A 57,671-nucleotide genomic window follows, 5' to 3' on the forward strand; every position below is an offset into this window, starting at 1 on the left:
AGTCATAAAGGGGCGAATACATTAAAGTGACCAGGGGTAGCTCCCCAAATAGAGTCCGTATATAAGCCAGCATCTAATCTTTATTTAATAAGTACTCCGTTGACAAAAAACGGGGAGTCCATATAAGGACATAGAGAGCACAGAGGAATACAAGGAGTTCTCTAGAGCGCAGCGCCTCTTATCCTCTTTGTGAATATTAAATCTAAAGCTCCTCCACCTTCTCTACCTCAACTGGCTCCGCCAACGCATTTTCATAAAACGCGAACACCGCTTTGGTATAAGGCTGAGCATAATGCTCATCAAGGGCAGCTTGCGATTCAAACTGCTCAACTAAAAACAAACAACGCTGCTCTTTGCTCGCAAACAATTCAAAACGATTACAACCAGGCTCTGCACGAGTGGCTGCTAAAATGCCCTGTAAACGCCCTTTACAGTCATCAAATAATGCCGCCTTTGGGGTAATTTTTGCCACGATATTAATCATACTGACTCCTTATTATATAACTTTAAAACCAATGCCCGAATTGGCGGGGCAACCGTAAATGCCACCACGAAAGCAGCAGGCCATGCATTAGCAAACGCCTTCATCCAACTTAGAAAAAATGTATCGCTCAGCCCTAAGTTGACATAAGTGACCCATGCCGAAAGTAAAAACGACATTAAAAACGAAAATGCCGCAGTAAAAGTAAAATGAATTTTCATATGTCCTCCTTGGCGTTACTATATTTGCACAGGCCAAGTGGCAACAGTCACGAAAATGCAAACTAAGATTGAGGGAGTCGTATGCTGGATGATCTGCATTTATTTATTGAAATAGCGCGCCGTAAAAGCATGAGCCAAACAGCAAAAGATTTAGGACTGAATCTATCAACCCTATCAAGGCGCATTCAGGCATTAGAAGAAAAACTCGCCGAGCCATTACTGCAACGCACAGCCCGAGGCATTGTGTTAACCGCCAAAGGCGAATCTCTGTATAACGAATTAGGCGAGCAAGTGCTTGCTCTTAACAGCCAGCTTGAGCAACTAAATAACTCATCCGCCGCAAAAGAGTTTTACCTGTTGTGCCCACAAAACATCATTGCGGGCCCACTGATGGGTGCAGTTAATCAGTTTGCGACGGCAAACCCTACGCTAAACCTCCACATTTACCCAAGTAATGCCAACAGCCAACTAAGCCAAAAACGTTTTGACTTAGCCATTCGCATTGGCGAACAACAAGACTCAAGTTATTTTCAAAAGCGCCTAGGCATGATCGCAATAAAGCTGATTAAAAAGAAAGATGCCCCAACATCAAGGCTGATACTGCCCTATTCAGAGTCACAACTCCCCAGCTGTTTTCTAAACAAATTAAAAACCGAGTATGAACACATAAGCTTTTGTTTTGATATTACAATCGCCAGAAAAATGGTTGAAGCAGGCTATGGCATTGGCTTACTACCAATGAGCGAAATTTGCTGTATAGACGATACCAGCCACTTTAGCTATATCGAATCACCCCAAAGTATTCCCGCAAGGCCAATTTACGCCCTCTGGCCACATTCACGCACGCCATCAGCAAATGCCCAGTTGTTGATAGAACAACTCCAAACCAGTATTGCAGACTCACCGAGTTTACAAGGAGAGGTGTTGGTGCTTTAGTTGCTATTCATTGTAGGTCGGGCTTCAGCCCGTCTAGTAACTCAATCTTTAAAGCAACGATATAGACCAAACACAAACAACATGGCCGCAATGCCAGCCAAGGCTAATTGCCAAATTTTAAGGCCATTGAACTTTGTAGATTGTGGACTAACACTCTCATTTAAAGGAGCCGAAGCTTGCTGAATTGTTGGCTCGGTTATCTGGCTCTTTATTGCAATTTGGCTTGTGGCTTTGTTTGAATTTATTTCTGTAATGGTTGGCTTTACTGAAATAACTACATCTTTGTATTCTGATTTTTGTTTATCGCTCCAAGCCGATTCAAATAGCGCCTTTTGCTCAGCTTTATTTTCGCTACACCATACAAAATCAGCTTGCTGAATATTTTTCGCTCTACAGCGATCCGGTAATTGATAAAATTGCCCCCAAGCATGGCGCTTTTTATCGTCATTATATGAATTTGAATACACCGTAGAGTTATGTACTTTGGTGTTTAAAAGTGCGGTAGGGTTCGAGCGATACGTATAATTACCGCCATTACCAGAACTTCTTTTTGGGTGTTTGCAGTGTCTCGCCAGCAGCGTAAAAAGCTCATCTAAACGTTGATTCCAACGTTCACCTTGCCTAGCCGTATAGCTACGATTCATTCTTTTACGAATGCCCTCGCGCTCAGCCTCAATACTATCGCAGCGACTTTTTGAATATTGCTCTTCAGCAACCGTGTTGAAACTCGCAAGCAAAATAGCGAGAGATAAAATCCATTTATTCATAACATTACATCTATGTAATTTGGTAGGCCACATTGTACCAAATATAGGGTGTGGAAAAAGTGGCCTATTAACTATTTATTTAGTTATGTCGCGTTGGTAACGGTAACCAAAGAGAAATAAACACCAAGCTATGAAATGCATTTAATTTCATTACCTAAAATTCATTATTAAGTTTAATATTTTAATTTTGCATTTCGATGGTACCTTATACAGATACATGACAGAACGGACTCCTTATGATTTTAAAAGATAAAACACCGTCAACTTCACCATCAATCAAGATTAAAGCTGGGGACAAGCAAGAGCTAGATGTAGCATTTTATTTGCGCCGAGCATTCAAAGATCATCCACAAGTGTTCGTATTTAATGATGTTAAATTTAAGCACAATAACGAATCAGCTCAGATTGACCACTTAATTGTTTATACATATGGGTTTATTTTAATCGAATCAAAAAGCATAACAGGCGAAGTTGCCATAAATGAGCATCAGGAATGGAGCCGTAGTTATCGAGGAAAATGGCAAGGAATGCCATCACCAATAAAGCAAGTTGAACTCCAACAAGCCTTATTAAAGAATTTAATGACGAGTAACGCGGAGCAGTTACTTCCCAAAATGTTTGGCAAATTACAGCAGAACTTCGGGGGACGAGAATGGCATAGTATCTGCGCAATTTCGAGTAATGCCATAATCAATCGAGATAGCATGCCAAAGTCACTTGAAGATCGATTAATTAAATCTGAATTTTTAGCTGATAAGCTTTTAGAGATAATGAAGTTACCAGCATCAGCCCCTAACGCATTGCACTTTTTTTCAACTAACGTACGCCCATGGTTTAGTGAGGAAAGCCTATCTAAGATTTGTCAGTTTCTTTTAGCTCAAAATATTAAATCAACCGAGCAACCAGTAAACGACGAGTCACCCGTAACCCTTAATGAACCCGAATCAATTTACAAAAGTGAAGTTAAAGAAGAGGTTTTATTAAGTGCTGAGGAACCTAAAGTCATACACTTAAAGTGTAAAAATTGTAGTAATGAACACACTCTTGAAGCCCGTTCAGGACGATATGGATACTATGTCAATTGCTCAAACTGTAATACGAATACTCCGATGAAAGCACCGTGTATTAAATGTAATGATCAAAATACGAAAGTTAGTAAGCGTAAAGATACTTACTCATTGATTTGTGATGGTTGTGGTAATAAAGCGCTAATAAAATTTGATAATAATGTCGCGTTGGCGACGGCAACCAAATAGAAGTAAACGCCGACTTCTCTTTGGAATCTCTCGGCGCCCCGAGGTTCTCACTGTTCCCTCAATTTGAATTAATTAAATGAACGTAAACAGCGTAGATAGGCCATCCGTGGCCAAGCTACGCTTTTTACAGCATCCATGCTGTAAATTACTCATAATTAAATTTCGGGTGTGAACACGGGGAAAACCTCAGCAATCGCCTGCAACTGAACAATGAGTTATTGCTTGTTTTCATCTAAAAAGTTATATGAAATTTAAACCTAAGCTCATTAAGAATTATATAAGTGATTTGTCTGCGCGACTAAATCTAACGCGTGGACATTTTTACTTCCCGCCAACTCAAATCTATCTTTTGCAAGCCAGAGTTTTGCACCATTGCTGCTGGCAACTTGGTATGCCCAGTTGCTTACAGCGAGGGATTTATCTACATCACAATGAAAATAGCGAGTTAGTTCATCAGTGAGTAGCTGGCTGTGGCGATCGAGATTTTGATCTTGCCAACGTTCGCGGTGCAACTGGGCTGCTAAAAAGTCACGCTTACTGTTATTACAACTTCGATGGGCGGCAACAAAATTATGGCCTAAATCGTTAGCGTAGCGGGCAAAGGGAATAAAGTGATCAACTTCTATCGCGCTTGTGAGTGGCTTTTGACAATAAAAACACTGGCCTTTTTGTATTTCGACTAAAATTGGTTTTGCTTTGTTTAGTGCTGTGCGGTCAAAACCAAATAAAAAGTCATGCAGTTGGCTTTGCGGGCCAATAAGTGCTTGATTGTGCTTAATGCTTTGAATCTTTTGTAGCCATGCATTTTTAGCTAAATAGACAACTAAATCGTAAAAGCGTCTAAAGCAAGCGGCTATGCCTGCGTTTAGAGTGATATAGCTTTTGCCTTTTATGTGTGGGTATAAAAAGCACTCTTCTTGTTTGGCTAGAATTTGTAAGCGCCACAAAGGGCCTGTTTTTAATGTGTCTAAAGCAGCTTTGTAAGTGGTGTGCCAGTAAGGGCTTAATTTGAGCTGGCGTAAGCTACGAATATTGTTTTGCTGGCACTCGTATAGTACCGCAATCACTTTTGATTGCGCACCCGAGTTTTGTTTAAGTAAAGCACTTTCACCACTATGAGCAGAAGAAAATGGCACTGCATGGTGCCAATAAAGCTCTATTAACTTTTCAGCTAGCTTAGCAAGATCAATGTTTAACTCGCTAGCTTCATACATCATTGGTTGCTCAACACAAACATCAGCCAACGCATGTAATAGTGCAAACTTATATGTCGCACTAAAATCACCTTCCACCAGCATACGCTGAATGTAAGCAATGAAATCGAGTTGCTGCTGCATGGCCATCATCAATCAAGCCTTAAGTGTACTTTTGAAAGGTGCTTTAAAGTTCATGAACCGTTCCCTGTTTACATAATCATATTTGCCACTTATGCTCATAACGCATTGTTGTAGCTTGAATATTGGCGATTTAGTTTAGGAACAATCTAGCATGAAAAGCTATTGCAAATATAGGATTTTAGGTAGAGCTATACTCTAAAACCCATACAATATTGGGAGAGTTGCGGTATAGCCTGCTATACCGCATGTAAACTACTATATCGTTCTTCTATGCAAAATGGCGTTTAACCATGTTTCTGTGGCGCGCTCTGGGCGTTGGTCAGCGCTTTGCCATGACTTGAGGATAAATAGGTCTGTGCCTTTAATTATGTTCTCAAGGGCTTGTTCGTTTAGGTCGGTAAATTCGCGACCGTTGTGTTCGCGCTCGCCGTCGCCGTATTTAAACGATACATACACGATGCCTTGTGGCTTTAATACGCGGGCAAGGTTGTTGAATGCTTCGGTTAAATCGTTTTTTGCTACGTGAATAAGGCTTGCGCAGCACCAAATGCCGTCGTATTTGGCAACGTGGTTTAGCTCTAGAAAGCTGCTTACAGCTACGTCTTGATTTAAGTATTCTGACGCCAGCTTTGCCATAACTGGGCTGATATCGAATGCATCTACGCTATAACCACGCTCTTTAAAGATGAAAGCGTCGCGGCCAGAGCCACAACCGGCATCGAGTAAAGCGCCTTTTTTTGGGATCAGCGGTAAGAATTCGTCGTAAAGTTCATTGAGGTCTACATCGAGTGTGGCATCTACAAATGCTTGCGCATTTTGGTTGTAGTATTCGACGGTTTTGGATGCCATTTTACTTCCTTTATAGGGGCAAGATTGCTTGGCGCTAAAATACCATTAAAGCTAGGTACTAAAAAGATATCAAATTGATTTTAAGTATTTTTGGCGGGAAATATTTTTATACTCCAGCGTAATAGATGAGGCACAATATTGAAGAAATAATACTCACAAAGAGGATAAGAGACGCTGCGCTTTAGAGGAAAAACTAATAGGATTAACTAGTATCTCATTGTCTTCTCATTCAGTTCTCTTTGTGAATTAAGGTATTGAACCACAGAGTACACCGAGGCACTTCGCGCTACACAGAGAAACTTAATGCACAAAGAGCTTATGAGGCGCTGTGCTATAGAGGTAAAAACTAATTGGCTTAACTAGTATCTCATTGTCTTCTCATTCTCTTCTCTTTGTGCAAAAAATATTGGAACCACAGAGTACATCGAGGCGCTGCGCGCTACACAGAGTAAAACCAATACTCACAAAGAGACTAAGAGACGCTTCGCTTTAGAGAAGTAAGTCTTTATACCTCATTGTTTTCTCATTCACTTCTCTTTGTGCAAAAAGATATTTGAACCACAGAGTTCATCGAGGCGCTGCGCGCTACACAGAGTAAAACCAATACTCACAAAGAGTGATAAGAGACGCTGCGCTTTAGAGGAAAATAGCTAATTTGCTTAACTATTATCTCATTGTGCATAAAGAACCTACAGTAAATAAATGCCTGTTTGACACTATGTAAAACGGCAGCTACATATTTTCCCTATAGTTTTATACTTTTAACTCAACAACATTGCACAATTGGCAATTTACTAGCACTATTATATATTAAAAAGACTTTAGTCTGAGGTAAGCATGCACGACAAGCAAACTCATTGCCAGCCAACAGGTTGCAATAACTGTAAAGACAAACTAGAACTTGGCTTTGATTTCACCATGGCTTTTCAGCCTATCATTGACTGCGCAGCAAAGCAGATCTTTGGTTATGAAGCATTAGTTCGCGGGCCTAATAATGAGTCGGCTTATTCTGTTATCTCACAAGTGAACGATGAGAACCGCTATACCTTCGACCAACTTTGTCGTATCAAAGCTATTTCGCTTGCAGCAAAGCTAAAGCTTGATTCTATTTTGAGTATCAACTTTTTACCTAACGCGATTTACAAACCTGAGCGCTGTATTAGAACAACCCTTGAAGCGGCTAAACAATATGACTTTCCGGTAGAACAGATTATGTTTGAATTTACCGAGGTTGAGCAAGTTGAAGACACGAATCACATTAAACGTGTTGTTGAATATTATCAGTCGTTGGGGTTTATTACGGCTACGGATGATTTTGGTTCTGGTTATTCGGGTTTAAATTTACTGGCTGACTTTCAAAGCAATATTATTAAGCTTGATATGGCACTAATTAGAGATATTCATTTAAATAAAACTCGCCAAGCAATTGTGAGCCATTGTATTGCGATGTTTGATGAATTAAATATCACTACGCTGGCTGAGGGTATTGAAACGATTGAGGAATATCAATGGTTACGCCAAGCTGGGGTGAGTTTAATGCAAGGTTATTTATTTGCACGTCCGGGTTTTGAGAGTTTGCCTGAGGTAGATTTTAGTCTGTTGCGTGAGGCTTAAAACTCGCGTCAGCCCGCATCAGATTTATATCAAAAACCTAATTTACAAAGAGAACATTAGACGCTGCGCTTTAGAGGGAAATCAGTAAGATCTTTTAATATATAGGCTCATTCACTTCTCTTTGTGAAATAAAGATTTGAACCACAGAGGTCACCGAGGCGCTGCGCGCTACACAGAGACACCAAAATTCACAAAGAGGATAAGAGACGCTTCGCTTTAGAGGATTCATATTAAGTAGCTGTCTATTTCAAATGCTCATTGTCTTCTCATTCACTTCTCTTTGTGAAAAAAAGACTTGAACCACAGAGGTCACCGAGGCGCTGCGCGCTACACTGAGACACCAAAATTCACAAAGAGGATAAGAGACGCTTCACTTTAGAGAAGTACACTTTAATACCTCCGTTTCTTCCTCTGTGCTCTCTGTGTCCTCTGTGGTTAGAAAGAGATTACAATTAACTGATGTACCCTTATTCACTTCTCTGTACGCATAAAAAATCCTACGGGCTGATTTAAGATTAAGAGCACTAACAGATGCTTTTAGGGCGCTTTCCAACTTTAATTTGTACCTTTTTCAATTTAAAAATAACAACTTACTGATTGCCGTAATTACAATTTATCTGTAACTTGTGTCGCCCATTTCGCTACGCACTACTATAATATTAAGCGAAATCAACATTTTCATACTAAATACTAGGGATACACAATGAAAAAACTTCCTATTGCATTGGCTCTATGTGCTGCTTTTGTGTCTGCAAACACAATGGCAGAGGTTCGCATAAATGGCTTTGCTTCTATTGTTGGCGGTAAAGCCCTTGACGACGACGCAACGCTTTATGGTTACGATGACGATATTTCGTTTAAAAACGAAAGTATGTTCGCATTACAGCTTTCTGCAGATTTACAAGAAAAGCTAAGCGCTACGGCACAAATTGTAGCGCGTGGTAGCGATGATTTTGATGCTGAGTTTGAGTGGGCTTATTTAACCTATGAGTTCAGCGATGAGCTACAAGTGAGTGCAGGTAAAATGCGTGTGCCTTTTTACCGTTATTCAGACTTCTTAGACGTTGGTTATACTTACCGTTGGGTTCGTCCGCCGCAATCTGTTTATAACCTCCCGTTTTCAACGTATGAAGGCCTAAGCCTGTTACATAACACGCAATTAGGTGATTGGGATTCAACCGTTCAAGTTATTTACGGTAGCTTCGATGGCAACATTGCTGTGGTATCAGTTAATGGCGATACAGAGCTTAATGATATTGCTGGTATCAACTGGACGATGAGCTACGACTGGTTCAGTGCTCGTGCTGCATACTTTGTAGCAGACACAACAATTGCAATCGAAAACGACACCGATGCAGGTGTTGCGCTTAATGGCCTTGAGCAAACGCTAAGAGCTGCGGGCTTTGTTGATCAAGCTGATAATATTGCTGTTAACGAAGATGATGGCTCTTTCTTCGCTGTGGGCTTTTCGATTGATTACAACGATATTCTATTTGATGCTGAATACACTGAGTTTGAAGTAGAAAACAGCGCCCTTGCTAAACAAACTCAATACTATACCTCTGTTGGTTACCGTATGGATGAGTGGATTGTGCACTTAACTTACGAAAATAACGACGACAAACACGATAGCAACCGCTACAACGCACTACCTGCAGTACCAGCTTTAAACGCAGGTATTAATCAGGTGCTTGAGGGCGTAAAAGCGAAGAGCAATGTGTATACCATTGGTACTCGTTATGACTTCCACCCATCAGCTGCTTTAAAAGTAGATTTCAGCCGCTTTAAAGATGATATTACAGATACAGAAACCGACGTTGTTGCTGTTGCTGTTGATTTAGTTTTTTAATTGGAGTTTATGATGAAAAAATTATTAATCGCTACAGCACTCACCGTTTGTTCGCACGCTGCATTTGCTGATGTTGCTGTTATTGTAAACCCTGCAAATGGCAATGCTATTGATGAAGGAACAATCAAAAAGATTTACCTTGGCAAAGCAAAGTCGTTTGATGATGGCACCAAAGTAAACCCGGTAAACCAAGACGGCAACAGCGTAAGCGACGAGTTTAACGATAAGGTGGTTGGTAAGTCGAGCAGCCAGCTTAACGCTTATTGGTCAAAACTGGTATTTACAGGTAAAGGTACGCCACCTGAAAAACTAGCAAACGATCAAGCTGTTATTGATTTTGTTGCAGCCAATAGCGACGCCATTGGTTATATCGATGCAGCAAAAGTAACTGATAAAGTTAAAGTAGTAGGTACTTTTTAAGTGCTAGCTTAAATACTCACTACGTTAATAAAAAACCAGGCGATGCCTGGTTTTTTATGCGCTTAAATTACTCAACTTTAAATTTTGCAGTGGCGTCGAGTAACGAATCAGAAAGGTAGTGAAGGTTCTTCGCTACATCACGTACCGCCGAGAGTGAATCCATTGTTTCTTCAAACGACATATGCATATTCGACACGTTCTCAACCACCATACTTGCCACAGATGTTTGTTCTTCGGTGGCTGCGGCAATCTGAGAGTTCATACCGTTAATTGATAATATCTGCTCAGAAATTTTATCAATAGATTGCCCTGTATTTTCAACAGCTTCAGCATTGTTTGTAGCCATATCTCGGGCTGAGTTCATAGCAGTTACCGCATCGCTTGCTGCGGTGGTTAGCGTTGTAAGTAGCTCTCTGATTTCGTTAGTTGAGTGTGATGTTCTTGAAGCAAGCTCACGCACTTCGTCAGCAACAACCGCAAAACCACGGCCTTGTTCACCTGCACGTGCTGCTTCAATAGCCGCATTTAAAGCAAGTAAATTAGTTTGCTCAGCAATAGAGGTAATTACGTTTAAAATTTGCGTTACATTTTTGGTGTCATTCGCCAGCTGGTTAATTGTCGAAGCAGCTTGGTTAATTTCATCACTTAATGTACGTGATTCACTTACAGAGCGTCTTATTTGCGTTCGGCTTTGCTCTACTTCCCGTTCAGCGGTTTGCGCAGCTTGCGATGCGTTTGCCGCTGAGTGAGAAATATCAGCAACACTTTGACGCATTTCTTCCATCGATTGCTTCACAATTTCAGCATCTGATGTTTGTTTAGTTGTTGCACGCTCGGCGCGTTCCATACCTTGCACAAGCCGGGTTGAGTTTTCCATTAATGGCTCACACACTGCTATTACTTCAAGTACAGCAGCCTTTAACAACTGTATAAAGGCATTGAAGTTAATCGAAACTTGGCCAATTTCGTCTTTAGCGTGTACTTCAAGTTGGGTGCTCAGCGAGCCTTTACCGTCGGCTAACAAACGTAAGTTACTTGCCGCAGCACTGGCTGATGAGCCAATTCCACGGGCAATCCAAATCGATGTAGCAATTAGTAACAGTAATGAAACTACCGAGACAATCAGCATTAAATTAAGCGCATTGTCTGAACGAGCTTTGGTTGCTTGTACAAGCTCAAAAAAGCGATCATCAGCGCGAGATTGAGCACGCTTAAAACCTTCAAGCACTGCTTCGTACTGTTTGGTTTTTTGCTGGGCTTGCTGCTGAATTTTGCTGAAGTCGGCAGTTCCTTCAATCATCGAGCTTGCAATACTCGAAGACGTTTGTGCATAAAGCTCTAACTGTTTTTTTGTATCGCTATTCACGTAGCCATCGTTAATGCTGATGATGTCTTGTAGGTTTTCGTTAATCTTTTTATAGGTTTGTGCTGCGCTATCGACTAAATCTGATTCACCAAATGTCACCGCCTGTGTATATAGTTCGTCTAGTTTTTCGAGTAAGGCTACATTGGCGGTAGTAAGTTTTACGACTTGATAGGATGACTTTTCTAATTCATCGAGTGAAATTTTGTTATCGTTCATAGCGATAAAGTTGGTTACCACTATAATCACGAATGCCGTTATGGCAATGCATGTTATGGCATGTATCTTTTTTGAAATGCTTAAGTTGTTGAAAGAGAAACCTGCAGACATTTAATCCACCTTTGCTGTCATAGTCTTAATATTATCGCCCGATTTCCCTAAAGTATTAACTATATTTATATATTTTCAGGTTTTTTTCGTATTTTGTGCGGTTTTTTAGGATCTGGATGAAGAGCGAGAAGATAATATTCAAAAAGACAAGAGCTTTTCGCCTTCAGCTCTGAGATGCGCGAAACAAGTTTCACGCCTACGCGCAACAGCGGGTTTTTCCCGCGTCATCAGGTGTTAGATTTTGGGCACTAGGCGCTAGGACGCGATGTAAAATCGCTACGACCTCGAATCTCGCATCTCGTAACTTTCCCCTTTCACCTTGAAACTTTCTCTTTTTTAATGGCGTTCTTTGGGGCTGATCTGTATAATCCGCGGCCTATTATTTACCCTATTGCTTGTTTATTTTCGCAGTTTCTGCGCCCATAACCCTGTCAGTATTTTTCTAGGAATAATTCGTTGATTTCAACCGCAAATATCACCATGCAGTTTGGTGCAGAGCCTTTGTTTGAGAACATTTCAGCTAAGTTTGGTAATGGCAACCGCTATGGTTTAATTGGCGCGAATGGCTGCGGCAAATCAACCTTTATGAAAATTCTAAGTGGTGCGCTTGTGCCAACCTCTGGCAATGTGTCGATTGCACCGGGTTTAAAGCTAGGTACGCTTAGCCAAGACCAGTTTGCGTTTGAGCAATACACTGTAGTTGATGCGGTTATCATGGGTGATGCCGAGCTTTGGAAAGTAAAACAAGAACGCGACCGTATTTATTCACTGCCAGAAATGAGTGAAGAAGATGGCATGAAAGTCGCTGAGCTTGAAAGCGTTTTTGCCGAAATGGATGGCTACACAGCAGAAAGCCGTGCAGAAGAAATTTTGATCCAAGCGGGTATTGAGCAAGAGTTTCATTACGGCTTAATGGCGAACGTTGCGCCGGGCTGGAAACTACGTGTGCTTTTAGCGCAGGCACTGTTTGCAAACCCTGATATTTTGCTACTTGATGAGCCAACCAATAACCTTGATATTCACACAATTACTTGGCTAGCTAACGAGCTTAACCAGCGAAAGTGTACGATGATTATTATCTCGCACGACCGTCACTTCTTAAACTCGGTGTGTACACACATGGCCGATATCGACTACGGTGAGCTAAGAATTTACCCAGGTAACTACGAAAAGTGGATCGAAGCTTCAAGCTTACAACGCGAACAACTGCTTGCTGAAAACGCTAAGAAGAGCGCTGAAATTGACGAGCTACAAGAGTTCGTAAACCGCTTTGGTGCTAACGCATCAAAAGCAAAACTAGCCAGCTCTCGTGCTAAGCGCATGGACAAAATTAAGCTTGATGAAGTAAAAGCTTCAAGCCGTATTAGCCCATCACTTCGTTTTGACGAAGGTAAAAAGATGTATCGCCAAGCATTAGAGCTTACTAAGCTAGGTCATGGCTTTGAGGGTGAAACCCTGTTTAGCGGCGGTGACTTATTGCTAGAAGCCGGTGCTAAGCTTGCGGTTATTGGTGAAAACGGTGTTGGTAAAACCACCCTATTACGCTGCCTAGTGAATGAATTACAAAGTAACGAAGGTGTGGTTAAGTGGTCTGAAAATGCCAGCATTGGTTATTGCCCACAAGACAGCAGTAAAGAGTTTGATAACGACTTAACTCTATTTGATTGGATGTCGCAGTGGCGCACCGCTAAGCACAACGATTTAATGGTGCGTGCTATGTTAGGCCGTTTATTATTCACCGCAGATGACGCTAACAAAAAAGCGCGTAACTGTTCAGGTGGTGAAAAGAACCGTCTATTGTTTGGTAAGCTGATGATGCAAGACACCAATGTGCTAATTATGGATGAGCCAACTAACCACATGGATATGGAAGCCATTGAAGCGCTCAATAATGCTTTAAAAGATTACCAAGGCACGCTTATTTTTGTGAGCCACGATCGTGAGTTTGTATCGTCATTAGCGACTCGTATCATCGATATTAAAGATAAAAAGCTTATCGACTTTCAGGGCACGTTCGATGAATATATGGACCATGTTGCGCAACAAGCGCAGTAAGTTTAAACAGGTTTTATAGCTACTCCCTTTATTTGGTGGCTCTAGTGGTTCTGTTTAGATTTAAACATTGAACCACTAAGGCGCTAAGTGCTTCACAAAGAAACTAAACTCACAAAGAGAATAAGAGACGCTGCGCTTTAGAGGATTCTAATTAAGTAGCTGTCTATTTCGCATACTTATTGTCTTCTCTTTCTCTTCTCTTTGTGAAAAAGATATTGGAACCACAGAGGTCACCGAGGCGCTGCGCGCTACACAGAGAAACTAAACTCACAAAGAGGATAAGAGACGCTGCGCTTTAGAGGATTCTAATTAAGTAGCTGTCTATTTCGCAAACTCATTGTCTTCTCGTTCTCTTCTCTTTGTGAAAAAGATATTGGAACCACAGAGGTCACCGAGGCGCTGCGCGCTTCACAGAGAAACTAAACTCACAAAGAGGATAAGAGACGCTGCGCTTTAGAGGATTTAAATTAAGTAGCTGTCTATTTCGCATACTCATTGTCTTCTCTTTCTCTTCTCTTTGTGAAAAAGATATTGAAACCACAGAGGCACCGAGCAGCTTCGTGCTTCGCAAAGAAACTAAATTCACAAAGAGGATAAGAGACGCTGCGCTTTAGAGGATTTAAATTGAGTAGCTGTCTATTTCGCATACTCATTGTCTTCTCGTTCTCTTCTTTTTGTGAAAAAGATATTGGAACCACTGAGATCACCGAGGCGCTGCGCGCTTCACAGAGAAACTAAAATTCAAGCCAGTCCTACGAATGAAAGCATTAGGTTCTGGGTTTTAGGCGCTAGAACGCGATATGAAATCGCTGCTACCTTGTCACTTTACTCTTTTAAATCGCTAACTTCCCTAAACTAAAAAAGGCTACACATTGTGTAGCCTTTGTACTTAAAGGAATTTTAAATTAAATATCAAAGCGATCGGCATTCATTACTTTTACCCATGCGTCGACAAAATCTTTCACAAAACGCTCTTTGTTGTCGTCTTGTGCGTAAAACTCTGCGTAAGAGCGTAGGATTGAGTTTGAGCCAAACACTAAATCAACGCGTGTTGCTGTCCATTTAGTTACACCCGTGCTGCGCTCGATAATATCGTAAAGACCATTACCTGTTGGCTTCCATGTGTAAGCCATGTCAGTTAGGTTTACAAAAAAGTCTGTGCTAAGTGTGCCTACATTATCTGTAAACACGCCATGCTTAGAGCCGCCATGATTAGTGCCTAGTACACGCATACCACCAACAAGGGCGGTCATTTCTGGTGCTGTTAAGCCCATTAATTGCGTACGCTCTAACATTAGCTCTTCTGCTGAAACCGCATAGTCTTTCTTCAACCAGTTACGGAATCCATCGTGAATTGGCTCAAGTACGTCGAACGAGTCTGCATCTGTCATCTCGTCTGTGGCATCACCACGACCAGGCGCAAATGGTACAGTTACATCAACACCCGCGGCTTTTGCTGCTTGTTCAACCGCTGCTGTACCACCTAAAACAATTAAGTCAGCGAGACTTACTGGTTTACTTAAACCCGCTTGTACAGATTCAAGTGCGCTTAATACTTTAGCTAAACGCTCAGGCTCGTTACCTTGCCAATCTTTTTGCGGTGCTAGGCGAATACGTGCACCATTTGCACCACCGCGATGGTCTGAACCACGGTAAGTGCGGGCGCTATCCCATGCTGTTGCGATTAAGTCTGCTTGGCTTACACCACAGTTAAGTAGCTTGGTTTTAAGTTCGCTAATTTCGCTGTCTGATAAGGTGTAATCAACCGCTGGGATCGGATCTTGCCAGATCAGATCTTCGCTTGGAACATCGGCACCTAAATAACGTGATTTAGGACCTAAGTCACGGTGCGTTAGTTTGAACCATGCACGAGCAAACACATCACTAAAGTATTCAAAATCATCGTTAAAACGCTCGATAATCTTACGATAGGTTGGGTCCATCTTCATCGCCATATCGGCGTCGGTCATAATAGGATTTAAACGAATTGATGGATCTTCTACATCAACTGGTTTGTCTTCTTCTTTAATATCGATTGGTTCCCACTGCCACGCACCTGCCGGGCTCTTCTTAAGTTCCCACTCGTAGTTAAGCAGTAAGTAGCAATAGCCGTTATCCCACTTAGTTGGGTGAGTTGTCCATGCGCCTTCGATGCCCGACGTCATGGTATCACGACCAATACCACGTGAATTGTGGTTGTTCCAGCCAAGGCCTTGCTCAAATACATCAGCTGCTTCTGGCTCAGGGCCAACGTTTTCTTCGCTACCATTACCATGAGTTTTACCCACGGTATGACCACCCACTGTAAGTGCGGCAGTTTCTTCGTCATCCATTGCCATACGGGCAAATGTTTCGCGAACTTGTTCAGCCGTTTTAAGCGGATCAGGATTACCATTCACCCCTTCTGGGTTTACATAAATTAAGCCCATTTGTACTGCTGCCAATGGGTTTTCCATGGTGTCTGGTTTGGCTACATTTGTATAGCGCTCATCACTGGGTGCTAACCACTCTTTTTCAGCGCCCCAATAAACGTCTTTCTCTGGATGCCAAATATCTTCGCGGCCACCGGCAAAGCCAAAAGTTTTTAAACCCATTGATTCGTAAGCCATATTACCGGCTAAGATCATTAAATCAGCCCAAGAAAGTTTGTTACCGTATTTCTTTTTAATTGGCCAAAGTAAACGGCGTGCTTTATCTAAGTTAGCGTTATCTGGCCATGAGTTTAATGGCGCAAAGCGTTGGTTACCCGTACCACCGCCGCCGCGACCATCTTCTAAACGGTATGAACCCGCTGAGTGCCATGCCATACGGATCATTAAACCACCATAATGGCCCCAGTCAGCTGGCCACCATTCTTGGCTTTCAGTCATTAAGTTTTTTAAATCGGTTTTAACAGCTTCAAGGTCAAGAGATTTGAATGCTTCTGCGTAATTAAAGTCTTTGCCGTAAGGATTCGTTTTGCTGTCGTGTTGATGAAGAATGTCGAAATTGAGTGCGTTTGGCCACCAGTCGGTATTTGATTGAGCGGTGACAGTGTTACTACCATGCATTACCGGGCACTGGCCCGTTTTTCCGTTACTCATTATGTGCTCCTCATAAGCTAAAAATATGACGAAACGCTAAAAGTTCACTTTTATCCCTTTCGTCATAAAGAGAGATTTTCTAATAGTTATGAATAACTAATAGCAAATAAGTTCCTGTTGTTTAAAACTATAGGAGTTGTACTTTGATAAAGCTAGATTAAGAACATGGTTTTAAATCGATTGCACCGATAGAAAAATCTGATTTGATTCATTTTGCAAAACCGTTCATTTTATAAGGGTATTATTAAACAGCGAGTAGCCCTTATGAAAACCATTAATCCTGACGTTGCTAGACAACTAAGCATTAACTTTTTTATCGCCAATTTACCTATTTTGATGTTAACGGGCCTCGTAGTTGCTTCGCTTGTGGGATTAACTTTTCGAAGCTCGGTTATGTTTTGGCTGGCGCTACTAATAACACCTATAAGCCTAAATTATTTATATTCTAAAAAACGTATTAAGCAGTTTTGCAAAAACAACAAATGCACTGATATTTCTTGCCTTGCCAAGCAAACTGATTAATTTTTAATTTTATTACCCAGTCACCAGATTATTTAGCCTGCAACTTGTTTAAAAATTAATTAGTTATGCAAGTTTTTGCGGCAATTTGAAGGTAACAGTAACGCCGTTATTTGGCTTGCTATCGATGCTTACTTCACCTTGCAGTGCTTGCGTTGCAAGGTTATAAACTATCGACATACCCAAACCACTACCGCCATTGCCACGTTTGGTGGTGAAGAATGGCTCAAACACTTTATGCATTACATCTTCACTCATGCCATGTCCATTGTCTAAATAGCAAATAGAGTAGGTATCGCTTTGTTTATCAACGGTTACTGATATTGTTATTTTATTTTGATCTCTGCCCACAAACCCATGTACACAACTGTTGTTAACAAGATTCAGAAAAATTTGGCTTAATGCCCCAGGTACAGTTATTAGCTTAAGGTCGTCATTACATTGAATATCAACTTCGATATTATGACTTCGGGTCAATGGCATTAAACTATGTAAAATATTTTCAAGGTAGTCTTTGATGTTTGTTTCAAGTAAGTTCAAAGATGATTGGTCAACAGCTGTTTGCTTAAAATCACTAATTAGCTTTGCCGCGCGCTCAAGATTTGCAAAAGAAATCTTAAAACATTCATTTAAGTGATTCATTCCTTCAAGTAATGCCGTTTTAGTTAAGGTATTAGACTCTATTAATTTATTTAAGGTATTAAGTTTATCTTTTGCGGAGCTATTCGCGGTGACTGCAATGCCAATTGGGGTATTTACTTCATGTGCTATACCCGCCACGAGGTTACCAAGCGAGGCCATTTTTTCTGATTCGATCAACTTTTCTTGCATGGTCGTCAATTCAGATAAGGTCACTTCGAGCGTGCGAGTACGCTCTGCCACCCGTTGCTCTAATAATTGATTGGCACGTTCAAGTTTGGCATTGGTTCGTTCATTTTCTTGAGCCGACAGTGCTCTGCCATATAAATCTGCTAATGCACCGATAAATGAACACTCATCTTCACTCCAGTGCCTTGCTCCACCAATATGCTCACAACAAAATATTCCGATCATTTTACCTTTATAGCGAATCGGCGCATCGAGCATAGCGCCAATATTAAGCGGTTTCAGGTAGCTTTCACTAAACTCAAAGGTGGCTGGATCGGTATGGGCATCTTCTGCGGTGATCGTTCGCTGGGTATCGAGCGCTTTAAAATATGCTGGATATGTATCGCGTGGAAGAACCAGTGTCTGAATTTCCTGATTATTCTCTCTATCAAGTAATAATCGGCATTCAATGGCGGTGTTTTCGGCATTTAAAAGCCAGATCCCAGCTCTGCCTATTTCTAGGCCATCAAGAACAGCATTAAGGATTAAGCGTTCAGCTAATTCAACATTACCACTGTCAAGATCAGAGGAAATTGATACTCCATAGAGCAGTTGGACTAGTTGTTGGCGCATACCATCACCTTTTAGTTTTACATCAACTTAAGTCTAGACGAACATAGCCATTCTTAAAGACTGACTTTGAATTTTTAAAAAACCTTTTAGTATTAAGTGGTTGTTCAGATAGACACAGGTATATTTATACCTAACTCCTGTTGATACCCCTTACGACTTTATGTTGTTTAAGCAGTTTGGCCAGCTCTCCCCCGAGTTGGCTTTTTTTTGCCTAGTCCCCAGTGCTCACGCATGTTAAAGTAAACTTAGAATTCACTAAATATAAATAAGTTATGCGTTATATCTTAATTTTAATCACTTTTTTAATGAGCTTTCATACGCTAGCGGCAGCCCAAAATGAACCTGAAAACCGCCCAGCCCTTAGTGAAGCTGAACAACAACAAGCACTGAATAACCTTCAAGAACCAATGTATAAGCCTCTTTTAGAGCGTTATATTCTTGATGAGTTAAAAGCAGTTCGCCAAGATCAGCAAAAACTGAGAGAAGATGTCACTAAGCAAGTCACTCATACGCAGTTAGATACAGCCGATCGCGCGTTAACCTACACGACAGACACCATCAATAATGTGTTTTTCATTATTACAATTACAGCCTCAATTTTGGTTTTAGTTGGTTGGAATTCACTGCGTGATGTGAAAAACAAAGTAGAAGATATTGTAAATACGCGTGTTAGTGCCATCACTAAAGAATACGAAGAGCGCTTAAAAGTTCTTGAAGAAAAACTACGTGAGCGATCTGAAGAGATCTTATTAAATCAGCAAAAAATCTCGATCACTAACGAAGTTCATTCACTGTGGATGCGTGCTAACTTAGAAAGTGACGTTGCCAATAAAGTAGAAATTTTTGACGAAATATTAAAACGTAAGCCTGAAGATGTAGAAGCGATTGCTTATAAAGCAGATGCACTGTTAGAAATTAATGAAACGGGTGAGGCTATTGAGCTATGTAATCAAGCCCTCGAAATAGACAGTGACTATGGCTATGCATACTGGCAACGTGCGTGTGCTTATGCATTACTTCATAAACATGCTGATGCGATGGCCGATATTCGTATGGCACTTGAATACTCACCAAACCTTCGTAACGAGCTATTACACGAAAGCGCTTTTGCCAGCCTACACGACAACGACAGCTTTAATTCGTTGTTAAACGAAACGGTTTAGTCGAACCCCATGTAGCAGCGGGTTTATCCCGCGTAATAGGCGCTAGGATTTAGGTTCTAAGACGCGATGTAAAATCGCTGCTACCTCGTTACTCGCATCTTTCCCCTTGTAACTTGCTAACTTTACTCTTGCTAACTTGAAACTCACTAACTTTCAGCTCTCCAACAAAAAAGAGCAGCTGCGCTGCTCTTTTTTCTATCGGAAGAATAACACTTTGGTTATTTTGCCGTTTTCGACTTGATAACTAGTTACAAACTCGGCTCGCTTATCAACGACTTTGGGATCCTCAGAACAAGTCTCTGATAGTTCATGATCAATCACTATATTACCGTGCACTATACGTTTTATCGGTGAAGACTTAATGCACTTTAATTTTTTAAACATAATACCGTATCGTGCAATTAGCTTTTCTTTACCGGTAAACATAAGCTCATTTGGAAACGTATAAAACTCTACATTTTCATCATACATTTTGATAAATGCATCGATATTACGAGCGTTGTACGCTGCAATAACTTGCTCAATTACAGCCATAGATTCTCGTGACTGACGAGCTTTTTCTTGCTGTTTGGCTGTTAAGGCTTCTTTAGCTTGGTTTACTGCTTTTGTTGCTTCAGCAACTGCTTCTTGCTTTTCAGCTGCGGTTTTAGGTTGCGCAGCAGGTGCCGGGTTTACAGAGCCTATTACTTTACTATCATCAGCTTCGGCAACCGTCGCGGTTGCCGCTTCTTTCTTTTCAGTGTCCTTATTAACGGCTTCTGGTTTAGTTACTTCAGTTTGGCTTTTAATTACCGCAGAGTTTTCGCTCTCTGTAGCTTTGTCTTCAATAAATTCTAAATGTGCAACATCTTTCTTTTCTGTTTTTTGTTCGGTTTGTTGCTGGCTTTGTTCACTAGTTTGATCACTAGCAAAAACCTGCCATGTGAATAGTAAACTGATGGCAAAAAATAACGGTTTCATAATTTTCCTAAATGCATCATGCCTCAATAAAGGCGCTAAGGTAGCAAATTATAGCTGTTTGGCATAGTTTTTTACCAATATTGCTCTACTGTGATCTGCCCAGGTTCACGACGTCTATTGCGGCTAAAACCAAGCTCTAACAAAATAGCTGTAGTATCTTTTACCATTTCTGGATTACCGCAAATCATAAACTGTGTGGTGTCGGGAGCTACAGGACGGTCTATAACTTGAAATAAACGACGGTCTTTGATCACATCTGTGATCCGGCCATTAAATCCCACAGTGGCTGACTCTCGGCTGACTACAGGCGAATAGTAAAGATTTGGGTACTGATGCTGGAGCGCTTTGATTCGCTCTTGATAGCTTAAGTCCTCGTTAAAACGTACACCATGTACCAAATGAACATGCTCAAACTTTTGCCACACTTCGCCCTGCTCTAATATTGATATAAAAGGTCCAAGTGCCGTTCCTGTGCTCAGCATATATAGCTGTTCACTGCTTGGCACTTCATCAAGAGTAAAAAAGCCAGTCGCGCGGCGCTCAATTGTCACTGAGTCGCCCGGCTTTAATTGTGCAAGCTGTTGAGAAAGTTGTCCGTCTTTAACATTAATCAGATAAAACTCAAGATCAGGATTATTTGGTGCATTCACGTAAGAATATGCGCGTGCTACGCGTTTATCACCCACCTGCATTGCAAGCTTTGTAAACTGCCCAGCCGTGAATGGCTCTACATCGGCATTAACAATTAAGCTAAATAATGAATCGGTCCACCATTTAACGTCTTTAACTTTTGCTTCAATCCAATTAGACATACAAACCCTCGAGTATTGTTCCTCTATTAAAGGTGGCAACAATTGCTTGAATTTTCAAGTTTTAAGGGGTAGTTGCGAGATACAAACTGGATTTTACGCGAGGTAAATAAGTAGCCATAAAAAAAGCCGCATAAATGCGGCTTTGAGGTTAGTCTCACTTCACTTTGGGCGTGTTTCCAAATTTCAGTGAATACGTTACCAAGGAACTTATTTAAATTGATTCTAAAGCAATTTTAACCATTTCGTTAAAAGTGCTTTGACGCTCTTCACTTGGTGTTGCTTCACCAGTGATTACGTGGTCACTAACAGTAAATAGTGCCATCGCTTTTGCGCCGTACTCAGCGGCTACGCCGTACATGCCAGCTGTTTCCATATCAACAGCAAGTACGCCTAGCTTGTCTAATTCTTGATAGAATGTGTTATCTGCTTGATAGAATGTATCTGTTGTAAATACATTACCTACCTTCGCTTCAATGCCTAATTCTTTTGCTGCGTTTACACCATTAAGTAATAAACCAAAATCAGCAATAGCGGCAAAGTCGTAACCACGCACGCGTGCACGGTTTACATTTGAATCTGTGCTTGCACCTTGTGCAAAGATAACGTCACGGATTTTGATGTCGCTACCAATACCGCCACAGGTACCAATACGAATTAGATTTTTAACGCCGTAACTAACGATCAATTCACGGGCATAAATTGACATTGATGGAATACCCATCCCAGAGCCCATAATACTCACTGGTTTACCTTTGTAGGTACCGGTAAAACCATACATATTACGAACGCCTGTTACTTGTTTTGCGTCATCTAAAAAGTTTTCAGCAATGTATTGAGCGCGAAGCGGATCACCCGGCATTAATACCGTTTCTGCAAATTCGCCTACATTGGCACTGATATGAGGAGTACTCATTATTGGTTTCCTTTTTTGTTCGCTAATAGCTCATCTTTAAAGCTATCACCGTATTCAAGTGCAGGAAGATTAAACCACTGGGCAAGGGTTTGACCTATGTCTGCAAAACTAGCTCGTTCTCCAAGCGGGGTGTTTGTCATTCCCGGTTGGTAAGCAAGTACTGGCACGTATTCACGTGTATGGTCAGTACCTGCTGCAGTTGGATCACATCCGTGATCGGCAGTGATGATTAACACATCATCGCTATTTAGCTGATTTAAGATGGTTGGTAGGTAATCATCAAACTCTTTTAATGCTTTAGCATAGCCGACTGCATTACGGCGATGACCGTACTTTTCATCAAAATCAACTAAGTTTGTAAAAATCAAACTATGATCAGGTGCACTTGCGATGACTTCTGAGGTTTTCTCTAGTAAGTTCATCAGCCCTGGTGCTTTGTGTTTTTGGGTGATGCCTTGATGCGCATAAATATCGGCAATTTTACCAATACTTATCACTTCACCGCCGTCTTGCGATAATTTATCTAGCAAGGTTGGCGACGGTGGTAGCACCGAATAGTCACGACGATTACCTGTGCGGGCAAAATCGTCACGGCTCGAACCCAAAAATGGCCGCGCAATCACTCTTCCTATGTTCATTTCATCAAGCAGCGCCCGTGCGATTTCGCAAACCTGATAAAGTTTCTCCAGTCCAAATGATTCTTCGTGCGCGGCTATTTGAAACACGCTATCAACTGAGGTGTAGCAAATCGGCATGCCGGTTTGCATGTGCTCTTCACCTAGTTGTTCTAAAATGGTTGTTCCTGAGGCATAGCAGTTACCTAAAATGCCCGGAATACCAGCACGAGCAATTAGCTCGTCAACAAATTCTTGTGGAAAACACGGCTGTGTGTTTGGGAAGTAACCCCAATCAAATAACACAGGTACGCCAGCCATTTCCCAATGACCTGAAGGCGTGTCTTTACCACTTGATAACTCTTTAGCGTAACCCCATGCGCCAATAGGTGCTTGGCGGTCACTGACTAAACAAGGTTCTTTACCTGCGGCTTCGCAAGCATCAGCTAAACCTAAACGGGTAAGATTAGGTAGCGATAACTGCTCACCAGTTTCTTCTGCATAGGCTTTAAGTAAATGAGCAAAGGTATTTGCGCCTACATCACCAAACTTCTCTGCGTCGGGTGCTGCGCCAATTCCTAGGCTATCTGCCATTAAGATAAGTGCTCTTGCCATGGGTACCTCGTTATCAATATGTGGCTACTTTATATGCTCTTCGAATTTTTGGTACAGGACATAAGTCCTGTTTCATAAAACAGAAACATTATAAATTTGCATCTCTAAGCGAAGCAAAAGAGATTAATCGTGTCTTTTTTGCTATTGTGATCTACCTAACAATGTTCCTTCTGTGTGGGCGAGAACTTTAGTGACACGAACAATTATAGCTATTGCTGGCGCATCTGCGTCGGGCAAGTCTCTTTTTAGCAAGACGATTTATAACGAATTAGTCAATGAGCTTGAACCGGGCGCGATCGCAGTGATCGAAGAAGATGCTTATTACAAAGATCAGTCGCATTTGCCGTTTGACCATCGAACGCAAACAAATTACGACCATCCTGATGCTTTCGAGCATGAGCTTTTGCATGAGCACTTACTTCAGTTGCGCGCTGGAAAATCAGTAGACGTACCAACTTATGACTATGCAATGCACACCCGCAGCGATGAATCGCGTCGAGTGGCACCTGCAAAAGTACTTATCGTTGAAGGTATTTTGCTACTGAGTGATCCGGCACTTCGAAAAGAATTTGATATTAAGGTGTTCATTGATACACCGTTAGATATCTGCCTTATGCGCCGTATGCAACGAGATATGGAGCAGCGTGGCAGAACATTACAGTCCGTTGTTGATCAATATCAAGCGACAGTGCGACCTATGTTTTATCAGTTTATTGAGCCATCAAAGCACAAAGCTGATCTCGTAGTCACACGCGGCGGTATGAATCGCGTTGCCATTGATATAATTAAAAGTAAAATAAAATATTTACTGCAACAATAACAACGGGAAATAGTCAGTATGACGACATTTATGAGCTTAGTAGGCATTGTTGTGCTACTAGCCATTGCTTTCGCGGCTTCAACGAACCGTAAAGCAATTAATTTAAGAACAGTAGGCATCGCCTTCTTGCTACAAGTGCTAATTGGTGGCTTTGTCTTGTTCTTCGAAGTGGGTAAAAACGTACTGGCAAGTATGTCTCGAGGAGTGTCATCAGTTATTGGTTATGCCAATGACGGGATTAGCTTCTTGTTTGGCTCACTGGCATCGCAAGATACCTTAGGGTTTATTTTTGCGATACAAGTATTGCCCGTTATTGTGTTCTTCTCAGCACTGGTTGCTGTGTTGTATCACATCGGGGTGATGGATTGGATAATCAAGATTCTAGGCGGCGGCTTACAAAAGCTATTGAAAACCTCGCGCCCTGAATCGCTTTCTGCAACCGCCAATATTTTCGTTGGCCAAACAGAAGCACCATTGATTGTTAAACCATTTATCGCCAGCATGACTAAGTCAGAGCTATTTGCGGTAATGGTAGGTGGCCTTGCTACCGTAGCTGGTTCAGTTATGGCAGGTTACGTAACAATTGGTGTAGAGCTTAAATACTTAATTGCAGCCAGCTTTATGGCAGCACCGGGTGGCTTCTTAATGGCAAAAATGATTGTGCCAGAGACAGAAACACCAAAAGAAGATTTAGCAGATTTAGAGATACAAGAAGAAAAACCGGTTAACGTAATTGATGCAGCAGCATCAGGTGCCGCAAACGGTATGCAACTAGCACTAAATGTAGGTGCGATGTTACTTGCTTTCGTAGCACTTATTGCACTTCTAAATGGGCTATTAGGCGGTATTGGTGGTTGGTTTGATCACCCAACATTAACGCTACAAGAAATTTTAGGTTACGTATTCGCTCCAGTGGCATGGTTATTAGGTGTACCGTGGAACGAAGCAGTAATCGCAGGCAGTTTTATAGGTCAGAAGGTTGTAGTTAACGAATTTGTTGCTTACCTCGACTTTATTAATTATCGCGATACGTTAAGCGCGCACACACAAGCGATTGTCACATTCGCGTTATGTGGGTTTGCTAACTTATCATCGATAGCAATTTTACTAGGTGGATTGGGCGGTATGGCGCCTGGTCGGCGAAAGGATATCGCACGCTTAGGGCTCAGAGCAGTGTTAGCAGGATCTATGGCTAACCTCATGAGTGCAGCAATTGCAGGTTTTTTCCTCTCGCTAGCTTAGAAACTTAATGAGATGAGCCGTAGTTGCAAAACAATAGGATAGAACTTTAAGGGGTTAAAGGTCTATCTGACTTGAACGATACTTCACCAAGGGCCGCAAGGCCCTTTTATCGTTTTTATGTGCTAAGATTTATTTACTAAGTCTTTTTAAGTATCCGCATGAACCGTTTTCAACTTTTTATACTGATATTTTTTCTCAGTTGGCCTGCCTTCAGTACACCAACACTTACGGTTGTCACTGAGCTTTCTCCACCAAATCAAACGTTAATTAATAATCAAGTAACAGGTGACAGCACCGAGTTAGTCAAAGCTATTTTTGCTAAAGCAAATTTACAGGCAAATATTGAGCTCTATCCGTGGGCACGTGCTTACAACATGGCACTAAAGAAACCGAACACACTTATTTTTAGCATGGCTAAAACTCCCGAACGAGAAGCTCTATTTCATTGGATTGGAGAAATAGCAACTTATCAAATGGGCTTTGTTAAATTAAGCTCTCGCAGCGATATAAACATCACCTCAAACGAACAGGCTAAACAATACAAGATTGCCGTGCAACGACATGACCTAGCGGCTCAACGCTTAACTGAGCGAGGTTATGTCGTGGTATATACCTCAGACATCACTAAATCATATCAGTTATTAATGGCGGGCAAGGTCGATTTAATTATTGATGATAAAAATTATATAAGTGCAATGGCTGAGCAGCTAGCACTAGATGAGGCTCGCTTTAGCTTTGCTTACGCTATCGACTTTTTAACTATGAAAGGTTATTTAGCTGCGAGCCTAAATACGCAGCCAAGCTACATTAAGGCGCTTAAACAAGCGTTTGTTGAGGTTTCAAAAACAACCCAATACCAAAACGTGATGATGACAACAAACTAGCTTTACTCTATTGGGACAAAATAATCTGCAATATATTTTTCGAGTAAACCGCGCTGAATCAATCGATCATAACTTGCCTGTAGTTTTGATAATACCTCATCAGGGATATCTTTATTAAGAGCTAAAAAGTTACCTTGTGTTCTCTCAAGCGGTAACTCAACCAGTTTGACAACCTCTTGCCCATAATGGCCGTATTGCATTAATAAATACCGAAATGACAACTCAGAGCCAACAATTAATTCAACCTTGTTTTTTAAAAACAGATTTATACATTCATAGTAATGGCTTACTTTTAATAAGTTCTTATCTGCTTTAAACCCTAAGCTCTCTAAAAAGTTTTCGTAAATACTCTCTCTAACAGTACATACGCTGTATTCTTTTACTTGTGCTAGGTCACGCGGGTTGATGTGCTCATTAGATTTGAGGCGATAAAAGAAGTTTTTTGATGACGCAAGCGGGCCTATCCAATTAAATAGTGCTTCTCTGTCGGTAATACGCGCAGTTGACACTAAACCAGACAATGGCTTTTTTTGCGCTAAATGATAGGCTCTAGGCCAAGGCAATAGCTCAAATTGACACTCAATCTCTGCTTCCACACACATTGCCCTAACAAACTCTAGGTTAATACCCTCTAGGTGACCTTTGTTGGAAAAGTTATAGGGTGGAAATTGCTCTGTATAAATGGTGATAGTTTGTTTTGCCATCAAACTCGGAGCAAAGCTAAGACAAGCTAAAAACAAATACTTTATGATAATTCGTACATCCTCATTAGATAGCCGAATTAAATATAGAAATATTCATATCTTCAGTCAATTTTTAGGCACAAAAAAAGCAAGCCGTAGCTTGCTTCTTCTTAATATTTACTTTTCAGCAAATATTATAACGGAGTGATGTTATCCGCTTGTGGGCCTTTTTGACCTTGTGAAAGAGTGAACTCTACACGTTGGCCTTCAGCTAAAGTTTTGAAACCGTCGCTTTTGATAGCGCTGAAGTGTGCAAACACGTCTGGGCCATTTTCTTGCTCGATGAAACCAAAACCTTTAGATTCGTTAAACCACTTAACTGTACCTGATACGATGTTAGACATAGTATTATTCCTGATATAAAAAAATTAAACATGCCCTAATGGGCGGGTGTAGCAAAAAATGAGATGGTACTTAAAAACTTCAGGACGGTACTACAAGTATTACTTATACAACAACGAAATAAAGATTTATTAATTACACGCTTTCTTTCTAGCTGGTGCCTAGTATATAGAGTTACTTGAATAAGTCAAACACTATCGAAATTAAAACTCAAACTCTAAAGCCAAGCGAAAGCTATGGTCGCGGCCTGATTGCGATAATTCACTTATAAATCCTGCTTCCCATTTTAATTGACGCTTCGCACTAAAACGATGCAAACCAATAAAACCAGGGCCCACACCAAAAAAGTCCTCGCCAGCATAAACTTCTATTGATGGCTGAAATGCAGAGCGATAGCGATAACGGTACTGCAAACGGAACTCACTTTCCCATTCATTTTCTATATCAGCCCCCCACTCATACACTAAAAATGCATTCATAGTCAGGCTAGTACGACCAAACTCTTTTTCCCATAAAAAGCCAGTCGTCGCTTCGTATGCATCTATACTGTGCTGCTTTTCAAGTTCAAATAGTGCCCCCCAATCTGCCCATAAACGCCCTTGTTCTACAAGTTGCCAACGTAACTCCACCTCATATGAAGATAAGCCAAAGTCACCGTTATCATCGCGCTCGCCAACTAAATACCCTTCAAGGCTCATGGTGTCGTTAATTGCACCACCAAAACCTGCCCGCTGTGCAAGCACATTACCGTTATCGGTTTGCCTAGACACTAAACGCCACTCAACTTCACGTTCAAAAGGTAACACGTAAGGGTGATATACTTTATCAACGACCATGCCATCTGCATGGGCAACGTGTGCAAAGCAAATTGCAAACAGATAGCTAAAACTGATTATTAAGAACCGCATACAGGCTCCTTTTTATGTTTAACTTTTAGAGCGCGAGCCAAGGCAATAAATACGGCGCTCGCAATTACATATACCCAAAGCGCGGTTTTACTTGGCGTGGCTTCGTAACCGACTAAGGCTTTTAGCACCCGGCCAAGTTCTGAGTTTTCGGCTAAAAAGTTGCGCCAATCTAGATAGCTTGAAGTCACATCAATTAAATCGACCTGACTCGCTAAATCAAGAAATATTAATAACTTTGCTGTTGCATTTAAGGCAAGCAATACAATCAATGGCTGCATTTTCGCTCGTCTGGCAACACTTTCCAGCAAAAAGAACAATAAAATACCAAAGCTGACACAAATTCCTATTCCTAGAAAAGTGCCAAGCAGTAAAGGCTCAGCAGCATCTTTATTGTGCCAAAAACTCACTAGGTAAATCATGTAATGGCTCAAATATAGGGTCATTGTTGCAATAAGAGCAGCGGCGGCGGCTACAGTGTTTTGTTGACAACTGATTAATGCCGCAACAAAAATCAGGATGCATAACAACATTTGAATGAACTCTAAACCACGATGTTCAAACAACTGGCTCATCGATGCCGCACCTTGTACAAATAGCAAACTAATAATGGTGCCAATAGCAGCATATAGACCTAATTGTCGCTGATTAAGAGGTACTATCAACCTGAGTAACACCGCTAAAATCACAACCGGTAAAAGCTGATTAATGCTCATTAATAAACTAGTTATCAGCATTATCTACCTCCGTAGCCACAACCGTTCCTCGGGCCGTATTAGGCGAAAATTCGCCAAAAAAATCATAACGGCCAGGGCTTAGTGGGCCGATATAAATCACACTGGTTCGGCCAGGGTAAAGCACTTTTTCGCGGTTTAAATCAAAACTATCGAACTCTTCAGGAGTGTTATCTTGATTTTCGATGAGTAAACGTAGCTTTTTATTGGCAGGTACTTTTATTTCAGCGGGATAAAACAAATGATCTTTTAAGATCAGTTTGTATTCTTTGGCACAAGCAAGCCAAGATGACATACACAACAACATAGACAGTGCAGCAATCCATTTATTCACTGAGGTCTCCTTGCATAAAGGACACGCTCACTCGCAAGCCGCCAAGGTGGCTGTCTGCTAAAGTAATATCAGCGTTATAAATCGATACTATGTGTTCAACAATGGCCATACCAAGCCCGGCTCCTTGCTCACCCGATGGATGTTTATCACCACCCACGCGATAAAAGCGATTAAAAATGCGCTGTTTTTGAGCTTCATCAATACCGGGTCCCGAGTCATCTATTTGCCAGATAAAACGATTATTTTCGGTTTTCAGGGTAATACAAATCTCCCCCACAGCTGGGGTGTATTTTATGGCGTTACTCAGTAAATTGCCAAACAAAGTAATCAAGGTAAATTCGTCACCAGCAATAATAAAATCATCGCCATCAATGCTGATGGTATGCTCTTTTTCGTCTATACGATCATAAAGTTGTGCAACAACTTGCTGGCTAATTTCTAACACCGACACTGAACTAAATTGCGCCTGCCATTGCTCTGGATAAGTCCGCCCTAAAATTAGCATCTGCTCGACGATATTGCTCAACTTATCAACGCCTTTTTCCATCGCATCAAGCTCAACACTATCGACACCTTGGGCAACTAAATTATGCACATTTATTTTTAAACTACTCAGCGGTGTGCGCAGTTCATGGGCTGCATCAGAGGCAAAAAAGCGCTCTCGTAAATAGGCACTTTCAACCCGTTTGAATAGATCATTTAAGCGGCTAATTACGGGTTTTATTTCTTGCTCTGGGGTTTGCCAAGGGATAGCCGTAAAGTCATTTGCTTGACGATGTTTAAGTTGATTCGACAACCGAGTTAGTGGCGCAAGCCCTTGTTTTACAAACACACTAATAAGGAGAGCAAGGATAGGCACACTCCATAACAGCGGCGTCATGGCCGATAAAATTACAGCTTCTGTTAGCGCCACTCGCTTACTCAAAGGCTCTGCAATAAGCACTCGCTTATTACCTTCACTTAAACGATACACTTTGACTCGTTGCCCGGCCAAGTTCTCAACGCTAAACCCGGTTTGCCACTGACTTTGATTTATAGCGTTATTCTGCAATGACTTTGAGCTTGAGGCCAAGCTATCATCAACCCAAACTTGAAATAATAACTGCGGTAAATCACTGGTATAAGCTGGGGTTTCTTTACTGAGTGGCTGCTCGATTAACACATGTGCCAGCGTTACCAGCTCATTATCGAGCAGTGCTTCAGCCTGATTCATACTTTCACGATAACCTTTAGTAAAAGCCAAAAAACAGGTTAGGATCACCATGGATAAGATAAGTAATGTCAGCCTTTTACGAATTGACACTAGCGTTTACCCACCACATAACCAATACCACGCAAGGTTTTAATAAACTCTTTTGGGAATTTTTTACGCAAGTGATGAATGTGCACTTCGATGGTATTTGACCCCACCTCTTCGCCCCATTCGTATAGTTTACTTTCTAACTGTTGTTTTGATTGCACGCGACCTTGGTTTTCTAGCAAGGCTTTAAGGAGCATAAACTCTTTGCGCGGCAAGTTTACCGGCTCATCTTGAAATCTTACGGTAAATGCGGCGGTGTCCATTTCAACATCGCCAACTTTTAAGGTGCTGGTTTGAGCTTGGGTCAATCGCCGACTAGCGACCCGAAGACGTGCAAATAACTCAGCGGGATCGAAAGGTTTTGCAAGATAATCATCAGCACCTAAATCTAGCCCCATGACTTTATCATCAATACTACCGCGAGCGGTTAAAATCACCACCGGCAGGTTTTTACGATGCTTTTTGATGTGCTTTAGAATGTCGATGCCATCACCGTCTGGTAGTCCTAAATCAAGGACTACCAGCTCAATTTCATCATTTTGCAGCCATTGCATCGCTGACTTAACGGTTGCACTGTGTTCAACACTATAACCTTGTTGACGTAAAGAACGACACAGGCCTTCTGCCACTAAGTGGTCGTCTTCAACGAGCAATAAATGCATAGCTTATCTCTTTAATTTTTTCTCTACCTTAGCCAATAGTTTAGTAATTTCTTGTTGGCGGTAAAGGTCTGCCTTTGGTCTATCAGGGCGCGCTGGCGCTTGCTGAGCTACTAATAAAAATTCTTTAGCTGACTGATACTTATGCTCATCATATAAAAATGACGCATATAAATAATTACTATCGATTCCATAAGGATTTAGCTCAAGGGCTTTTTTAAACAGTTTTTTGGCTTCATCATCATCACCAAAGCCAATTGGCCAACCTGGCACTTTGCCGTATAAAGTTGCCAAACTTGTATAGGCCGAACCATTTAGTGCTTGTGGATCAAGCTTAAGCGCTTTTTCAAATTGTGCTTTGGCATCTTTAGCAAGACCCAGCGCACCTAATCCCCCTTTCGCACCTGCATAGCTCGATAACACGATACCGTACCAAATATGGCTTGCCGCTTGCTGATCGTTCGCTTTCGTAAACTCTGCGGTTTCATTCGCTAACTTTTCAAAGGCATCTAGCTGCGCATCGTCAACTAATTCGTAATTAACCACAGCCCATTGCTTTTGCACCGAACTTAAATCGCTATTAAAGTCGGCTTTTGCAGGCGCAGCCATGATAACAGCTATCATCATTAGAGCTTTAAAATTTAGTTTAGTCATAATCATTCACCTTAATCAATTTAGTTGGCAAAAAAACTTTTAATTTTAGGAAGTTGTTTTGCTATTGCGTTATCAACTAATGATGGAAATGCCCCGTTAATACGAGCAAATAATGTTTCTGGAAAGCCGATAAAACGGCGACGTTTTTTGGATTTAATTAAATCTATTAATGCATCAGCCACTTTTTCAGGCGGGTCCATGGTGTTACCCAACTCTTTGTTCATCGCACGTACCTGCGGCGAATTAATCGCGGTATCGGTGGCACGAGGCGCTAAGTACAATACTTTTACATCACTGTGACTAAGCTCTCTGGCAAGGGCTTCGGTCATCCCTCTAAGGCCAAACTTGCTGGCACAGTACAAGGTTTGATACGGATAGCCGATGCTGCCAAACGATGAACCTATATTCACAATCGTGCCTTTATTACGGGTAATTTGTGGTAAAAACAGCTGGCACAATTTAATAGGTACATTTAGATTAATATTTAACAGATGATCAATTTGCTGCTCGCTTATTTCACTAAAGCCTTGCATCACATTAACGCCCGCGTTATTGATAAGCAGCGTTGCGCCGCCAATTTGCTGGGCAAACTTAGCAAGATCATTGCGAGATTCACTATTACTTAGGTCGGCTTGAAAATACTCAGCGTCATTGCCGCACTCCAATTGCAATGCAGCAAGTTGCTTTATATTTCGGCCTACCAATAATACACGCCAACCTTCTTTTGCAAGGCGAAGGGCAATAGCACGGCCAATGCCCCCTGTTGCACCGGTTAGCACACACACTGGGCTACTCATGCGCTTTGCTCCAAGTCAGCCTCGCTAAAGAAAGGTTCTGAATCGAGGTCACGGAAAATATTGCCGTACAGTTTATAAAAACATTTTGCGGCGTGAATAATCGCTTGCTGATCGTCCTCGTTATCTATTTTGTTCATCAGATTTTCGAAAAACTTCACGTGTTCAATATCAAGAGCACCATGCGAGGTAAAGTAGGTAAACGCCTTTTTAGGTAAACCTACAACCTCACGGATTTGCCCCGCTGCATTATCGGCTAAGGCAATCGAGGTGCCTTCAAGCACATGCACCATGCCAAAGAAGGCCAATGGGTTACCGCGATTTATTGTATCGTAGGCATACGACACCATTAATTCAGTCGAAAACTGTGGACGAGAATGACGCACTAACTCTTTATCAAAACCACAGGCTGCAATATCGTTTAGCACCCATTCTTGGTGGCCTAACTCTTCTTCGATGTATTCTGCAACAGCTTCGCGCAACCACTCTTGTTTATCGCTCAGCTTTGCGCCTACAGCCATTAGCAGTGGCACGGTGTGTTTAACATGATGATAAGCTTGCGTTAAGAACGATGCGTATTCACTCAGGCTGACTTCACCTTTAAAAACGCGGCTAATAATTGGCGCAGCTAAAAGGTAGTCACGCTCTTTCTGTGTTTCGGCTTGTAATGTATTGAAAAATTGATTCATGCTCGTCGCCTCTTGATAAAGTGCTGAAATCTCTGTAGCAAAAAATTGATTAATAACATCGCGTTTGGGGCGATTATTGCTGGTTAATAAACCTTGCGTGTGGCTCATAGGCTCTGCCATTCGATGCCACTTTTTGATCTGTGCGTATTCGGGTAGTTGCGCGTTTTGTGCCGTAATATGAGCAGCAAGTTCATCGTCACTCATCGCTTGGTTTGCATAGATAAGCGCAGCTAAAAATGCTTGGCCTTCGCCAATCACCACCGCTTGTTGTACCTGGCTGTGGCTAAGCAATAACGACTCTGGCCACTCGGCACTGATATTGCGCCCAAAGCTGGTGATCAGCTGATTTTTCAAGCGACCTTGAATAACCAAGCGGCCTGCTTGCTCAGTGACGAGATCGCCAGTTGCATACCAATCGTCGGCACTTTGCGCTGCTTGACCTAAGTACCCTAAAAACAATGAGCCTTTGATATAAAGCTGACCATTTTCAATTTTGTATTGGATATGTTTGAGAACTCGCCCTGCGGTGTCGATGTCGTCATCATCGCGCGTGTTTAGGCTCACCACCGATGAAGACTCAGACAAACCATAGCCTTGATAAACCGGTAAACCGAACTCTCGGGCTTGCTTAATAAGTGCTTGGCTTACAACCGCGCCACCCACTGCAATAAACTTTAAGCTTTTAGGTGCTTGCCAGCCTTGCTTTGCAAAAGCCACTAAACAAGTCAGCAACTCAGGCACTAAAATAAGGGTATTTGGCTCAGTGCGTTCAATGGCTGCTATTAATTTATGTGGCTCAAGTAACTGTGCGCCAGAAAACCCAAGTTCAGCTAAAGGCACTAAGTTAACCGTGCCACCCGCTAATAGCGGCGCATACACACCGGCTAAATTCTCAAGCAAAACCGGTAACGGCAGTAAACACAAATGGTTTGGTTTTTCTAAACCAATGCTTTGATAAAGTGATGTTGCCACCTGCAATTGACTCTCAAGCGATAAACACACACCTTTTGGTGTACCCGTTGAGCCCGACGTAAAGGTAATCTTTTGCGTGTTCGCAAAATAAGGAACTGGCTGTGTATTAGTCAATTGATAAACATATAAAGGGTAATGCTTACATACATCGACTAACGCCACTAACCTTGCATGCTCACCTTCGTAAGCGCGGTCACATACAAATAGCCCTGCCCCACTGTTTTGCAAACCAAACGCTATTTGCTGAGCCGTAAAAAACGTTGGTAGCGGAATTGCCACTCTTTTAAGTTCGCTAAGCGCAGCTTCTAATACACACCAAGCAGGTGTGTTATCTAATTGAAAGGCGACACCCTCGGCATTAAACTCAACCAAAGTAGCTAACAGACGAGTTACTTGTTCAGTAAAATCTTGTTTAGTTATTGAGCGCACACCATTACTTTCATGGCAAACCATTAAGGTATCGCTATCTTTGTGTGGTAACTGTGTTAACCAGCTCATAACGCCTCCAAATAAACAGCCAATTCAAGGGATGACTGTAAACACTGCTGTTTAATATTGAATAAAACTGGGGTGTTTAATACACGTTGATGTGCTTCGTTTAGGTCAACCACACAAATGGTTGGTTGGTTGTCGTAATAGCTCCCCCAGCTTGCTGGATCTTGGAGTGCTTGTGCATTGGCAACACCGATTTCTTTGCAATTTACACCCAGCATTTTTAATAGCGCTCTGACTTTACGGGTTGCACAAAACACTAAATATTTTGCTCCCGCTTGATAGAGTGCTTCGTTCATTAAAACAAAATGTGCCAAGGTGGCTTTTCGATGCGTTGAGCATAAATTACCTAACTCAAAAATGTGCTCACGCTTGGCACCAACAAAGTGCTCAATAGACACAGGGAGGTATTGTTCAATAAACAAAGGTTGTGATGCAGAGCGAAGACCTAACGTACATACTTCATCATCAACATTTAGCTCACAAAGTAGCGGCATAAACTGCGAAATTTTCGCATCATAAGCTGCAGCAAAACCTTGCTTAATATTACTCTCAAGACGGTCGCGGAACTGACCTCCTTCACGCGTGCAAACAAAGGCAGGCTCTTGAACTTGAGTTTGATGTGATTGTTGAACTGAAAGCATAATTGTTCGCTCCACTTAGGTTATGTGTAAAATTTATCGAGCGAAACTTAAATAAAACTTAAGAAAAATTAATTTTTATAAATATTTTTCAACCTCATGAAATTTAATGTTTTTATTTTTTATAAAAACAAAAATGCCAGTCTAAATGACTGGCATTTTAATGCTTAAATTAACGTTAAACTTTGATTACTTAACGATGGTCATCTCTTTAAGTAGATTTTGAGCATTATCAACTTTATCCATCACCCACAACATGTATCGTGAATCAACGTGAATCGAGCGGTTTAAGTTTTCATCGTAATCCCAATCACCAATAATACTTTCGTAAACACCATCAAATAACAAACCAACTAGCTCAGCATTACCATTTAATGTTGGAGAGCCTGAGTTACCACCTGTGGTATCTACATTTGATAAAAAGTTAACCGGAACCGTATTCATACCGCCTGTGTAATCGCCATAAAGCTTTTGCTTAATTAACTCATTTTGCTTTTCTGGTGAGTTGAATGGTTCAACACCGGTATTTTTTGCAAGCAGGCCTTCTAAAGATGTAAAGGGGGTTGCCACTAAGCCATCTTGCGGTGAATAGCCGCCTACCGTGCCGTAAGTTACACGCAAGGTGCTGTTAGCATCAGCATAAACAGGCTTATTAAGTGCCTTGTTATAAGCGATAATTGCTTCCATTAATGCAGGGCGAGCAGCTTGCTGTTTACCAGCCAGCTCTTTTTTCGCATCTTCAATGTCTTTAGTAACGGCAAAAACAGCCTGAGCGTATTGAATGAATGGATCGCTACTTTGCTTTAACTGAGCAAGGTCAAGTTCTGTCATCCATAAACGTTTGCTTTCATCTGCAAGAACCGATTTAGCATACATATCACCAAGTAACGCTTGTTGTTTTTGTTTATCAAAACCATTGGTTAAACCAAGCGCTTTATCAACCTCTGCAACTCGCTCATCGTTTGGTAAAGCTGCATATTGCTCAATAAAGTACAATAAAATGGCTTTATCAACGGTTTCATCATAACGACGACTCATGCTTTCTAGGCGTGATTTAATGCGCGGCATATCACGCTCTTGATAACCGCTTTCGCGCTCAGCATCTGGCTTTTGTTTTTCATAAGCTAAACGATACAGCATACGAGCCGATGACATCATTTGTGAACGGTGTACATACCCTAACATACGGTCACGTTGGTTGTGCTCTTGAGACTCAGCAACTAACGCCGTTAAATCAGCAAGTACATGTCCGTATTTAGCTTTGCGCTTACTATCTTCATTGATCCACGCAGTGAGATCTTTTTCGAATTGCTGCTTACGGCTATACATTGACCCTTTATTGAAGCTCTCAATCATTGAGCCATAGTTTTTAATGTAGTTGTTGTAACCCGCAATCGTACTTTCATAAGCAATACGTGCCTCTGAACCATCAGGGGCATTTTCTTCAATTAACGAGACATATTTAGAATTATATTTACGCGCTAATGGGTAGGCTGTGTTAAACACGTAATCAACTTCAGGCGAAATACGGTAACGGTTTGTGCTGCCCGGATAACCGGTAACCATCACAAAATCGCCTTCTTGAACGCCTTTAGCGCTTACTTTTAAAAACGCATCACTTTGGTACGGCACGTTATCTTCTGAATATTCAGCAGGCTTGCCATCTTTGCCAACATACGCGCGATAGAACGAGAAATCACCGGTGTGGCGCGGCCACATCCAGTTGTCGATATCGCCGCCGTATTTACCTACGCCCATCGCTGGTGCATACGCTAAACGTACATCTTTAATTTCAAGCGCTTTAATTAAGTAATATTCAAGACCACCATGGAAGGTATACACATTACAGCGGTAGCTTTGGTCTTGCTCACACTCACTAACAAGTGCTTTTTCATTTGCTTGAATTGCATCAAAACGTGCTTTACCTGTTAGCTGTTCAGTACCTTGGTTTACTTTATCGGTAACTTCTGTCACTTGCTCTGTCACATAAACACGAGAACCCGGCGCTGCAGGTACTTCTTCGCCCGTTGTTTTAGCTAAAAAGCCATTTTCTAAAATGTTATTTTCGGTGGTTGAGTTATATTGAATCGAACCATAGGCACAGTGATGGTTTGTTACAACTAAGCCTTTTGGTGAAACAAACGAAGCAGTGCAACCACCAAGGCTAATTACTGCGTTCATCGGAAACTCGGTCAATTTTGAAATTGACTCAACATCAATGCTTAAGCCTTTCGCTTTTAGGATAGATTCAAGTTCTGGTAGCTGGTGAGGTTGCCACATGCCTTCGTCGGCAACAGCAACATTTGCTACAGCCAGACCCACTGCAGCAGCAATAAATTTAAAACGCATAGTCGTCCTTTATATTTGTTATGTTTATCTTTTTAGCGCTCTTATCATTATCATTGTGCTAGCCAATAGCAATAATTTGCGACCGCTAATGTCAAAGTTTGTAAACCAAATAAGGCTGTATGGCCTAATACTTAGACTCATAAACCACAGCATTGTGGCCGTGTAAGCTTTCTTGATGCTCCACTTTAAATTGGTAATCAGTAATACCTGGCATGGTTTCGAAGCACTGCTTTAGCCGCCTTGCTGCATCTTCGCAAAATAATAAGTTTTTTGCGTTAAGGGCGGCAAATGCTTGTTCATCTTCACGCTTTACGGCGGTTTGTACTGGGGTGCCTATGGCTTGCTCACATACTGTGATAAAGCCGCTAATATCAGGTAGCTTTTCACTACTAAAAGTGACATCGACATACGCATAAGAGCGCTGGCTATGAGGGGTTGCAATAGAGCCCTGTTCACTTGCAAGCCAATTGAGTAAAGAGGCTTTATCTATATGCTCATCACTAAATTGCTTATCGACTGCCTCGCTCAAAAGCTGCCTCGATAATGCCGCTGAGCATGGACAGGTGCTGCTGTAGGCAACATCGACTTTTAAGTTAATGGCAAGCGATTGCTGCTTAGTAATCGTTAAAACGACAGGGTAAGCATTGTATCCGGCATGGTCGCTAAGTAGCGCTGGTTTTAGCTGTGGTAAATCAAAATGCAGCACCAATTTTGCGCCTTTACTTAAACCTTTTTGTGATGCTAAAACGGCCTGCATAAACTCATTAACACGCTGACTAGTTAAGCTTTGTTTAGCCAATAGCTGATTAAGTAGTAAATAGAGACGCGACATATGAATGCCTTTTGCATCGCTATCAAGGCTGACAAAAATATCTGCTTTGGCATTAAGGTGCGCATCAACATTAGATTGTGCAAGTTTACAAGGTAATGCGATACCTTCCATGCCAACCCATTTTAAAGGTGATTGAAAATCTGTATTAGAGTGCGAGGTTATATCGGGTAATTGCATATCAACTTCTTGTATTATTTATATATATTGCTAAAGCATCAATTCTGATGAACTGAATAAGTGCTATCGCACCAAAGAAATGATACAATATAACATTATAAAACTTTATCAAGAGCTAATTTTTGGACCTTTCACACCATCATTGTCATGCAGCTATAAACGTAAGGACGAACTTGCATTATGAGTATTAATTTTAAACAGTATCTGATAACAATTTAGCTTGAGAAGTCGAAAAAGATACGCTGACATTTACGAAAATTAACCACTTATCGCAGCCAATAATCACCTTATCGCAACGAATGAGATTATTGCTATCGATACACAGTATGCTCTATATATTAACCGCAAAGTTATATCAGCCTCACTCATGCACACATTCGTGCCATCTTTGTGTAATCTCATACTAACAACCAACACTAGGATGACATAAAGTGCTGACATAACGTTATATCGGTACAATTACTTTAAAAAATGACAAGAGAAACACTATGAAACACCTAGTCGCAACCGCGATCAGCTCAGCGTTATTACTAACGGCCTGTTCTGAGCCTCAAACTACAGCTGATACGCGTAAAACTGAACAAACAGCAGAAGTAACTGCAGCTGAACAAGCAAACCCACTATTTGTTAAAAGTGCACTGCAATACGAGGCGCCTGATTTTAGCCTTATTAAAGATGAACACTTTATGCCAGCTTTCAATAATGGCATGGCAGAGCAAATGGCTGAAGTGCAAGCTATCATCGACAACCCTGCAAAGCCTGATTTTGCCAATACTGTTGTTGCTCTTGAAAAAAGTGGTGAGCTGTTAACCCGTACTCGTAGCATTTTTTATAACTTAGCAGGCAGTGACTCAAACCCTGCTCGCCGTGAAATCCAAAAAGAATTAGCACCTAAGTTAGCATCACATAACGATAATATTTTTCTTAATAAAGCACTTTTTGAAAAAGTAGCAGCGGTTTATAACGATGCAGACAAACTAGCATTAACAGCCGAAGAAAAACGTTTACTTGATGTTTACTACAAGCGTTTTGTTCGCGCTGGTGCACAATTAAATGCCGAACAAAAACAGCAAATTCGTGATATCAATACTAAGCATTCAAGTTTAACGACGCAGTTTTCGCAAAACTTATTAGCACTGACAAAAACAAATGTTGTTATTGTTGATGACAAAGCTGAGCTTGAAGGCTTACCTGCGGGTCAAATTGAACAGCTTGCTAATGCAGCAACGGAAGCTGGTCATGACGGCAAGTACTTAATTAAGATCACCAATACAACTCGCCAGCCTATATTAGCAACCCTTAAAAACCGTGAGTTGCGTGAAAAAGTATGGCGTGCATCGGCTGAGCGTGCGCTATCAGGTGAAAATAATAACCGCGATATCGTGGCAGAACTTGCTCACTTACGCGCTCAAAAAGCTAAATTATTAGGCTACGACAGCTGGGCTGATTTTGGTTTAGAGTCACAAATGGCGAAAAAACCTCAAGCAGTATTTGATATGTTTGCGAGCATGATCCCTGCATTAATGCAAAACGTTAATGCTGAAGCAGCGGCTATTCAAGCTAAGATCGATGAGTCTGGTGAACAATTTAAGCTACAGCCATGGGATTGGTTATTCTACGCAGAGCAAGTTCGCAAAGATAAATACAACCTAGACGAAAATGCAGTAAAAGAGTATTTCGAATTTAATCGTGTTCTTGAAGACGGTGTGTTTTATACAATGAACCGTTTATATGGGATTACTTTTAAACCACGTAGCGACTTACCAGTTTACCACCCTGATGTGAAAGCATATGAATTATTTGACGAAAATGGTAAAAGCCTAGCTATTTTCTATGCCGATTACTTTGCTCGTGAAGGTAAACGTGGTGGCGCTTGGATGAGCTCATTTGTGAAGCAGTCTGGCCTAAAAAATCAAAAGCCTGTGGTTGTGAATGTAATGAACATTCAAAAAGGCGCGAATGGTGAACCAACGCTTATCAGCTACGATGAAGCAACAACGATTTTCCATGAGCTAGGTCATGGCTTACACGGTATGTTCTCAAAAGTTAAATACCCAACACTTTCAGGTACTTCGGTATCACGTGACTTCGTTGAGTTTCCTTCTACCTTTGAAGAAGACTGGGCAATGTACCCTGAAGTTATCGCAAACTATGCGAAACATCATAAAACAGGTGAGCCAATTCCAGATGAACTACTTGAAAAAGTCATTCAATCTCGTAGCTTTAACCAAGGTTTTGATACCTTAGAGTATGTTGCTGCTGCACTACTTGATATGGAATGGCATTCACTTTCTGCTGATGCGCCACTACAAGACATTGAAAAGTTTGAAGAGCAAGCTCTTACTAAGCACGGTGTTAACGTACCATTTGTACCACCACGTTATAAATCTGCGTTCTTCTCACACTCAATGGGCGGCGGTTACTCAGCTGGTTACTATGCTTATATGTGGAGTGAAATCCTAGCAGCAGACGCGTTTGCTTATGTTCAAGAGCAAGGTGGTTTAACTCGCGAAATGGGTGAAAAATACCGTAAAGAAATTTTAGAAGTAGGTAACTCGCGTGATCTGATGGAATCGTTTAAAGCATTCCGTGGTCAAGAGCCTGATACGTCTGCGTTGTTAAAACGCCGTGGCTTAAAAGCAACCGTTCAATAGCTTTAAGCTCTAAGCCGAATTGTGGGGTTATCGAGTATTGATAACCCCACAACATTTAACCTCTTTACTCTTCACGTAGGTTGGGTCGAGCGAAGCGATACCCAACGTAAAGAACCTTCCAGCTATCAGTCTTCAGACGCGCGAAACAAGTTTCACGCCTACAAAAAGGGGCTAGGTTCTAGGACGCGATGTAAAATCTGCTACCTTGTATCTCGTATCTTTTATCTCGTATCTCGAAACTCGCTAACTTTACTCTCGCTAACTTAAAAACAAAAAAGCCCTTACAGCGAGCTGTAAGGGCTTTGTTATCACTATTTAAAAGTATTATTTACGTTTACGGCGACGGCCGATAAGCGCTAATGGTGCAAGTAGAAGCGTTAAGAAACCAAAGCTACCATTGCTAGATTTAGTTACTTTTTTCTCTTCTACTGGCTCAGCTTCGTTAGTTACAGCAACAGTGAACTGCTCTGAAACAGAATCTGTACCATCGCTCACTGTTACTTCAAATACTAACTCGTCATCGCTTGAGATAGCACCTGGCTTGAAGCCTAAAGTAGCCGTATCAGCGCCTGTAAGCGTTGCTGTAGTACCGCTCACTTGAGTCCATGTGTAGCTTAGTGTGTCGTTGTTACGGTCTGTTGCTGTAACAGACACAGTACCTGAAGCCGATTCAGAAACCGTTTCATCACCAGAAACACTAATAATAGGAAGTGCGTTATCACATGCTAACGTATCACCAGCAATTACGTTCGAGAAGATTGGTGACGTTACATTGCTTACAGTCACGTTATCAATCCACCAGCCGAACTCACGTACTGCGCTGTCTGATGAGATACGGAAGCGTAATTTTGCACGGTTACCGTTTAGTTCAGTACCAAAACGAATAGTTTCGTAGTTACCATAAACACCATTATCAATATTGTTACCTGTGAAGGTATCGCGATCTTGTAGTGCTTGTGCGTCATTTTCGATTAGTGGGCCGTCGTAACCAACATCAAATGAACCGCCCATTTCAGTAACATCAACCCAATTACCACCGTTCACGCTGATTTCTACAACACCACCATCCCACTCGTTTTCGATTAGGTAGAAGTGCCAGAATGAAACTTCAAATTCACCTGCAAAGCCAATATCGAACTCTCTTGACTCAATAGCAACATCTGACTGGAAGTCATTGTTGTTCAAGTACATTGTTTGCTCGCCAAGACCAAAACCAAAGCTGTTGAAGAAGTTAACATTACCGCCAGTTGCCATGCTTTGCGTGCCAACAGCTAAGTCATCACCTGTCATTACGTGCTCTTTCCAGTCGCGTAATGATGTACCTGCTACTTCCATATCATCAGCAGTTTGTGAACTAACTGGTGCCTTGTCTTCAAAGTCCATGTTTACAAGGTAAGATACTGTATCGCTTAGAGCTTCAACGATTTCATCATCAGCAGAAAGCTCAGGGAATGACACTTCGATTTCAAGCGTATCAGCAGTGCCAGCATCGTTTAATGTGAACTTAATTGGCGCACTTGTTTGCGAAGCATACGGTGTTGTATCGTCAAATGTGATTAAGCCATCATTTTCAAATGTAACATCGTGGCCACTCACAACTGTTAATTGTGCTTGTGTACCTGTTAGTACTTCACTACCTGTATTCATGATGCTAACAGTTAAAGTACCTGTTTCACCCTTATCAAGAATGTTGTCGTTTGAACAATAACCAAGCTCAACACCATTGTAGCTTGCATTCATTTCAACATCTTTTAGGGTAAAGCTTGCAAGTTGCATTTTGTCAGATTCAACAACACCCGTTAAATCTTCACTGAAACGATCTGGCGCTTGAGCACCTAAGCCCATACCACGCTTAGCAAATGCACCTAAGATTAGTTTGTAATCTTCAGGGTCAACTGCATATGCAGCCGCTAAGATTGCATCACGTGCTTCTGTGTATAATGGTGCAACTGGTGTTAACTTGTAACCAGCAACTAGGTAGTTAGCCATACGGTTTTGAGCATCTTCAAAGCCGTGCTTGTTGATAAGCGCTACGTAGCTTTCCCAAAGCATGGTTGCCCAAATTTCACCTGCAGCGTGTGGTGAAGCAACACTCGTTGGTGCAATACCTACATCACCACCAGCATCTTCAGTAATGTGACGGAAAGACAGTGGGTTAACGTCCATATTTGTTGAATATGGAACACGACGGATACCATAATAGAAGTCTTCTACGAAAGTACCGCTACCGTATGCTTTTTGGAACTTGTCGTTACCTGGGATGTTGATGTCATCTGCTTTCGCAATGAACATTAGTGAGTGGAAATCACCCCAACCTTCGCCCATCGCGCGACCTTGGAAGTTGATAAGACCCGATGAGTTACCCACTAAACGGTTACTGATATAGTGACCCCATTCGTGAGCAATAATACCATTATCTAACGTACCGTCTTTTAACGTAGCTTTATTGAACATGTTAACAGTAACAGTTTCGCCTGCATCGATACCATCGTAAAGTGCATGACCGTCAGCAAAGTTAAGACCCATGTTAGGAATAAGCACTGCATCATCTTCACCGCCCATTGGCGCTGGCTCATCAGTATCTGGGTTGTTATTCACAACAATTGCACCAATTGCACCCGCTTCTTGAGCGTGTAGTACTTTTGCAGTGAAGTTACAAGAACCACGGTCTACTAGCGCAATTTTACCAGCTAGTTCTGCTGCGTTTGTTGCAGGTTCACAACCATCAGTTACGCTACCAGAATCAACGTTATTATCGTCCACTAGACGAACAACTTCGCCAGCGATATCAGCAAATTGCATTTGACCAAAGCTAGATACTTTTGACGAATCTAGAAGACCAATGGTCGCGTCAGATGTTACAACCACACCAAAGTCAATGCCTACTTTTGCATCTTTACTATTGTATAAATACATTTGCATGCGAGGGCTTGCACCATCAGCAGGCGTAGACATGTTTGCGTTGTTTAATCCGCTATTATCTTGTGCTTGCGCTTCGATTGGGTCGCCTTCAACACCGCCACGGCCGTAGTTCGATACTTGCGCAACATTTGATGTTTCGTCAAAACCATGGTCGTAGAAGAAATCGTGTAAGAAGTTGTTCATGTAGAACAAGTTAACGATTGCCGCTTTACGGTTATCGTAGCTGTTTGCTACTTGGTCAACTTGATAAGGGTAATCGAATGTAAAGTCTGATGTAGTTTCAGCAGTGAAGTCACCTTCAGTGTAACCTTGAGGTGCGATTACATCGGCATAAGCAAAGACGTTGTTACCTGAAGTGGTTGTAGCATCATCAGCAAGCCACGGATCCATCGTGCTTAGTTTTTTATAGTAAGACAAACTTACAAGTGGTGCATCTAGGATTTCAGTTTCATCGATTTGATCTGGACCATCAGCTGGGATCACGTCGCCATGAGGACCTTCCCACGGATAACCATCTTCGTCAGCCCATACACGGTAGTTAAAGTCTGCCGCGTGTGCTTTTAAGTCTTTCTTGAAATAAACTTTGCTGTTTTGTGCGCCAATAACGTAGCTAAAGTAATCGCTTTCTAGGCTGTTTTTATCAGCAACTTCTACTTCAACGTAGTATGCAGATTGCAACTCGCCCGCTACTTCAAAGAATACTTTCTTAGCACGTGGCTGGCCTAGTACAATTTTGTCACCAGTTTGGTTAGACACATTGTACTTAACATAGTCGCCTTGTTCAGTTGATTTAGTTAGCGATACGTCGATATCAGCAAGTTCTTTAATCGCACGTTTAATGCTTTGCTCCGCGCCAACAAATTCAGCAAGTGGTGCGAACGATTTGGTTGCACTAGCGCTTGTGTTTGCAAAGTAGCCAGAACCTGCAACTAGGTTATATTCTTTGTCCATGATCAGGTTGTATTCACGGTTGAATACTTCAATGTCATGTACTTTTTGCTTGTATTTAGCTGTGATTGAACCAAGCTTCTGCTCAGATAAATCAGTTAGTACGGCGCTCGATACACCTTTTTTCAGAGCGCTAACGCCCGTTAAAGCATTTAGATAAAAATCAGCAGCGTATGCATTGCGCTGCTCAGGAAGGATCATCGCCATGTCTGGCTTAGCTTGACCTACCGCATTCCAAAGGAACGTAGCTTTACCTAATTGCTCATCGAAAATTGATTTGTGCCCTGATACAGTACGACGCTCAGCTAATGCACGTTGCTGAGATACTTGAGGATTAAACTGTACTTGAGAACTAACACTTGATGCGTTGTAAAAGCGAGTTTGTTCACTTGCTTGTATTTGAGTTGATGCCAAGATAGCCGTTACCATAGTTGCAACAGCAGTTACTTTAAATTGAGACATTCCTTACGTTCCCTATTGTTATATTTTTATTTTCGGTTAACAATCATAACCAAAGCCAATGTACCTAATCTGGCAATCAAAAGACAGAATCAATTGTAAACAAAAGTAACGAACAAACAGGTCAACAATGAACAAAGCAATTAATATACAGTTAGTTACACTAGCGCTAATACTCTTATCAGGCTGTCAAAAAAGTGAAATATCCGAACAAGATAGCTCGCAACACTCAGCAAGCAGTTCACAAAAAGAACAAGTTTTAGATAAAGATGTTAAAAAAGTGGTCGAGATTAACAAACAAAAACCAATTAACGCTTTTAGCAATAATGGCGAAAAAATTACCTTTGCCGCGCCTACTTTAACCAAAGGCACTGAAGTATTTAATCACGCGATGAAAGAGCCTGGTATTGCTACCGGCGCTATCTATTTAACTCTCAAAGATAATAGCTTACCGGTAGAGCTTAGCAGCCAATACACGTTAAAAAAAATGACCAACAAAACATATCGATACCTTGCTGAAAAAGATACTGATTTATTAAAAGTGCAAGACGTTTTTAAACAAAATGCCAATGTCGATATTGTTGAAATTAAAGTTGATTATTCACCGATAAAAGAGGTGATGTAGGTTGGCTAGAGCCAGCGAAACCCAACGTGAAGGAGCTCTCAGCCTTCAGATGCGCTGCTACTAGTTTCACGCCTACTTGTAGCAGCGGGTTTATCCCGCGTCATCATGCGCTAAGTTCTAGGTTCTAGCCTCTGGGTTCTAGGACGCGATGTAAAATCGCTGCCAGCTCGCCATCTCGTAACTCTAAACTCACTAACTTAACTACTCCACCACAAAATCAAAATAGGTAGCGGGGTATGCTTGAGGTTGATAGGTAAAGTGCCACCACTCCATTGAATAAGGGGCGAAACCGGCATCAGTCATGAGGGTTTTTAGTTTATATCGATTAGCTTTTTGTTCTGCGCTTATGCGCGGGTCGTCGGTGTTTGACAGGGTGTCGAACATATCAAAGGGTGAGCCCATATCGAGCTCTTTGCCTTTTGCATCGACTAAGGTTAGATCAATTGTTGAGCCACGGCTGTGGCCCGATTTAGCGGCGATATAATCACCTAGTAGCTTGTCTTTGCCTAGATTTGGATAAAACTCAGCTTTAGTCCGGGTATCCTCTAAATCGTTCACCCAACGCACAAAGTGATCGACTGCTCGTTGTGGTCGATAGCAATCAAATATCTTTAAGCTTAGCCCTTCATTTTGAGCGGCATTTTGTACTTTTTTAAGGGCTGTAACAGCACTATTATGTAATAAACATTTAGGTGCATTGTAGCCATCTATAGGTTTGCCAACAAAATTATGATGACCAAAATAACGAATATCCAACACTGCATTCGGTATCAATACGCCTACATCAAGAAACTCGCTGCGCTTGTCGTCATCCGAGTTTGCGTAAACATTATTACCCCATGTCAGAGCAACGCTTGCAAACATAATTGGTTTTATTAATCGAGCGAGTAAAGTAAATGCCATATCGATTTGTCCGTAAATAACTTAATAACATTCACTATTGCATATAAAATAACTTATTCCAACACTGGAGTGTCAGAAATAGGGGTAAGCTCTTTATAGTAGCTGCCATCAACAACACAGCGATTGCGCCCGGTCTTTTTAGCTTTATACAAAGCTTGATCAGCCAATTTAAACACCTCTTCGAGGCTCAATTGTTCCAGAGGCCAGCCCGAAATACCAATTGATACATTAATGCAGCCCACTGGATCTATGAAGCTTTCAGAGACGCGCATACGCAAGCGCTCAGCGAGTTGATAAGCCCGTTTTGCCTCAACTTTTGGCATGATCACAATGAACTCTTCACCTCCTGTACGTGCAACAACATCGCCATCGCGCGTGACATCCAGCAAGATTTTAGCAAGTGATTGCAATACTACATCGCCAATATCATGCCCATATTCGTCATTTACCCGTTTAAAATGATCGATATCGATTGCCAGTATCGCAAATGGACAACGCTGCTCTATAAAGTGACTTAACTGCATATCGAGACTACGGCGGTTATGTAAACAGGTTAATGGATCCGTTTGTGCTTCTTGACGTAACAAGCCAATTTTACTGTGTAACAAGCCAACACCTCTAAGCATGGCTTTTCTTAGCTCATTGCTTTCAAAGTACCATGAACGAATTTGTGTCAACTCAAGCGAAGTAGATGGTCGATCGAGAGTATTGGCGGTTTCAGCTAATTGTCTCAAAGGTTGTGCAATTAAACGCGCAAGCACCCAAATAAATACAAAAGTGAGTAAACCAATTGGTGCCGTTTTTACAAATACTTGCCACATTAAGCTGTCGAGCGGTGCAAGGGTACTGTCTAGTGGACGCTGGGTTACTACTCCCCAAGGAGCTACTGTCATCGGTGCGTAGCCAGCAAGCATTGCAACGCCTTTGCTATTGGTAACAAGCTGAGTCCCTGAGTTCCCTTTTAGTACTTCTTCAATTACTTGGTTATCAAATACTTGCTCACCAATACGGTATTTATCGGGGTGGTAAAGTAAACGGTGGTTTTCATCAACCACATATAAGTAAGAGCCGTCTTGATAGAAATGAACTTGCAATAACTGATTTAAGATACTGGCGCGCTTTAAGTATAAAGTTCCGCCAACATAACCAATAAAATTGCTGTTCTTATCGAATAGAGGTTGCGAGATAAAAATGAGTAAATTACCCGCCATAGAAATGTAAGGCTCGCTTATCATAGGAATACGGTATGACAAAGCAGCCTTGGTGCCAAAACTATCTACTTTACGATTTTGAAGTTCAAGAGACTGCGGCGATACGCCAAGAATTTCGCCTTGTTTATTAACGATTATAATCGAGTTAAAACTATTAGTTTGTAATCTTAAGCGCTCTGCTTCAGCACTGATCAGCTTCTGATTATTAAAGTCTTCTTCAAGGATTTTGCCTACATAAGCAAGCTGTTGCTGAGCAGCTAACAAAAAGTTATCAGTAGCCGAAACCAACTTAGCAGCATAGGCTTTGTGATTACTCATTGTTTTATCTATTAGTTGTTGTTTTTGAACTTGGTAGCTCGAGTAATAACTATTTAAAAAGGTAATAAGCGTTGCAGAAAACGCTAATAATAAAATTAAACGACGTAGGTTTAAGCGTTTGCTAAGACTATTAAGCACGATACTTCTCACATATGGGCCCAAAATTCCATATCGGGTACATCTAATACCTTTATACTAGCAATTTGTTCTGTGTACCTCTATAAAACTTTTATCAGAATTTGATTTAGCGCAAACAAATAAGTGTAATTACTCTAATTTCAAGTTACTGCTTTTTACAAAGGAAACATCCTTAATTTAAGTGAAAACATCTGCAAATAGATGGTTCAACCAAGTAATGGCAATTCATTTCTTGTAATGTTTTTTCAATCAAATACTAAGCTAAGCGTTTAAAGATTTGCGGGTCAGTAATTGAACAAGAAGTAACTTGCTTTGAAATAATAATTTATTACAATGTTAAGACAAAATAAAAATAAAGTTTTCTTATGCGCCAACATTGTTCCGATATTATAAAGTCACTCCCCACACACCGCCTTATGGCATTAGACGTAATGCGGGGGCTAACTATCACCGCTATGATCTTAGTAAATAATCCGGGGAGTTGGGGAGCGATGTATTGGCCATTGAAACATGCACAGTGGCATGGCTGGACACCGACTGATTTAATTTTTCCGTTTTTTATTTTTATTGTCGGCATGTCTATCACGCTATCAGTAAATAACTTGCGCGCTAAAGGAGTGAGTGATCAGCAAATAGTAAAAGCAGGTGTTATTCGCACCCTCAAGCTTATTGCTCTTGGTTGGTTTTTAGCCCTGTTTTATTACAACTTTCGAGATCCCTCTTTCAGCTGGGTTGATGACAAACTATTGCAGTTGCGTGTGTTGGGCGTGCTGCAACGTATTGGTTTGGTGTATTTAGTCGCTCTGTGTTGTTATCTCTATTTATCGCCTAAGAAAATAGCCATTACTTGCATCACTCTTTTATTATTTTATGGCGCCGCCATGCTTTATATCCCTTATACCTTGCCAAACGGCGAGGTAGTGAGTGGCTTATGGTTACATGGCAATAACTTAAGTGCCTTTATTGATAGTACGGTTTTAGGTAGTCACCATGTGTATTATGCGAATGCTAAGCCACTGCCATTTGATCCTGAGGGGCTTTTTTCTACACTTCCAGCCATTGCCAGTGCGCTAAGTGGCATCTTGGCTGCGGTTTACTTAACAAAACAACCCGACCTAAAAAAACAAGCCCGTACACTTATCTTATTGGGCACATTAGCTGTTATTGCCGGCTACTTAATTTCACCAATCACGCCTATCAACAAAGCATTATGGACACCAAGCTATGTATTGCTCAGCTCTGGGCTTGCTATTATTACGTATGCCCTGTGCAGTGCCATTTTAGATATTTATAAAGTACGAAGCTGGGGCGCACCCTTTATTGTATTTGGCGCCAATGCGATACTCTTTTTTATGTTTGCAGGCGTATTTGCACGGCTATTAATAATGATTCCAATAGGCGATAGCAGCTTAAAAGGCAGTATTTACGGCTTAATACAAGTGTTTATAAGCAACGATTATTTAGCATCATTTGTATTTTCGCTGTTGTTTTTAGCCGTATCTTACCTTGTGATGCTCACGTGTTATAGAAAAGGCATTTTTTGGAAAGTGTAGGCTTTTAAAAAATGGGCTAGTCAGACTAGCCCATTAAATTAGCAATTAAGCTCTGTTATATTGCATGGCTTTGTTTATCGAGTAGATACAAAATTGACTGATAACTAATGCCACTGTGCTCAGTTAAACCAATTTCACAGCTACGGCTGTTAGACACACCGCGACTACAATTTTTTGGCACGTGTTGTTTAAGGGTTTTTAACGCGTTGCTATTTAGCTCTGGCAAGTTAAATCCTTTATCTCCGGCAAAACCACAACACTCAATATCAGCTGGAATAATCACTTCATTGCTACATGCCTTGGCAAGCGACACTAAGCTTTGCTCTTTACCTAATCGCTTTGAGCTACAAGTAACATGCAGCATCACCGGCTCATTCACTGGCGTGACTTGCAAATTAGGCAGTAAATGCTGGGCTGCAAAATCAGCACTTTCGTAAATTGAGAGTGATGCATTTTGCGCGGCATTGAGAGTGGTGAGCGCACAAGGGCTGGCATCAAAAACGATGGGATATTGGCCATTATTTGAAAGCGCCTCAAGCTCAGTAAGTAACTGCTCACTTTTGTTTAAAAACTCTTTATTCAACCCTTTACTCGCAAATGGCATTCCACAACACAGTGAATCTACTTGTTTAGGTATTACAACCTCAAATCCCGCTTTTTGGGCTAATGAATGCATAACATCAATCAGTGGTCGTTTATCATCGGCAAGTTTATCTGCTGCAAAAACGCGAGTTGCACAGCTAGGCATATACACCAACTTTTTAGCCTGTTGGGGTTGTTTAGAATTATTATTTATTGGTTGCTCCCCTCTTGGCCAAGCCGAGTAATACAACGGCGTACCAAGCAACTTATGAGCAGGTTTACTAAGACTTCTTAGGTTATTACTACCTATTGCTTTTTCGAGCACGTGCATCACGTTTAAGCCAAATCGAGCGCCAGATGCGACAACTGCAAAATGCTGACTAGCAAAGCGAGCTAATGACCGTGTCACTTTGCTTGAAGAGGCTTGCTCTGCTCTGAGCGATTTTATAAATTCGCCCGTGTTTATTCCCACCGGGCATTTAAGGCCACAAAGGCCCGTTGCCGCGCATGAATCAATACCTAAGTATTTAAAGTCGGCCTCGATAACACTGAGCTTTTGATTTAATTTCTGCTTACTCGCTAAATCATCGGTTGTTAGCAATTGATTGTGTAGCTCAGTGCGGTGTCGCCACAAGGTAATACGCTGCCTCGGTGTTAAGCTAAGCCCTTTTGATGGGCAAACCACTTCGCAAAAGCCACATTCAATACAGGTATCGATAATATCATCACTTTTTGGCATGACTTTTAAATGCTGAGTGTGGGCATTTTTATCATGATTAATAATGACACCAGGATTAAGAATGTTGTGTTGATCAAATAGCTGTTTTAGCTTAACCATTACAGCGAAACCATCATCACCCCACTCTGTTGCTACAAAAGGTGCCATGTTACGCCCTGTGCCATGCTCTGCTTTTAAAGAGCCTTTTAGCTCAACCGCTACTAGGTTAGCCACATCGGCCATAAATTGCTCATAACGATTAACTTGATCTTGTGTATCAAACGCTTGGGTGAATACAAAATGCAAGTTACCCGCTAAAGCATGACCAAAAATAATGGCTTCATCATAGCCATATTTAATGAAGAGCTGATGAAGTGCGTTCACGCCTTGTGCTAATTTATCAAGCGTGAAGGCAACATCTTCAATAATTACGGTGGTGCCTGTTTCGCGCACAGCACCGACAGCAGGAAAGGTGCCTTTACGGATATTCCAAAGTGCCGCATTACGGGCACTATCAGCAGAAAAATCAATCGCAGCTAATTGGCTTTGACTAAACTGTGCAATAAGTTGCTGCGTGCTTTGTGTTAGTAACGCAAGGGCATCTGTATTCTCTGCTCTTAACTCCATTAAAAGTGCCGCTGACTGCTCGGGATAGCTGGCCACTTCTTTTGGCATTATGGCATGCTCAGACACCGACATCAGGGCACGTTTATCTAGTAGCTCAACCGCTGCAACATCAAGCTCACTAAGCCTTTGCACCAGCTCACACACCTTGCTGATATCGTCAAAAATAAAGAAACCGGTATGTTTGTGTGCGTGCTCAATCACTGTGTGATAGGTAATATCAGCAATAAACGCAAGCGTTCCTTCAGAACCAATAATTAAATGCTTAATGATTTCAATTGGATCTGAAAAATCCAGCAACGCATTTAAACCATAACCTGTGGTGTTTTTTAAGCGGTATTTATGGGCGATACGCTCACTTAAGTCGCTATTTTCTTTAACACTGTCAACAAGGCTCATTAACTCATCAACCCATGCCCCATGACTTTGTAAAAACTTTTCACAACTTTGACTATCTGCGGTATCAAGCACAGTACCATCAGCAAAAATAAGGGTCATATCTTTGACTGTGTGGTAGCTGTTTTGTGCCACCCCACAACACATTCCTGATGAATTATTTGCCGCCATGCCGGCTACTTTACAGCTGTTAATCGATGCGGGATCAGGGCCTATTTTCTTACCATAAGGTGCCAGTATTTGGTTTACTCGCGCTCCTATAATCGCAGGCTCTAGACGAATAGCTTCACCATCATCTAAAACTTCAAATTGACTCCAGCTATCACACAGTAACACTAATACTGAGTCAGTAATTGCTTGCCCAGACAAACTGGTTCCAGCAGCTCTAAAGGTAATAGCCACCTTATGCTGTTGTGCTGCACTTATCACATGCTTTGCTTGATTTTGGTTACTCACCAATACGATGAGCTCAGGCACCAAGCGATAAAAACTGGCATCAGTGCCGTAGGCATATCGACGTGAGTAATCTTCTATTAATGCTGACTCTGGTAAAAAAGGTGTAATTTGCTGTTTAAATGCGTGCAATTGAGTAAAAGCCATCTCGCCCCCTGGCCTGCCATATCTGCGCTGATAATTATGGAATATATTATTACTTTAATTTGCTTTAAAAAGCGACCAATTAAATTGATAAATTATCAATTCACTAGCACCTTTGCAGTAATAAAGACTTGGTTATTTAAGCTTAATAGCCCTATTTGGTGATCTAACTTAGCTTTTTGCAGTTAGACAAAAAAACCGCTAGGGTAGCAAAAAAATACTGTATTTATATTTAAAAACCCATTAACATCAAGAATAATTTATTCTAAAAATCAAATAAGCGTTTAGCTTTGGAGCTTGCTGTGTTAAATAAGTTTGCACTATCGTCACTGGTTATCGGATTAGGGTGTTTCATGCCATTACAATCATCATTTGCTGAATCTGCGTTAACTTTAAAACAACAGTTAGGGCAAAAGCTGATGCTCGACTTGCGCTATTACTGTGAGCAAGACACCGGCGAGCAAAAATGTCGAACGCCAGTCACCCGCTTACCTGCTGATTTAGCTAATATCATTAGCAAACACAACATTGGTGGTGTTATTTTATTTGCTGAAAATATCGATACCGTGCCCCAAGTAATCAAACTTAATAACGACTTACAACAAGCTGCTGCAAAGTCTGAACTTGGCTTACCGCTATTTATTTCAATAGACCAAGAAGGTGGCCGCGTAGCTCGTATACCACGTGATGTTGGCACTTCATTTACCGGTAATATGTCGATTGGCGCAACTTATAAAGAACACGGTACACACTTCGCAACAGAGTCTGCCCGTATAATCGCAGAAGAGCTGTTGGCACTGGGTGTAAATGTTAACTATGCGCCAACAGTTGATGTGAACATGAACCCAGATAACCCAGTTATTAACGTGCGCTCATACGGCGAAGATCCACAGCTGGTTGCAAAACTAGGTGGCGCACAAGTGGCAGGGTTTGAAAATAATGGCGTTATTTCATCGTTAAAGCACTTTCCGGGTCATGGTGATACAAACGTCGATAGCCATACTGGCCTGCCAAAAGTAATGCATGACAAAGAGACCATTTGGCAGCAAGACTTACCGCCGTTTAAAGACATAATTAAAAATCAGCAACCGGGTATGATTATGACTGCGCATATCCAATACCCAGCCCTTGATGACAGCACCTTTGTTAGTAAAGAAGGGAAAACCATGATCAAGCCAGCGACCATGTCGCGTAAAATCATCACTGATTTACTACGTGATGAGCTTGGTTATCAAGGTGTTGTGATCACAGATGCACTAGACATGGCTGGTATCAGCCACTTCTTTGAGCCAATCGAAGCGGTTGTAAATACCTTCGCTGCGGGTGTTGATATTGCCCTTATGCCAATCGAAATCAGAAGTCCAAAAGATTTAGAGGTACTTGAAGCTCTTATAGACCGATTAGAGCAAGAAGTTCAGCGCGGTACTTTAAATGCCGATGAGATCACAGCTTCTGCAACACGTATTTTAAAGCTTAAAGAAAAGTTTAAGCTCACAACAAAGCTTGATGATGAAGCAGCCATCAAAAAAGCACAGCTTTTACTGGGTGACCAAAGTCACAGAAAAGTAGAGGCTGAGTTAGCCCTTGCAGCTATCACCGAAGTAAAAAACGAGAACAACACACTGCCACTGAACATTAAATCAGGTACAAAAGTACATATCATCATGCCTGATACGCGCAAATGTTTTGCCCTACAACAAGCACTGCTTGATAACACTAATACACTACTAAGCTTTAGCTGCACTAGCTTGCAAGGCTATGAACCAATTTCGACCTTAAAAGAAATGAATGAGGCCGATGTGATCATTGCTGCAAATGCATCACCAAAACAAAGTGCTGTTGAAGTAGGTGGAATGGATGATTTAGCTGATAATCCTGAATTTGCTATCGCTAAGGCAGATCAATCAGCAGCACTAGAGTCATTACTAAAGCAAGCTAAGCTAGCGAACAAGAAAACTGTTTTTGTTAGCTTACGAGCTCCATACGATATTTCACAATTTGGCAAATTTGCCGATGCAGTTCTTGCCACTTATGCTTACAATATTGATATAGACACCGAAGAAAAGATTGCTGGCCCTGCGTTTACTGCACTTGCAAAAGTGCTGATGGGTAAGGCCTCTGCAAATGGACAACTACCAGTAACTGTTAATGGCTTAAACTGAGTGCTATTGTAGCAGCATCAGTTGAGTGTTAATTTCAAGGAGAGACACATGCAAAAAGATGCATCATTAACCACCCCTGCCGCTATTCGTAAAATAGTGAGAGGGGGCGACTACAGCGGAAATACATCTGGCTTTGCGCCAGGGTTCGTACAGGCAAATTTGGTCATTTTACCCAAGCAATACGCGTTTGATTTTTTGCAATTTAGTCAGGCAAATCCGAAAGCTTGCCCAATCATTGCAACAAGTCGATTACCAGGCGTAACCGATATGCCTACGGTTGGGGAAGATATTGATATTCGTAGTGACTTACCACGTTATCGCGTTTTCAAAAATGGTCAAATGATTAAAGAAGTAACTAACATTACCGAGTATTGGCGTGATGACTTAGTCACTTTTTTAATTGGTTGTTCTTTCTCGTTTGAAGAAGCACTTATTGCAGCAGGACTTGAAATTCGTAACATTACTGAACAAAGAAATGTTCCCATGTACCTTACAAATATCGCATGCCAAAAGGCGGGGATTTTTCATGCTAACATGGTAGTAAGCATGCGTCCGATGAAACCTGCCGATGCTATTCGGGCGATTCAAATTTGTAGTCGCTTTCCGGGGGTACATGGCGCTCCAGTACATTTTGGCGACCCTGCAGCAATTGGGATTAAGGATATTAATAAACCTGAATTTGGCGATCAGGTTAGCATTCGTGAAGGTGAGGTACCGGTATTTTGGGCCTGTGGTGTAACCCCACAAATAGCCATTGCCAATGCAGCACCTGACTTTTGTATAACCCACAGCCCAGGGCATATGCTGATCACCGATATTCCAAACAGCAAAATGGCAGCCTTTTAATATGACAATAAAACTCAATTGCGACCTTGGCGAAAGCTTTGGAATGTGGAAAATGGGCCTCGACGAGCAAGTAATGCCGCATATCGATATGGCTAATATTGCCTGCGGTTTTCATGCCGGAGATGCCGATGTAATGGCCGCAACCTTAGCCCTTGCCAAGCAGCATAATGTTACCATTGGTGCGCACCCAAGTTACCCTGATAAACAGGGATTTGGACGTCGCTCTATGGCAATGAGTGACAAAGAGCTGAGCAATTGTCTTTATTATCAAATTGCAGCCATTGATGGGATGGCTGCAGTACATGGTTTAACGCTTGAATATGTTAAACCTCATGGCGCGCTATATAACGATATGATGAGCGATGAGCGTATTTTAAATGTCGTTATGCGTGCTGTTGCTAGTTATCCTAAGCCATTAAAGTTAATGATTTTAGCAACTAATCTTTCTGCCAAACATCAAACCATGGCAAACGAGCTTGAACTCGAGCTGATATTAGAGGCGTTTGCCGATCGGCAATACACTGATGAAGGAAAGCTCGTATCACGCTCTCTTGCAGGCAGTGTTCACGATAAATCAGCATTAATCGCACAAGTAAAGCAGCTATTGGAGCATGGCACAGTGACAACGCGAAGCGGTCAGCAACTGGCTCTTCATGCCGACAGCCTCTGTGTACACGGCGATAATGAAGCGGGTATTGCGCTAATTCAAGAGATCAAAGCATTATGTCAGCAAGCCTAAGCGACGACTCGCTCAGCACACACATTGAAACCATGATGGTTGAGCAAAATCCACGTGGTATGCAGCACTTGTACGCCAAGCAAGAGACTGGCACCTATTTACGTGCGGCAAAATCT

General features: G+C 41.5%; 46 protein-coding genes and 1 pseudogene (1 of these 47 running past the window's edge). 17 read left to right on the plus strand and 30 right to left on the minus strand.

All coding sequences use genetic code 11. The features are described from left to right. Positions 1–202: 202 nt before the first annotated feature. The gene (locus L1264_RS14430; RefSeq protein ID WP_138558633.1) at positions 203–484 is read right to left on the minus strand and encodes a putative quinol monooxygenase; all 282 of its coding nucleotides are present in this window, start codon (positions 482–484) and stop codon (positions 203–205) included. Further along, complete coding sequence (locus tag L1264_RS14435; protein WP_138558634.1) at positions 481–702, minus strand: DUF2798 domain-containing protein; 222 nt, start codon at positions 700–702, stop codon at positions 481–483. Before L1264_RS14435 ends, L1264_RS14430 begins: the two co-directional genes overlap by 4 nt. An 81-nt stretch (positions 703–783) precedes the next feature. Here L1264_RS14435 and L1264_RS14440 point away from each other — a divergent pair, with 81 nt between their 5' ends. Next, positions 784–1,638, plus strand: coding sequence for a LysR family transcriptional regulator (locus L1264_RS14440; protein WP_199527449.1), 855 nt, complete (start codon positions 784–786; stop codon positions 1,636–1,638). Between the two features lie 41 nt (positions 1,639–1,679). Here L1264_RS14440 and L1264_RS14445 read toward each other — a convergent pair whose 3' ends face one another. Then, positions 1,680–2,405, minus strand: a complete 726-nt coding sequence (locus tag L1264_RS14445) for a hypothetical protein (protein ID WP_199527448.1) — start codon at positions 2,403–2,405, stop codon at positions 1,680–1,682. A gap of 236 nt (positions 2,406–2,641) precedes the next feature. Between L1264_RS14445 and L1264_RS14450 the strand changes: the two genes are divergently transcribed. Further along, positions 2,642–3,661, plus strand: a complete 1,020-nt coding sequence (locus tag L1264_RS14450) for a nuclease-related domain-containing protein (RefSeq protein WP_199527447.1) — start codon at positions 2,642–2,644, stop codon at positions 3,659–3,661. A 266-nt stretch (positions 3,662–3,927) separates the two neighbouring features. Here the strand turns inward: L1264_RS14450 and L1264_RS14455 are convergent, their stop codons facing one another. Together L1264_RS14455 and L1264_RS14460 are read right to left on the minus strand one after the other, a co-directional pair. Beyond that, positions 3,928–5,010, minus strand: a complete 1,083-nt coding sequence (locus tag L1264_RS14455; protein ID WP_199527446.1) for an HNH endonuclease — start codon at positions 5,008–5,010, stop codon at positions 3,928–3,930. Between the two features lie 243 nt (positions 5,011–5,253). Continuing rightward, the gene (locus L1264_RS14460; RefSeq protein ID WP_199527445.1) at positions 5,254–5,847 is read right to left on the minus strand and encodes a class I SAM-dependent methyltransferase; all 594 of its coding nucleotides are present in this window, start codon (positions 5,845–5,847) and stop codon (positions 5,254–5,256) included. Positions 5,848–6,684: 837 nt separating this feature from the next. Between L1264_RS14460 and L1264_RS14465 the strand changes: the two genes are divergently transcribed. From L1264_RS14465 to L1264_RS14475, 3 genes are all read left to right on the plus strand, one after another. After that, positions 6,685–7,461 carry an EAL domain-containing protein gene (locus tag L1264_RS14465; protein ID WP_135926715.1) on the plus strand — a complete coding sequence of 259 codons (777 nt, stop codon included), beginning with the start codon at positions 6,685–6,687 and terminating at the stop codon, positions 7,459–7,461. A 703-nt stretch (positions 7,462–8,164) separates the two neighbouring features. Then, the gene (locus L1264_RS14470) at positions 8,165–9,310 is read left to right on the plus strand and encodes a porin (RefSeq protein ID WP_199527444.1); all 1,146 of its coding nucleotides are present in this window, start codon (positions 8,165–8,167) and stop codon (positions 9,308–9,310) included. Between the two features lie 12 nt (positions 9,311–9,322). After that, on the plus strand, positions 9,323–9,730 hold the full coding sequence (locus L1264_RS14475) for a phosphate ABC transporter substrate-binding protein (RefSeq protein ID WP_199527443.1): 408 nt from the start codon (positions 9,323–9,325) through the stop codon (positions 9,728–9,730). 67 nt (positions 9,731–9,797) lie between these two features. Here the strand turns inward: L1264_RS14475 and L1264_RS14480 are convergent, their stop codons facing one another. After that, on the minus strand, positions 9,798–11,423 hold the full coding sequence (locus L1264_RS14480) for a methyl-accepting chemotaxis protein (RefSeq protein WP_235404156.1): 1,626 nt from the start codon (positions 11,421–11,423) through the stop codon (positions 9,798–9,800). 456 nt (positions 11,424–11,879) lie between these two features. Here L1264_RS14480 and L1264_RS14485 point away from each other — a divergent pair, with 456 nt between their 5' ends. Beyond that, positions 11,880–13,478 (plus strand): ABC-F family ATPase, encoded by a 1,599-nt coding sequence (locus tag L1264_RS14485; protein ID WP_199527441.1) that lies wholly within the window; start codon positions 11,880–11,882, stop codon positions 13,476–13,478. 905 nt (positions 13,479–14,383) lie between these two features. On the opposite strand, the gene katG is transcribed toward L1264_RS14485, so the two are convergent. Both katG and L1264_RS14495 read right to left on the minus strand, forming a co-directional pair. Then, positions 14,384–16,561 carry a catalase/peroxidase HPI gene (gene katG / locus L1264_RS14490; protein ID WP_199527440.1) on the minus strand — a complete coding sequence of 726 codons (2,178 nt, stop codon included), beginning with the start codon at positions 16,559–16,561 and terminating at the stop codon, positions 14,384–14,386. A 585-nt stretch (positions 16,562–17,146) separates the two neighbouring features. Then, positions 17,147–18,520, minus strand: coding sequence for a GAF domain-containing sensor histidine kinase (locus L1264_RS14495; RefSeq protein ID WP_199527439.1), 1,374 nt, complete (start codon positions 18,518–18,520; stop codon positions 17,147–17,149). Between the two features lie 272 nt (positions 18,521–18,792). Between L1264_RS14495 and L1264_RS14500 the strand changes: the two genes are divergently transcribed. Beyond that, positions 18,793–19,683 carry a tetratricopeptide repeat protein gene (locus L1264_RS14500; RefSeq protein WP_135926705.1) on the plus strand — a complete coding sequence of 297 codons (891 nt, stop codon included), beginning with the start codon at positions 18,793–18,795 and terminating at the stop codon, positions 19,681–19,683. A 195-nt stretch (positions 19,684–19,878) separates the two neighbouring features. On the opposite strand, the gene L1264_RS14505 is transcribed toward L1264_RS14500, so the two are convergent. The 4 genes from L1264_RS14505 to L1264_RS14520 form a co-directional block, all read right to left on the minus strand. After that, positions 19,879–20,643, minus strand: coding sequence for a nuclear transport factor 2 family protein (locus L1264_RS14505; protein WP_199527438.1), 765 nt, complete (start codon positions 20,641–20,643; stop codon positions 19,879–19,881). 71 nt (positions 20,644–20,714) lie between these two features. Next, positions 20,715–21,455 (minus strand): ferredoxin--NADP reductase, encoded by a 741-nt coding sequence (locus L1264_RS14510; protein ID WP_135926703.1) that lies wholly within the window; start codon positions 21,453–21,455, stop codon positions 20,715–20,717. A 211-nt stretch (positions 21,456–21,666) separates the two neighbouring features. After that, positions 21,667–22,368: a purine-nucleoside phosphorylase gene (gene deoD / locus L1264_RS14515; protein WP_036972525.1), complete on the minus strand. Its 702-nt coding sequence runs from the start codon at positions 22,366–22,368 to the stop codon at positions 21,667–21,669. After that, complete coding sequence (locus tag L1264_RS14520; RefSeq protein WP_135926702.1) at positions 22,368–23,597, minus strand: phosphopentomutase; 1,230 nt, start codon at positions 23,595–23,597, stop codon at positions 22,368–22,370. Before L1264_RS14520 ends, deoD begins: the two co-directional genes overlap by 1 nt. Before the next feature lie 190 nt (positions 23,598–23,787). On the opposite strand from L1264_RS14520, the gene udk reads away from it, so the two are divergent. The 3 genes from udk (at position 23,788) to L1264_RS14535 (ending at position 26,543) form a co-directional block, all read left to right on the plus strand. After that, positions 23,788–24,417, plus strand: coding sequence for a uridine kinase (udk, locus tag L1264_RS14525; RefSeq protein WP_135926701.1), 630 nt, complete (start codon positions 23,788–23,790; stop codon positions 24,415–24,417). Between the two features lie 18 nt (positions 24,418–24,435). Next, positions 24,436–25,659, plus strand: coding sequence for a NupC/NupG family nucleoside CNT transporter (locus L1264_RS14530; RefSeq protein ID WP_135926700.1), 1,224 nt, complete (start codon positions 24,436–24,438; stop codon positions 25,657–25,659). A gap of 158 nt (positions 25,660–25,817) precedes the next feature. Further along, positions 25,818–26,543 (plus strand): substrate-binding periplasmic protein, encoded by a 726-nt coding sequence (locus L1264_RS14535; protein WP_135926699.1) that lies wholly within the window; start codon positions 25,818–25,820, stop codon positions 26,541–26,543. 2 nt (positions 26,544–26,545) lie between these two features. Here L1264_RS14535 and L1264_RS14540 read toward each other — a convergent pair whose 3' ends face one another. The 14 genes and pseudogenes from L1264_RS14540 to folE2 all read right to left on the minus strand — a co-directional run bounded on the left by L1264_RS14540 (position 26,546) and on the right by folE2 (position 39,160). After that, entirely contained in the window at positions 26,546–27,247 is a 702-nt protein-coding gene (locus tag L1264_RS14540; protein WP_138558402.1) for a substrate-binding periplasmic protein, read from the minus strand. Between the two features lie 173 nt (positions 27,248–27,420). Next, entirely contained in the window at positions 27,421–27,630 is a 210-nt protein-coding gene (locus tag L1264_RS14545; protein WP_036972536.1) for a cold-shock protein, read from the minus strand. A 201-nt stretch (positions 27,631–27,831) separates the two neighbouring features. Further along, complete coding sequence (locus L1264_RS14550) at positions 27,832–28,536, minus strand: hypothetical protein (protein WP_199527437.1); 705 nt, start codon at positions 28,534–28,536, stop codon at positions 27,832–27,834. Beyond that, entirely contained in the window at positions 28,524–29,270 is a 747-nt protein-coding gene (locus L1264_RS14555) for an iron transporter (protein ID WP_199527436.1), read from the minus strand. Before L1264_RS14555 ends, L1264_RS14550 begins: the two co-directional genes overlap by 13 nt. After that, complete coding sequence (locus tag L1264_RS14560; protein WP_199527545.1) at positions 29,257–29,574, minus strand: cupredoxin domain-containing protein; 318 nt, start codon at positions 29,572–29,574, stop codon at positions 29,257–29,259. Before L1264_RS14560 ends, L1264_RS14555 begins: the two co-directional genes overlap by 14 nt. 19 nt (positions 29,575–29,593) lie before the next feature. Then, a complete protein-coding gene (locus tag L1264_RS14565) occupies positions 29,594–30,904 on the minus strand; it encodes an ATP-binding protein (RefSeq protein WP_199527435.1) in 1,311 nt (436 codons plus the stop codon). After that, positions 30,904–31,563 (minus strand): response regulator transcription factor, encoded by a 660-nt coding sequence (locus L1264_RS14570; protein ID WP_135926694.1) that lies wholly within the window; start codon positions 31,561–31,563, stop codon positions 30,904–30,906. The genes L1264_RS14565 and L1264_RS14570 overlap by 1 nt, the downstream gene beginning before the upstream one ends. 3 nt (positions 31,564–31,566) lie before the next feature. Beyond that, complete coding sequence (locus L1264_RS14575; protein ID WP_138558404.1) at positions 31,567–32,214, minus strand: tetratricopeptide repeat protein; 648 nt, start codon at positions 32,212–32,214, stop codon at positions 31,567–31,569. Positions 32,215–32,234: 20 nt separating this feature from the next. Beyond that, the gene (locus L1264_RS14580) at positions 32,235–33,011 is read right to left on the minus strand and encodes an SDR family oxidoreductase (protein ID WP_135926692.1); all 777 of its coding nucleotides are present in this window, start codon (positions 33,009–33,011) and stop codon (positions 32,235–32,237) included. Beyond that, positions 33,008–33,697, minus strand: coding sequence for a TenA family transcriptional regulator (locus tag L1264_RS14585; protein WP_235404166.1), 690 nt, complete (start codon positions 33,695–33,697; stop codon positions 33,008–33,010). Before L1264_RS14585 ends, L1264_RS14580 begins: the two co-directional genes overlap by 4 nt. 12 nt (positions 33,698–33,709) lie before the next feature. Beyond that, positions 33,710–35,167: pseudogene (locus L1264_RS14590) on the minus strand (AMP-binding protein); the annotation flags it as partial. Then, entirely contained in the window at positions 35,164–35,805 is a 642-nt protein-coding gene (locus tag L1264_RS14595; RefSeq protein ID WP_138558406.1) for a thermostable hemolysin, read from the minus strand. The pseudogene L1264_RS14590 and the gene L1264_RS14595, both read right to left, overlap by 4 nt. A 186-nt stretch (positions 35,806–35,991) precedes the next feature. Next, complete coding sequence (locus L1264_RS14600) at positions 35,992–38,151, minus strand: S46 family peptidase (protein ID WP_199527434.1); 2,160 nt, start codon at positions 38,149–38,151, stop codon at positions 35,992–35,994. A gap of 124 nt (positions 38,152–38,275) precedes the next feature. Next, on the minus strand, positions 38,276–39,160 hold the full coding sequence (gene folE2, locus L1264_RS14605) for a GTP cyclohydrolase FolE2 (RefSeq protein ID WP_199527433.1): 885 nt from the start codon (positions 39,158–39,160) through the stop codon (positions 38,276–38,278). 488 nt (positions 39,161–39,648) lie between these two features. Here folE2 and L1264_RS14610 point away from each other — a divergent pair, with 488 nt between their 5' ends. Then, positions 39,649–41,814: a M3 family metallopeptidase gene (locus L1264_RS14610; protein ID WP_199527432.1), complete on the plus strand. Its 2,166-nt coding sequence runs from the start codon at positions 39,649–39,651 to the stop codon at positions 41,812–41,814. Positions 41,815–42,138: 324 nt separating this feature from the next. On the opposite strand, the gene L1264_RS14615 is transcribed toward L1264_RS14610, so the two are convergent. After that, positions 42,139–46,146: a rhombosortase-dependent M36 family metallopeptidase gene (locus L1264_RS14615; protein ID WP_199527431.1), complete on the minus strand. Its 4,008-nt coding sequence runs from the start codon at positions 46,144–46,146 to the stop codon at positions 42,139–42,141. A 127-nt stretch (positions 46,147–46,273) separates the two neighbouring features. On the opposite strand from L1264_RS14615, the gene L1264_RS14620 reads away from it, so the two are divergent. After that, entirely contained in the window at positions 46,274–46,768 is a 495-nt protein-coding gene (locus L1264_RS14620) for a hypothetical protein (RefSeq protein ID WP_135926686.1), read from the plus strand. 201 nt (positions 46,769–46,969) lie between these two features. Here L1264_RS14620 and L1264_RS14625 read toward each other — a convergent pair whose 3' ends face one another. Continuing rightward, entirely contained in the window at positions 46,970–47,671 is a 702-nt protein-coding gene (locus tag L1264_RS14625; protein WP_235404158.1) for a M15 family metallopeptidase, read from the minus strand. Positions 47,672–47,724: 53 nt separating this feature from the next. Further along, positions 47,725–49,338 (minus strand): sensor domain-containing diguanylate cyclase, encoded by a 1,614-nt coding sequence (locus L1264_RS14630; RefSeq protein ID WP_135926954.1) that lies wholly within the window; start codon positions 49,336–49,338, stop codon positions 47,725–47,727. 365 nt (positions 49,339–49,703) lie between these two features. Between L1264_RS14630 and L1264_RS14635 the strand changes: the two genes are divergently transcribed. After that, positions 49,704–50,891 carry an acyltransferase family protein gene (locus L1264_RS14635; protein ID WP_199527430.1) on the plus strand — a complete coding sequence of 396 codons (1,188 nt, stop codon included), beginning with the start codon at positions 49,704–49,706 and terminating at the stop codon, positions 50,889–50,891. A 55-nt stretch (positions 50,892–50,946) separates the two neighbouring features. Here the strand turns inward: L1264_RS14635 and L1264_RS14640 are convergent, their stop codons facing one another. Beyond that, positions 50,947–53,811 carry an FAD-binding and (Fe-S)-binding domain-containing protein gene (locus tag L1264_RS14640; protein ID WP_199527429.1) on the minus strand — a complete coding sequence of 955 codons (2,865 nt, stop codon included), beginning with the start codon at positions 53,809–53,811 and terminating at the stop codon, positions 50,947–50,949. A gap of 350 nt (positions 53,812–54,161) precedes the next feature. Here L1264_RS14640 and L1264_RS14645 point away from each other — a divergent pair, with 350 nt between their 5' ends. The 4 genes in view from L1264_RS14645 to L1264_RS14660 are tightly spaced (at most 48 nt apart) and all read left to right on the plus strand, a layout consistent with a single transcriptional unit that may run on beyond the window. Beyond that, the gene (locus tag L1264_RS14645; protein WP_199527541.1) at positions 54,162–55,970 is read left to right on the plus strand and encodes a glycoside hydrolase family 3 protein; all 1,809 of its coding nucleotides are present in this window, start codon (positions 54,162–54,164) and stop codon (positions 55,968–55,970) included. Positions 55,971–56,018: 48 nt separating this feature from the next. After that, positions 56,019–56,816, plus strand: coding sequence for a putative hydro-lyase (locus tag L1264_RS14650; RefSeq protein ID WP_135926682.1), 798 nt, complete (start codon positions 56,019–56,021; stop codon positions 56,814–56,816). A gap of 7 nt (positions 56,817–56,823) precedes the next feature. Further along, positions 56,824–57,555 (plus strand): 5-oxoprolinase subunit PxpA, encoded by a 732-nt coding sequence (locus L1264_RS14655; RefSeq protein ID WP_199527540.1) that lies wholly within the window; start codon positions 56,824–56,826, stop codon positions 57,553–57,555. Continuing rightward, positions 57,540–57,671: the 5' end (the start) of a DUF4392 domain-containing protein gene (locus L1264_RS14660; protein WP_199527428.1), read on the plus strand. Its footprint extends 732 nt past the window's final position; only the first 132 of its 864 coding nucleotides appear in the window; it begins with the start codon at positions 57,540–57,542; its stop codon lies off the right edge, out of view. The genes L1264_RS14655 and L1264_RS14660 overlap by 16 nt, the downstream gene beginning before the upstream one ends.

Origin of the sequence: Pseudoalteromonas sp. APAL1, from assembly GCF_021532475.1 — a bacterium.
GTDB classification, from domain to species: Bacteria; Pseudomonadota; Gammaproteobacteria; order Enterobacterales; family Alteromonadaceae; genus Pseudoalteromonas; species Pseudoalteromonas lipolytica_C.

Coding starts and splice junctions, on each gene's coding strand:
- deoD (WP_036972525.1), bottom strand. CDS start 22,368: ATGAGTACTCCTCATATCAGTGCCAATGTAGGCGAATTTGCAGAAACG.
- folE2 (WP_199527433.1), bottom strand. CDS start 39,160: ATGCAATTACCCGATATAACCTCGCACTCTAATACAGATTTTCAATCA.
- L1264_RS14610 (WP_199527432.1), top strand. CDS start 39,649: ATGAAACACCTAGTCGCAACCGCGATCAGCTCAGCGTTATTACTAACG.
- L1264_RS14650 (WP_135926682.1), top strand. CDS start 56,019: ATGCAAAAAGATGCATCATTAACCACCCCTGCCGCTATTCGTAAAATA.
- L1264_RS14545 (WP_036972536.1), bottom strand. CDS start 27,630: ATGTCTAACATCGTATCAGGTACAGTTAAGTGGTTTAACGAATCTAAA.
- L1264_RS14585 (WP_235404166.1), bottom strand. CDS start 33,697: ATGAATCAATTTTTCAATACATTACAAGCCGAAACACAGAAAGAGCGT.
- L1264_RS14450 (WP_199527447.1), top strand. CDS start 2,642: ATGATTTTAAAAGATAAAACACCGTCAACTTCACCATCAATCAAGATT.
- L1264_RS14530 (WP_135926700.1), top strand. CDS start 24,436: ATGACGACATTTATGAGCTTAGTAGGCATTGTTGTGCTACTAGCCATT.
- L1264_RS14560 (WP_199527545.1), bottom strand. CDS start 29,574: ATGTTGTTGTGTATGTCATCTTGGCTTGCTTGTGCCAAAGAATACAAA.
- L1264_RS14520 (WP_135926702.1), bottom strand. CDS start 23,597: ATGGCAAGAGCACTTATCTTAATGGCAGATAGCCTAGGAATTGGCGCA.
- L1264_RS14430 (WP_138558633.1), bottom strand. CDS start 484: ATGATTAATATCGTGGCAAAAATTACCCCAAAGGCGGCATTATTTGAT.
- L1264_RS14640 (WP_199527429.1), bottom strand. CDS start 53,811: ATGGCTTTTACTCAATTGCACGCATTTAAACAGCAAATTACACCTTTT.
- L1264_RS14435 (WP_138558634.1), bottom strand. CDS start 702: ATGAAAATTCATTTTACTTTTACTGCGGCATTTTCGTTTTTAATGTCG.
- L1264_RS14505 (WP_199527438.1), bottom strand. CDS start 20,643: ATGAAACCGTTATTTTTTGCCATCAGTTTACTATTCACATGGCAGGTT.
- L1264_RS14615 (WP_199527431.1), bottom strand. CDS start 46,146: ATGTCTCAATTTAAAGTAACTGCTGTTGCAACTATGGTAACGGCTATC.
- L1264_RS14445 (WP_199527448.1), bottom strand. CDS start 2,405: ATGAATAAATGGATTTTATCTCTCGCTATTTTGCTTGCGAGTTTCAAC.
- L1264_RS14555 (WP_199527436.1), bottom strand. CDS start 29,270: ATGCTGATAACTAGTTTATTAATGAGCATTAATCAGCTTTTACCGGTT.
- L1264_RS14570 (WP_135926694.1), bottom strand. CDS start 31,563: ATGCATTTATTGCTCGTTGAAGACGACCACTTAGTGGCAGAAGGCCTG.
- L1264_RS14540 (WP_138558402.1), bottom strand. CDS start 27,247: ATGGCAAAACAAACTATCACCATTTATACAGAGCAATTTCCACCCTAT.
- L1264_RS14550 (WP_199527437.1), bottom strand. CDS start 28,536: ATGCGGTTCTTAATAATCAGTTTTAGCTATCTGTTTGCAATTTGCTTT.
- L1264_RS14440 (WP_199527449.1), top strand. CDS start 784: ATGCTGGATGATCTGCATTTATTTATTGAAATAGCGCGCCGTAAAAGC.
- L1264_RS14500 (WP_135926705.1), top strand. CDS start 18,793: ATGCGTTATATCTTAATTTTAATCACTTTTTTAATGAGCTTTCATACG.
- L1264_RS14460 (WP_199527445.1), bottom strand. CDS start 5,847: ATGGCATCCAAAACCGTCGAATACTACAACCAAAATGCGCAAGCATTT.
- L1264_RS14595 (WP_138558406.1), bottom strand. CDS start 35,805: ATGCTTTCAGTTCAACAATCACATCAAACTCAAGTTCAAGAGCCTGCC.
- L1264_RS14510 (WP_135926703.1), bottom strand. CDS start 21,455: ATGTCTAATTGGATTGAAGCAAAAGTTAAAGACGTTAAATGGTGGACC.
- L1264_RS14465 (WP_135926715.1), top strand. CDS start 6,685: ATGCACGACAAGCAAACTCATTGCCAGCCAACAGGTTGCAATAACTGT.
- L1264_RS14580 (WP_135926692.1), bottom strand. CDS start 33,011: ATGAGTAGCCCAGTGTGTGTGCTAACCGGTGCAACAGGGGGCATTGGC.
- L1264_RS14495 (WP_199527439.1), bottom strand. CDS start 18,520: ATGCGCCAACAACTAGTCCAACTGCTCTATGGAGTATCAATTTCCTCT.
- L1264_RS14620 (WP_135926686.1), top strand. CDS start 46,274: ATGAACAAAGCAATTAATATACAGTTAGTTACACTAGCGCTAATACTC.
- L1264_RS14480 (WP_235404156.1), bottom strand. CDS start 11,423: ATGTCTGCAGGTTTCTCTTTCAACAACTTAAGCATTTCAAAAAAGATA.
- L1264_RS14535 (WP_135926699.1), top strand. CDS start 25,818: ATGAACCGTTTTCAACTTTTTATACTGATATTTTTTCTCAGTTGGCCT.
- L1264_RS14645 (WP_199527541.1), top strand. CDS start 54,162: ATGCCATTACAATCATCATTTGCTGAATCTGCGTTAACTTTAAAACAA.
- katG (WP_199527440.1), bottom strand. CDS start 16,561: ATGAGTAACGGAAAAACGGGCCAGTGCCCGGTAATGCATGGTAGTAAC.
- L1264_RS14600 (WP_199527434.1), bottom strand. CDS start 38,151: ATGCGTTTTAAATTTATTGCTGCTGCAGTGGGTCTGGCTGTAGCAAAT.
- L1264_RS14625 (WP_235404158.1), bottom strand. CDS start 47,671: ATGGCATTTACTTTACTCGCTCGATTAATAAAACCAATTATGTTTGCA.
- L1264_RS14635 (WP_199527430.1), top strand. CDS start 49,704: ATGCGCCAACATTGTTCCGATATTATAAAGTCACTCCCCACACACCGC.
- L1264_RS14475 (WP_199527443.1), top strand. CDS start 9,323: ATGAAAAAATTATTAATCGCTACAGCACTCACCGTTTGTTCGCACGCT.
- L1264_RS14575 (WP_138558404.1), bottom strand. CDS start 32,214: ATGACTAAACTAAATTTTAAAGCTCTAATGATGATAGCTGTTATCATG.
- L1264_RS14470 (WP_199527444.1), top strand. CDS start 8,165: ATGAAAAAACTTCCTATTGCATTGGCTCTATGTGCTGCTTTTGTGTCT.